Here is a 56305-nt window from a genome sequence, read left to right as displayed (position 1 = left end):
CCTGACCGGTTGAGATGCACGACATCCTGGAATGCCTTCAACGGAAGGCTCGAAGAGAGGTCATCACAGATTGCCCCAGTCGTCGCGCAGGCCGCGATCAGATCGCGAACCTGGCCGTCGTAGAGCGCGCGGTCGTAGTTATAGCTCGCGAAGTCGTCCACGGCATGAGGCGGCATGTAGAAGTAAACATGCTCGGCGATGTCGCGCGCCCTCCGCAGCGTCCGCTCTAGCAGCTCAGCGGATTTCTCGAGGCCCTGCTTCGAGTCGACGAAGCGGTCAGGAACCTGAAAACGCTTGTACGCCATTTCCGATGGCTCGCGATCGGACGGCGGGGCGAACTCTCCAATTCGAACCACATTGAGCGGGCTCAGAAAGTAGGCCCAGGATGGAAGCGCGGTCTTGGGCAACCTCTGCATCTCGGTATTCTTGACGTGCGCAAGGTTGGTCGAGGACAGGATCAGCTTTGGGCGAATTCCCCGCGCATCGAGCATTTCCAGGATTGCGAGCTGATCCTTGAGACGGCCGTCCACGACGCTCAGGTTCAAGACTCTGTAGTGCGGGAGCTTCTTCTGCAGCAGCGTGGAGAAAACACGCTCCTCGCGCTGGCGGAACCCCCAGGACTGAGAGTCGCCGAGGACGACAATGAGCGGCTTCGAATTGGCGGTCGACGCGGTCGCGATGAACGCGTCCATCAGCGGCGCCCGGTAGCTGTCCGGCACGAGGCGAACATTGAACACGCGCGAATGCCCGGCCATCGTCTCGTCGAAACGGATCGCACCTGCGACGACGGAGCAGAACAGCCCGAGCAAGACCGTGCCGGCCACGAGTGCCAGATGGCGGACGGCGTCAGAAGTTGAAATAGAGGAATGCACTGTACCCCTCCTGCAAAAAGGTGATGGACAGGAATGCGCTGACACCGAGCGCCGCGGCGCGCGGCATCGAGGGTTCCCAAACGAGCGGTGGCCCCGCCCGATCGGGCCTGCGCTCCTGCTCGGCCGACGTGCCAAGCAACTGGGGCAGGCTCGGCATCGTCGCGCAGATCGCGGCGGCGTGCGCGATCAGCAGCACCGCCATGTTGTGGGTGTCAGGCGTGAAGAGGCTCGTGGGCGCCGTGCTGAACGACACCAGCCCCGAGTACACAAGGCCCGCCGCATGGAAACTATCGGCGCGAAACAGCACCCAGCCGCACGTGATAAACAGGAACGTCAGTCCCCACGCCGTGCCCTGATAGATGAGCGATCCATCCGGCGAGATCGCCATTTTAGACAGGAAGACGCGCCAGAGACGATGAACGATCAATGCCAGACCGTGGATTGCGCCCCACGCGATGAACAGCAAGCCGGCGCCGTGCCAGATGCCGCAAACGATCATGACGATGAACACGTTGGCGCACTGGCGGGCCAGTGACGTCCGGCTGCCGCCGAGCGGCACGTAGAGATAGTCGCGCAGAAACGTCGACAGCGTGATGTGCCAACGCCGCCAGAACTCGGCGACCGACCGCGCCTTGTAAGGCGCATCGAAGTTGAACGGCAGCCGGATGCCGAGAAGCAGGCCGATGCCCACCGCCATATCCGAGTAGCCGGAAAAATCGAAATAGAGCTGGAACGTGTAGGCCAGCGCGCCGATCCAACTGTCGCCGGCGCTGAGAGCTTTTCCGCTCGCGGCGGCTTCGAACACAGGCGTCGCGTAGAGCCCGAGATTGTCGGCCAGCACGGATTTCTTGGCCAATCCGATCAGCAGCGCTGCGGCGCCAGCCAGAATGAATGTCGGAGAGACCGGCTGGGTTTTGAGACGCGGCAACTGCGGAAAGAACTGCTCCGCGCGCACGATCGGGCCCGCCACGAGCTGCGGAAAGAAAAACACGAAGGCGACGTAGTCGAGGAAGCGCGGCAACTGCTGCGTGCGCATGCTCCGGATGTCAAGCAGGAAAGCGATCTGGTGGAAGGTGTAGAACGAGATCCCGAGCGGAAGGATGATGCCTGTCGAAGGGCCGCCCCCAAGAAGGCCGCTCAGAATGAAATCGAAGTACTTGAAGTAGCCCAGATAGAGAATGTTGGCGGCGACCCCGGCGAAGGCGAGCGACGGCCGGCGCAAGCTCACCATCGCGAGCGCGATGGCGTAGTTTGCGAGAACCGAAATCGAGAGAATGACGAGCGCGCGAATGCCGTCCTGCGCAATGAACAGGATGCTCGCCGCAATCAGGAACGGCAGCGACGCCGCAGGAAGAAACCGCCGGCAGAGATAATACCCGGCCAGCCCGATCGGCAGGGCGATGAGGAATGCAGCGCTGACGAACGGCACCTGGAGGTCCCCGGATTGCAGGTGTGCGAGGAACGCTGAACTCAATCATCGGCCGCGGGCACGCTGACGACTTGCAGCGCAAACCAGCATCGGTTCGATTGTTGGGGGTCACGCTACCCTGCGAGACTTGCGCGGGCCTGCGCACCGGCCGCCGGAACTACGGCCCGCGCTCGCAAATCACCCTGCTGTCGTCTGTCATCGCACCATCGGACCGGCCGATGACCGTGCGCAATCGCGCATGGGGACCGCGACCCCCGGTTAACCTGCCACCAGCAAGTCACGTACCGGCCTCAGCCGCGCTTCGCGTCCGTGTCCCGCTCTCCTGAGCCGCCGAGGATCTCCAGGATTTTTGGGAGCAGGCTATCGGCAAGCATCACCTGCCCTCCGCGGTTCAGGTGGACGACGTCCTGAAACACCGACAGCGGAAACGCGGCGGAAAGATCCTCGCATTGAACCCCGGACTTGCGGCACGTCTCCATCAGCGCCCCGACCTGCCGGTCGTACAGCGCGCGGTCGTACGGATAGCTGGCGAAGTCTTCCACGGCATGAGCCGGCGTATAGAACAGCACGCTGTCTCCGACCGATCGGGCGAGTTGCAGCACGCCCTCGGTTCGTTGCGACAGCTTTTCAAGACCGGACGGGGAATCGAGGAAGCGATCCGGAGACGGCACGATCCGGTACGCCTTTTCGCTTACCTCACGATCGCCGAGACGTGCGGTTTGCCCGATGCGATAGACATTGATCGGGCTGAAAAAGTAGGACCAGTACGGCCGCTCGCTGGCCACCAGCCGGGCAAGTTCCGGCGTGCCGATGTGGGTGATGTTGGCCGACGTGATGACGAGCCGCGGCCGGATGCCCTTCGCCTTCAACATCTCCAGAACCATCGTCTGGTCGCTCAACCGGCCATCGACGATGCTGAGATTGACGACATCGTAGCCGGGCAGCCGCTGCTGCAGGAGGGTCGTGAAAACGTGCTCCTCGCGGTGCCGGAACCCCCACGATTGCGAATCTCCGAGCACGACGATCAGCGGCTTTCCGCCGGGCCGGATGCGATCCTCGATATATTCCCGAACCATCGGCGCGCGGAATTCGTCCGGCACAGTTCGTACGTTCGGAACGCGCGACTGGCCTGCGATCACGTGATCGAAATAGCCGATCCCCGCCATCACCGTAGAGCCGAGCGCGAGCACCGCAGTCACGGCAATGATGCCGAGCTGGCGGGCGACCTCAGAAGTTGAAATAGAGGAACTCACTGTATCCCTCCTGAAGAAACGCCACGGATAGGTAGGCAGCCAGGCCAAGCGCGATGGCGCGCGGAACCGACGGCTGCCAGGAAAGCTCCGGGCCGACCTCGTGCGCGCGCCTTTCCTTCGTTGCGGATGTGCCCAGCATCTCCGGCAAGCTCGGCGCGTAGAAGGCAATCGCCGCCGCAACCGCGATGAACCCGATCGCCAGATTGCGCTCCCGACCAAAGAAGATGCTCTTGTCGGCACTCGCCATGCCGGACATCCCGGAGAGCACCGTCCCCGCCGCACTGAAGGTCTCGGCGCGGAACAGCACCCAGCCGACGACCACGAGCAGGAAGGTCAGAAACCACGCGGCCACGGGATAGACTTTCCGCGCTTCGAGGGCCGGATAGCGGTCCGCGACGGCGACGCGCCAGAGGCGATGCACGACGAGGGCGCCGCCATGAAGCGCGCCCCACGCGATAAACGTCCACCCTGCTCCGTGCCAAAGCCCGCACACCAGCATGACGATGAAGATGTTGAGGCACTGGCGCGCGACCGAAACCCGGCTTCCGCCCAGAGGAATGTAGACATAGTCGCGCAGGAAGGTGGACAGCGTGATGTGCCAGCGCCGCCAGAAATCCGCGATCGAGCGGGCTTTGTAGGGCGCATCGAAGTTGAACGGCAGCCGAATACCGATCAAGAGCGCAATGCCGACCGCCATGTCGGAGTAGGCCGAAAAATCGAAATAGAGCTGAAAGGTATAAGTCAGCGCGGCAAGCCAGCTGTCGCCAATGGTGAGGCCCTTCCCGCTCGCGGCCGCCTCGAAGGCCGGAGTTGCATAGCGCGCCAGGCTGTCGGCCAGCACCGTCTTTTTCGTCAACCCGATCAGGAATGCGGCCGTGCCCGCCAGGATCCAGGCCGGAGGCACGTCGCGGGTCGCAAGACGGGGAAGCTGCGGAAAGAACTGCTCCGCGCGCACGATGGGACCGGCAATGAGCTGCGGAAAGAAAAACACGAACGCCACGTAGTCGCGAAAGCGCGGCAGCGCCTCGATACGAACCGATCTGAAATCGACCAGGAAGGCGATCTGGTGGAACGTGTAGAAAGAAATGCCGAGCGGCAAAACGATGCTTGTGGTCGGCGCGATGCCGAGCACGTTCCCGAGCAGGAAATCGAAATACTTGAAATAGCCCAGGTAGAGAAGGTTCGCGGCAACGCCGAAGAAGGCGAGAGAAGGCCGCCGCAAAGTCACCATCGCGAGCGCGATCGCATAGTTGGCCGCAACCGAGACGCCCAGAATGATGACCGCCCGCAAGCCGTCCTGCGAGATGAACAGCACACTGGCGACGATGATGAAGGGGATCGAGGCGGCGGGGGCCACCCGCCGGATGAGATAGTAGATGGCGAGCCCGACCGGCAGCGCAATGAGGAATTCAGCGCTGACGAACGGCACCTGGACGCTCCGAGTTGCGGGCTTTGCTCATGGCCCTGAACGGCGGCCGTTCCCAACGGGCCGGGCGGCGCCGACGACTTGTAGCGCAAACCTCTTGGGGCCCCCGCCCGATTTCGCGGGCGAAGGTACCAGAGTTGCACCGCGCCTGAAAAGCGATGCACCGCAAACCCATAAATCCGGCAGGGCCAAGTTACCATTCGATATGAAACGCCTTGCCTAACAGAGCGAATAAGCTCAGGTTTTGGACGCCCAAATGATTTTGCCGCGAACCCGTTTTGCGACGCGATAGTCGCGCGCGCCGGTGTGCCGCGTCACGCATGGGACGTCCAATGCTCAGCCTGAGACTGAAATCGCCCGGCCCCTTCTGGCTCGAGGACCTGTTTTACCTGGCCGCCGACGAGCTTCGCCGGTTGCCGGAACGCGCCGCGCGCGTCGCCGCGGTCTGGCAGCGCGCCACGGACCGCGCCCGGGATCTGCGCACCGCCTCCGTCGCCATGCTTCGCCCCGAAACCCTGATCGCCCGCACGCTGCGCCGCCAGCCGCCGAAACCCGCTGTGCGCGAGATGGCCCCCGCGCTGGACGAGCCGCTGGCATGGAGCCTCGCCACGCGCGCGCTGGCCGACGGCGACCATGGCGCCCGGACCGTAGCGGCCCTTCAGAAGGAAGCGGGCGAGCAACTGGACTCCGCCTCCTACGTTCTGGCGCGCCTTCGCGACGAGCTGCGCCCGCTGATGCGCACCACCCAGCTCCCCGGCGATGGGCCGGTGGCGTTGCGGGCCTCCGCCGCGTTCGAAACCTCGCTCGACGCCCTTCTCGCGCTCTCGCGCGAGAACGCCGCCACCCGCCCGAAAGAGCGCGCGCTGACGGCGGCATAAGCCCAAGACCGCGCTGTCCACCGGCGGAAATGTCCGGCACGAACCAAATAGCGCTTGGATTTTCGGCGCCGAGCAGGTCAAACGGACGAAGCCGAGCGGCCCGGTGCGCGGGCGGGATGTGAGCGTAGCGCCAGATGACCGAAGAGCCGTCCGAAACCCTTCCCGCAAGCGCCTCCACCATGGCGTCCCGGCTCGCCTTCGCCTTCGAGCGCCTGCTCGATATGCCGCTCGCGCCCGGCCTCTACATCGTCGCAACGCCGATCGGAAATCTCAGCGACATCAGCGTGCGCGCGTTGGCGACACTGGCCCAGGCCGACGTCGTCTACTGCGAGGACACCCGCCACAGCCGCACGCTCGTCGCGCACTATGCCATCCGCGCCACGCTCCGCCCCTACCACGAGCACAACGCCGAGGAGCAACGCCCGCGCGTGCTGCACGACCTCGCCCAGGGGCGCAAAGTGGCGCTGATTTCGGACGCGGGCACTCCGCTGGTTTCCGATCCCGGCTTCAAGCTGGTCCGCGAAGCCGCCGCCGCCGGCCATGCCGTTGTTGCAGTCCCCGGCGCGTCCGCGACACTCGCGGCCCTTACGGTATCGGGACTTCCGACGGACGCGTTTTTTTTCGCGGGCTTTCTTCCGGCGAAGGAGGGCGCGCGCAAATCCCGCATCAAGGACCTCGCCGCCGTACCGGGTACGCTGGTGTTTTTCGAAGCCCCGACGCGCACTGCGGCAACCCTTGCCGATCTCGCCGACGTACTGGGCGACCGCGCCAGCGTTGTCGCGCGCGAACTGACGAAGCTGCACGAGGATGTGCGACGCGCGCCCCTGAGCGAGCTGGCCCGCACCTTCGAGGAGGATCCGCCCAAAGGCGAGATCGTCATTCTTGTCGCGCCCCCTGGCGAGACCGACGTCAGCGACGCCACCATCGAAAGCCAGCTTGCAGCGGCCATGGAAACCCTGAGCATGCGCGACGCGGTGAGGGCGGTCTCCGACAACCTCAAGATCCCGAAAGCGCGCGTCTACGATCTGGCCCTTGCCCTCAAGAAGACGCAACGGAGCAGCGACGCGTGACCGCCAGCGAGCAGCGTCGCACACGCGAACGCCGCGGACACACGGCGGAGTGGGCGGCCGCGATTGCGCTCATGGTGAAGGGCTACCGCATCCTGGCGCGGCGCGAAAAGACGCCGCTGGGCGAAATCGACCTGATCGCCGTGCGCGGCCGGCGTGTCGCCTTCGTGGAGGTCAAGCGCCGCGCCACGCGCGAGGCGGCGGAAGCCTCCATCACCGCCGCCCAGCGCGCCCGCGTCCGCAAGGCGGCCGGCCTTTGGCTCGCCCGAAACAGCGCCTATCAATCTTGCCGGATCGGCTTCGACATCGTGTTCTGCATCGGCCTGCGATGGCCGCAACACCTTGAAGACGCCCTCTGATTGATCCCCCGACCGCCCGCGCTGCAACACACGAACATGTGTGTTGCCAGGACTTCCTGCCACGACCCGGGATGGTCTATACGTTACTCTATTACAACGTCGGAAAAGGCCTCGAGGGGCCTCCCCAGGGAGAACGCAATGAGAAGATCGATTTTCGCTTGGTCACTGGCTGCGGGCGCACTCGCCCTGGGTGCCCAGACCGCAACCGCTGCCAGCCTCGTCTCTGCCCGCAAGCTCGAGATCAACGTGGACGAGGCGAAGGTTGAGGCCGAGCGCAAGGACCTGTGGGCGAAGATCGGCGGCTGGTGCGCCATTCAGGAATGGCATCCCGCAATCGCCAAGTGCGAGGAAAGCAAGGAAGGCGACGACACCTTCCGCACGCTGACCCTCAAGGACGGCGGCAAGATCAAGGAGAAGCTCGTCGACACCGGCGCCACCAGCTATCGCTACACGATTATCGAGAGCCCGCTGCCCGTGAAGAACTACGACGCGCAGTTCTCGGTCACGCCGGACGACGACGATCTGGACGAGATCAACGTGGGCTGGAGCGCGACCTATGATCCGGCTGACGGCAAGGAAGCCAAGGACGCTCGCGCCGTAATCGACGGCATCTTCAAGGACGGCATCGAGTCCATCAAGGCCAAGCACGGCGCCGACAAGAAGTAGCCTCCGAGGCCGATCCGTCGCGACGGTTCAATGACGAGAAGGGGCGCGATCCCACAGGGGACGCGCCCTTTTTCATGGAGCATGCACCACTTGCTCCGGCGGCGGACGGACAGCCGCGTCGGCGGCGCCGCAACCCGGTGAACGCCCGCGCTTTCCGGAGAGGGCGCTTTCCGGATAGAATGCGAACCGCGGGCATAGCCTGCCAACCGCCGCCAAGGCGGACCCGACAAATCGGAGAGGAAGCACCCATGAGCCGACTGTACGGACCGCAGCACCGCGCGCTTCAGGACGAATTCGAAAGCCGCGCCATGGCCGACCGCGTCGAAGTCATCGCCGCCAAGCCAGAGGTCGACGACACCGCCCGCGCCTTCATCGAGAGCCGCGACATGTTCTTTCTGTCGACGGTGGGCCACAACGGCCGCCCGACGGTCTCCTACAAGGGCGGCGACCCCGGCTTCGTCCGCGTCCTCGACGCCAACACGATCGCCTTCCCGAGCTACGACGGCAACGGCATGTTCTATTCGATGGGCAACATCACCGCCCACCCGGAGATCGGCTGCCTCTTCATCGATTTCGAGCGCCCGTTCCGCCTGCGCCTTCAGGGCCGCGCCGAGGTGGTCAAGTCCGGCCCGCTTCTGGGGCTGTTCAACGAGGCCGAGCTCGTCGTGAAAGTCGCTGTGTCGGACGTCTGGATGAACTGCCCGCGCTACGTCCACCGCTACAAGAAAGAGACCGCGTCCCGTTACGTGCCGCGCGCCAACAAGGAAACGCCGATCTGCGAATGGAAGCGCATCCAGGGCCTGGAGGACATCCTGCGCCCCCATGAGCTGGCCGCCGTCGAGAAGGCCGGCCAGATCACGCAGGACGAATGGATGGGCCACGTCTTCTCCGGCGACGACAAGGCGTAACGCACATGGCCCTGCGCGTCGCCTGCCAAATGGACCCGATCGATCGGATCGATATTCGTGGCGACAGCACGTTCGCCATCCTGCTCGAAGCCGAACGGCGCGGTCACGAGATTTTCTACTACACGCCGCAAAACCTCGCCCTCGATGGGCGGGATCTCGTCGCCCGTGGCAACGCGCTCAGCGTTGTCGACACGGTCGGAGATCACTTCCGTCTTGGCGCGTGCAGCCGGCAGAACCTTGCCGAATGGGACGTCGTGCTGCTGCGGCAGGACCCGCCGTTCGACATGGCCTACATCACCACCACGCATCTGCTCGAGCGCATTCATCCGAAAACGCTGGTCGTCAACGATCCCGCCCACGTGCGCAACGCGCCCGAAAAGCTGTTCGTGCTCGACTTCCTCGATCTCATGCCGGTGACGCTGGTGACGCGCTCGCTCGACGACGTGGTCGCGTTCCGCAAGACCCACAAGGACATCATCATCAAGCCGCTGTACGGCAACGGCGGCGCGAGCGTGTTCCGCATTCGCCCCGAGGACAGCAACCTCGGCGCCCTCGTCGAATTGTTTCAAACCGTATTCCGCGAGCCGTTCATGGTGCAGGAATATCGTTCCGAGGTGCGCCAGGGCGACAAGCGGATCATCCTCGTCGACGGCGAGATCGCGGGCGCCATCAACCGCGTTCCGGCCGAGGGCGAGACGCGCTCCAACCTGCACGTCGGCGGCACCGCCGTGAAAACGGAGCTCACGGCACGCGAGCGTGAGATCTGCGCGCGCCTCGGCCCGGAGCTCAAGCGGCGTGGGCTGATTTTCACCGGCATCGACGTCATCGGCGGCTTCCTGACCGAAATCAACGTCACGTCGCCGACGGGCATCCGCCAGGTGAAGGCATTCGGCGGCAACGACATCGCCGCCATGATCTGGGACGCGATCGAACGGAAAGTCGCGCGCACGGCCTGATCACACTTGTCCGGCCCGCACTTGTCCGACGGCAGCCGATTTGCCCCGTGCAACAAAGTCACGGCGCCGGATTATGTATACTTCAACGGTAGACATTGCCCGGCGCCGCTGTATCCTGAAGTAGTCAGTTTGAGACCATCAGCCAGCCATGAGGGGATCTGCGCCCCTCGCCAGCCAAATCCCGACTGACGTTCCGATCAGGGGTTTTTGGGGGCTGGACGATGAAGACGACGATGCGCGTTTGCGCGCGATCGCTTGCGTGCGCACTGATGCTGAGCATCGCGCCGCATGTTGCAGGAGCGCAGAGCGCGCCGCCGCAGGCCGCGCAGCCTGCCGAACAACCGGCCGAGTTGCCGCCGCTCGAAGTGACCGCCAAGAGCGCACCGAAAAAGCAGGCCACGAAAGCATCCAAGGCGAAAGCTGCCCCGCAGCAGGCTGCGCCTCAAGCCGCCGCGGCAGAAGGCCCGCCCGAGCAGTCGCGCTACACCGGTGTGACCAACGGCGGATCGCCTGTGAAAGACTACGTCGCAACGGACTCCGCCGTCGGCACGAAGACGAACACGCCGCTGAAGGAAACGCCGCAGTCAATCTCCGTCGTCGGCAAGGAGCAGATCCGCGATCAGGGCGCACAGAGCGTACAGGAGGCGACGCGCTACGTGCCCGGCGTCTTCGCCGATCCGTTCGGCCCCGACAGCCGCGGTGACTCGAGCATCGTGCGCGGCCTCGCCGGCCAGTACTTCATCGACGGCCTCCGCGCGACCTACGGCTACAGCCAGACGATGGCTCCGATCGAGCCTTACGCCCTCGAGCGCATCGAGGTGCTGCGCGGCCCGTCGTCCATGCTCTACGGCCAGGCACCGACCGGCGGCATCATCAACGTGGCCTCCAAGCTGCCGAGCGAGCTGCCCTACACCGAGGTCGGTGTCGACTACGGCTCGTTCGATTTCAAGCAGGTGCGGCTCGACTCCACCGGTGCCCTGACGAAAGACGGCAAGTGGCTCTATCGCATCGTAGGCCTCGCCCGCGACGCGGACACCCAGGTCGACTACGTCGACAACGATCGCCTGATGCTCGCGCCGTCCATCACCTACCGCCCGACCAACAACACAAGCATTTCCGTGCTCGGGAACTTCCGTGACGACCACAGCGGCTCGACGCAACAGTTCCTGCCCGCCGTCGGCACGCTCACGCCGAACAAGCGTGGACAGCGTGCCACCCACAGCACCTTCGCCGGCGAGCCGGACGACTACTACGACACTCAGTCTCAGTCCGGCACGCTGCTGATCGACCACAAGTTCAGCGACGACCTGAAACTGCATCACGTGTCGCGCTATGCGCACACGGAAAACGCCTACGATTCGACGTATCCCGCGCTCCTGACGCCGGCACGCTTCAGCTTCCTTGCCGGGCTCGGCATTGTGCTGGACCCGACGAATGCGCCGTTCCTGAACGGAGGCGAGTCCCAGGTCGCGCGCGCACGCACCAAGACCGACCAGCAAACCGACATCTTCAACACCGACACGAACCTCACGGGCACATTCCGCACCGGCTGGGCCAGCCACAAGGTGACGGGCGGCATCGACTACATGCACTACGGTACGGACCAGCAGAACGCGGGCACGCTGATCGACAATCTCGTTCCCGGTCAGCCCACGTTCGACATCTATGATCCGCGCTACGGGCGATCGACATTCCTCCTGTCGCTCGGCGGCGGCTTCGTATCCGCCGACAACGTGCCGATGTTCGCACGCCCGCACGAGGCGCAGATTCAAACCGGCCTCTACATTCAGGACCAGATCAAGCTCGGCCCGTGGACCGGCGTGTTCGGCATTCGTCAGGACTGGCTCACGGCCGAACAGGCGGGCGCCCCGGACGAAAAGGACACCGCAACCACCGGCCGCGCCGCGCTGATGTACAATTTCGACTTCGGCCTCACGCCGTATGTCAGCTACTCCACCTCGTTTGCTCCGCAGCCCGGCCAGCCGGTCGGCGACCACATCCTCGCGACGGTCTACGGCCAGACGCTCCGGCCGGCCGGTCCCTTGGAGGGCGAGCAGGTGGAAATCGGCTTCAAGTATCAGCCGAACGGCGCACCCTTCGCGATCAACGCCGCGCTGTACGAGCTCAAGGAAGAAAACCAGATCGTCCAGCCCGACATCCTGTTCGATGGCATCCAGGGCGCGAACGTCAAGGTACGCGGCTTCGAGATCGAGGCGCTCGGCAAGGTCACGCCGGAGCTCAAGATCATCGGCACCTATTCCTACACGGACGCAATCTACGAGAAGTATCCGGAGCTGTTCCCGTATGCGAGCGGCATCCCGGCCTTCATGGAGGGCAAGCGCGTCGACGGCATTCCGCAGCATCTCGCCTCGCTTTGGGCGATCTATAGTGTGCAGGATGGTCCGTTGCGCGGCCTGTCCTTCGGTGGCGGCGCGCGCTATGTCGGAAGCGCCGAGAGCAACGGCGTCGAGGTCCAGATCGTGGGTCCGGGCATTCCCGTCATCGGCCGGGAGCTGAAGATCACGACGCCGTCGTTCACGCTCTTCGATGCTATGGTCGCCTACGAGACCGACGACTGGCGCTGGCAGCTGACGGCGCAGAACCTCGAGGACAAGTTTGTCGTGACGTCATGCGCGGCCTACCGCGGCGACTGCTTCATCGGCCAGGCGCGGACCATCCTCACCGGCTTCACGTACAAATTCTGATCAACCAGGGACAACCGCGCATTGAGTTTCTCGACCCACTACCACCTTCTCGTCACACTCGCCGGCGGTCTAATTACGACCGCCGGCGTCGTCATGTTGCGCAAGCGCTGGCTGACCCGGCAGCGCAGCAGCTCCGCCCTGCTGATCGCGGGCTGGATCACCGTCCTCGCCGGCGCCGTTGTTCTGGCGCAAGCCTGGGGCGCGGAGCTGGGCACGACCTACGCGCTCGGCGCGCTCTCCCTCGCGGCCTATGCGGTCATCGCCGCGACCTACGAGCGGCGCACGAGCAAGGCCCGCGCGCCGCGCGAAGCGCCTTATGATCCTGAGGAGCGCCCCTCCAATTGGCGTCGTGGCGTCGCCAAGAGCCTGCTCGCCATTGTGCTGGCCGGCATCGCCGCAATCGGCCTCGGCGTGGCCGTCGCGGTCAACTTCCCCATGCCCCCGCAGGACCGCGCTGTCATCGGCGGGCTGCTCGTGCCTATTCTGTGGGGTGGCGGCATGGCCTGGACGCTGTGCGATCCGCGCCTCCTGCGCGCAACGATCATTCTGCTCACGGTTTCGGCAGCAGGCTTCGCCGTGGCGTTTCTCCCGAAGGTGCTTTCGTAATGCAGGACCACACGCCCCAGAAGGCGCGTAAGAAGCCGTTCCTGGCGCCGGACTTCGTGCGCGCCATGCTGGCCGGCCATTCAGCGCTCGGCATTGCTTTCGCCGCCCTGATCTACATCGTCTGCCTCACCGGCACGCTCTGCGTGTTCCTGCACGAGCTGCAGCGTTGGGAGCAGCCCGACGCGCCCGTGGCGTCAGCCCCGCTAACGACGGAAGCGGCCGCAAACGCCGTCGAGCAAGGCTATCGCAAAGCGCGCGCCGCCAATGCCGCGCACGATCTCTTCATCATGGGCCCCAGCCCCGTGCAAAGCCGCGTGCTCGTCAATTTTCATGATCACGACACCGGGGTCGAAGGCAACTGGATCGCCAACGACAAGGGCGAGCTGATCGTCGAGAACACGGCGCCCTGGTCCGAGTTCGTCGGCGACCTCCATATGCACTTGCACCTCCCGCGCACCTTCGGCCTGTTTCTCGTCGGCCTGACGGGAGTCGCGCTGCTCTCCTCACTCGTCTCGGGGCTGCTGTCGCATCCACGCCTCTTCAAGGATGCATTTTCGCTGAGATGGGGCGGCTCGCGCCGCCTGCAGGAAGCCGATCTGCACAATCGGCTCGGCGTCTGGGGCCTGCCGTTTCATGTCGTCGTCTCGACGACCGGCGCACTTCTTGGCCTTTCGACGCTGATCGTCGGCGTGCTCGCGCTTGCCGCCTACGACGGCGATTCCGAGAAGGCGTTCGCAACCATCCTCGGACCGCATCCCACGGAAGATGAGACGGCCGCGCCCGTGCCCGACATCGCCGCCATGATCCGCGCCATTCAGGCCGAGAAGCAGGACGCCGAATTCGCCAGCGCCAACTTTGGGCACATTGCCAAGATCGGCCAGATCGTCCACCTCGGCATGCGCACGCCGGGCCATCTCGCCAACTCGAACAGCTACTACTTCGACGGCTCCGGCAAACGCCTCGGCGACGGCGGCCTGGAAAGCGGCACCATCGGACAGCAAATTCTCGGCGCCCTCCAACCCTTGCATTTCGGATGGTTCGGCGGCTTCGCCGTCAAGGTCGTCTATGCCGTGCTCGGCCTCGCCCTCACCTTCGTCACCCACAGCGGCGTCGCCATCTGGCTTGCGCGCCGCCGCGACGCGGGACGGCCCACGCCCTTCTGGGAAACGATCTGGGCCGCGGTGACCTGGGGCCAACCGCTCGCCATCGCCGCGGCTGCCATTGCCATCTTCTCGGGCGGCGAAGCATTCGCGCTTGCCGCGTATGCCGGCACGACTGTCGCATGCCTCATCGCAGCGCCGTTTGCCGGCGACGCCTCCCGCCTGACGCAGCTCCTGCGCGCGCTCTCCGGCATCGCAATCCTGGCGGCGGTCGCGCTACACGGCACCCTATGGGCCAGCCGCGCGACGGATCCCATGTTCTTCTGGGCCACCGCAGCGATGGCGGCGTGCGGCTTGATCGTTCTGGCCTCCGCACGCCACCGCCCCACGGTCTGACCTTCGAGCTCGAGCCCAAAAAGAGAAGGCCGCCCGCTTTCGCGGACGGCCTAACGTGACAGGCAAGTGTACGAGTGAGGACGGGGTTTAACTCACCAGTTCAACTTGACGCCACCGGTTCCCTGCCAGCCTTCGAGATCACCGAAGTGATACTCGCCGGACCCGTAGAGACTGACATTGTTGGCGAGCTGGGCATTGACGCCGCCGCCCAGCGAGTACCAGGTGCCGCCGATGTCGCTCGCGATCTTCGCTCCGTTGACGTCAGTCACACTGCCGCCTTCGAAATCCTCGTAGACGTTGACGATGGCGTAAGGCGACACATATCCGCCGCCCGGCTGGGCCCAGTTGGCCTGGATCTGCAGGCCGAGCCGTCCCACGAGGCTCTCGCTCGCACCATACGAGACAGCCAGCCCGTAGTTCGCATCGTTGAAGGCGTTGACCGTGAGATCGGTGTAGGCGACCTGCGCCTGCGGCTGCACCACGATGCCGCCGCCGAGCGGGATGCCGTAGCCAACCTCGGCCGAGCCCGTGAAGGCATCGCCGTCAGACGACCCGCGCGATGCGCGGTTGCTCGCCGTCATGTCGAAGTCGATGAAGTCGGCCTTGACGACGGCATCGGCATAGAGGCCCGTCCCGGCGCGTCCATGCTCATAATACGTCGCGTAGCCGCCGAACGACCAGCTCTCCGCATCCACCGACGAGCCCGAGTTCGCGCCGAAGATGACGGCATCGACGCCAGCATCCGCCGTGCTGTAGCCGCCGAACGCGCCGACTGCGAGACGCGTGTTGCCTTCGGTTGCGATCGTGCCGCCGAGACCGAACAGCACGCCGCTGGTCCGCTGCGAGAAGTCGAAGCCCTGCTTGGCGTCGACATCCATGTCCGAGTAGTGACCGCGCACCCAGACGAGGCCATCCCCGTTCGTGGCGCCATCGTTGCGGCCGCCACGGATTTCGCCCAGGCGCTTGTAGAGCGTATCGAGACCACCCGCCACGAGACGCTGGCCGACGGACGGTGCCGTCGCATAGGCCGGCACCTGATCGAGAAGACCGGACTGCAGCCGCGCATCGTCGTCGGTGACGGACAGCCGGTAGGAGTAGGCACCCGCCACGACTTCCTCCTTCCCGCTCAGCGCATTCACGGCCAAGCGGAATGAATCCGCAGCAAAGGCGCCGCTATCGCTCGCAGCGATCACGATCCCGCCCGGTCCAGTTGCGGCACCAGTGCCGCCCACGTTGTTGACGTAGATCGTGGTCACACCCGCAACCGTGCCTTGGATCGAGAGCAGATCCGTTGGCGAACCAGCACCGCCCAGCTCCGTATCGACAGCGAGGTTGCCGCCGGTCGACGTGTAGGGACCGACGACCGTGAGGTTGTCGCCGACGACGCCATTCAGCATGGTGATCGTGCCGTTGTTGACGAACGTATTGCCGCCGACGTTGAACGTCACGTTCACGGGTTCGCCGGTCGGGCCGTCATCATCGTCGTCGTCATCATCGAGCGCCACGAAATCGTCGTCGTCATCGTCGCCGCCGCCGGTCGCACCCGGCAGAGCGCCGATGCGCAGCACGCCGCCCGTTGCGAAGGCGTTATAGTAGGACGGCAAGCCTGCGAGTGCCTCCAGGCCCGCTCCCGCCTGCAGCTCGAAGTGCTCGGTCTCGAATTCCACGTCCGATCCGGAAAGGTGCAGCACGGACGTACCATCGACCGTGACCGACTCTTCGAATTCGTACTCGCTCTCGCCGAGTGTCAGCACAGAGCCATTGATAACCGACAGATTCTGGAAGTTCTCGACCTCGCCCAGCGCGAGACGGCTTTCTCCCCTCACGATGAGGTTGTTCTCGCCACCGCCGCCGTTGAATTCCGTGATCTCGAATTCGCCGGGCTCATCTTCCTCGCCGTTGAGCTCGAGGTTCCGGTCGTCCTCTTCCCCGGTGTTCACGGCACCCTCGAAGATGAGGGTATCGTTGCCGTTGCCGAATTCGACCTCCGGAACATTCAGCACCATCCTGCGCCCGTCCGTATTGACCGGAGCGCCCGTGATCGCTGCGTTCAGGTTTGCGGTGCTCAGCGCCGCGTCGTTCGCGCTCGAGCCGTTGACGAGATCCTGGAAGGTCTCGCGATCTTCCGCATTCATGGCATGGATCGGATCGAAGATGACTGTGGTGTTGGTGCGCGACACCCCGTCGAAATCGTTCGCTCCGAATTCCATCTCCTCGGCGGTGATGGTGCCGGACCGGAAATAGAACGTCGGATCGCGCGTCGCGTTGTTGACGCCTGCGTTGCCGTTCTGGAATTCGAAAACTTCCGCGCCGTTGGTCGTTGCACCGTCGAACACCAGGGTATGGTTCACCGACCCTCGGTTGATTTCGATGCCGCCGCCCTCGATGGTTCCGCCCATCAGGAAGGTGAAGTTGTTCTGGCCGGAGCCGCCCTGGGCCTCGATGTCGTTGAACGTGCCGCCGAACACGAAAATCCGGTCCGTATCGCCGAGCGACCCGGCGCCGGTTCCAGGATTGAAGTTCACATTCACGACGCCGCCATTGATGACGATGAGGTCGTTGCCGGCCCCACCGGTCGCCGTGCCACCCGTCAAAGTCGCTCCGTCGTTGACGGTGAGCTTGTCGTTACCCGCGAGAAGATTAAGCGCCGTGCCGTTGGCGTCGGAGCATGACACGGTGTCGTTTCCGGCGGTCGCGCCCGGTCCCGGACTGAATGTGCACGCGGCCATCGCGTCATGCGAAACCGTGAGGCTCAGCGCCACGGCCAGTGACAACGTCGCCGTAGCGGTCGTGAGCCGGCGAGCCCAGAATTTTGAGCGAGTCATATCGTCCCCCATCCCCAGATGTTGGTGTTTCAGTTTTTGTTTTTTGGTTTTCTTTAGTGCTTCTAGCTAGTTAGCTGAGAAGCGCCGAGCGCTACGACCACGGCGGCCGAAGGCCGCGGCCGAACGAGGCTGGCAGCCTGACAACGAGCACAGTGCCCGAAACGCAATACATGTGACGCTCCCCCTGCTCGAGTCCCAGCCGGCATGACGGCAATCTGAACTCAGGCAAAACCCGACTTTCTCTTTGGCCGAATGATCCATGGCAAATGCCCAGATCGAGCCAATGTTGTTTGCCCAAACTGAAGGCGTCTTTTGCTTTTGAATACGGGACGAGTTCCCTACCTCCGTAGGACTGCGTTGGTACGCGGAGGGATGTGGCAACAGAGTTACATAATGGGGGCCATTTTGCCAGCCGCGGAACAAATGAGTTGGCAGGTCGAATGTTGACGCAAAGCGATTCAACTGCGCGTGAGACGCGCAAGCCGCGACGAATTAGCAAATCAGCTCTTGTTGTTATCCGCGTCTCTCGCCCCCACGTAGGGTGACTTCACGACGGAACGCGCAACGACGGAATGCGCAACGACGGATCGCGCACGGGCAACGCGCGCCAGATCCCAAAAAAACAAAGAGAAACAGGGCCAGGAGACGTTTGGCGAGGGCGGCGCAACGCTCATCCCAGGGTCCCGACCATGATTGAACTGGCCTTAGTCGTCTGCCTCGCCGCCGATCCCACCAAGTGCAAGGACGTCGGTCTCGTCTACGACAACGAGGCCCTGACACCGATGCAGTGCCTCATGCGCGCGCAGCCCGAAGTCGCGAAGTGGAGCGAGCAGCATCCGAAATGGAACGTGAAGCGCTGGTCGTGCCGCCCCGCCGGAACCGTCGCCAAGATCTGACACTTCGCGCAGCCCGGTAGGGTCACGCTCCCGTCTTCGACGAAGTAGCCCAGGGATCATAAGTCCCGAAGCTCCAGGCGTGCCCTTCCGGATCGCGCACCGAATAGCTGCGTCCGCCATAGCTTTCACCGCGCGGCGCGATGACGACCTCAGCACCTTCCGCCGTCGCACGCGCGCAATGGGCGTCCACATCCTCGACGATCGCATAGATCGTCTGTGTGCAGCGCCCACCCGCACGCGCAGGCAGCGTCATGACCTGCTTGCCGAATTCGCCGCCCTGATCGGGCCCGAGCATGATCATGCCGTTACCGAGCACCAGCTCGGCATGCACGACATTCCCCGCCTCGTCGCGGTAGACCGCATGCTCCCGAAAGCCGAACGCCCGGCACAACCACGCAACCGCCGCGTCCGCATCGCTGTATCCCAGACAAGAAATCAGCCCGCTCTTGGGCCGCTCGTCTGCCATGCTGGCCTCCTGAAGATCCTACGGGACAACGGAATGCTCCGCGACCTCGCCAATTTCATGACCGGCACGCACCCACCGACGGATCACCTTCACCCCCTGCGTTCCCAACACGGATCAGTTTGGGGAAGGGGCGTGCGATGTACGGAACCATCGCGACGGTGGCGTTTGTCGGCGTCGAGGCGCGCCCCGTCGATGTGCAGGTGCGGGTGACGCCCGGCGCGCAAGCCTTCGCGATCGTGGGCCTGCCCGATAAGGCCGTCGCCGAAAGCCGCGAGCGCGTCCGCAATGCGCTCCACGCCGTGGGCCTCGGCCTTCCCTACAAGCACATAACAGTCAATCTCGCGCCCGCCGATTTACCGAAGGAAGGCAGCCACTTCGATCTGCCGGTCGTGCTCGCGCTCATGGTGGCGATGGAGGCAATCGCACCCGAAGCGATCACACGCTATGCGGCCATCGGTGAGCTGGCGCTCGACGGCTCGATCCGCCCCGTGCCGGGCGCATTGCCCGCCGCCATCGGCGCGAATGCAATGGACAAGGGCCTGATATGCCCGGAATCCTGCGGTCCCGAAGCCGCCTGGGCCGGCGAAGATGCCGACATCCTGGCCGCGCCCCATCTCCTGTCGCTGGTCAATCACTTCAAGGGTCTGCAAACCCTCTCCCGCCCGAAACCCGCGCGCGCCCGCGAGGAAACGCCGCTGCCGGATCTGCGCGACGTGCGCGGCCAGGAGAGCGCCAAGCGCGCACTCGAGGTCGCGGCCGCAGGCGGCCATAACCTGCTCATGATCGGGCCGCCCGGCTCCGGCAAATCCATGCTGGCCGCGCGCCTGCCTTCGATCCTGCCGCCGCTGACACCGGAAGAGATGCTCGAAGTCTCGATGGTGCACAGCCTCGCCGGCGAGTTGATGGGCGGCAAGCTCTGCACCCAGCGCCCGTTCCGCGCCCCGCATCACTCGGCGAGCATGGCAGCCCTCGTCGGCGGCGGGTCTCGTCCGCGCCCCGGCGAAGCCAGCCTCGCCCACCTCGGCATCCTGTTTCTCGACGAACTGCCCGAGTTCCAGCCCGGCGTGCTCGATGCGCTGCGCCAGCCGCTCGAAACGGGCGAGCTGATCATCGCCCGCGCCAACCACCGCATTTCCTATCCGGCGCGCATGCAATTGATCGCCGCCATGAACCCCTGCCGCTGCGGCGGCGGACCGGGGCAATCCTGCAAGCGCGGGCCGCGCTGCGCCGCCGACTACCAGGCGCGCATTTCAGGCCCGCTGCTCGACCGCATCGATCTGCAGATCGAAGTGCCCGCCGTCTCCGCGGCCGATCTCGTTCTTCCCGCCCCGCAGGAAGGCAGCACCGAAGTGCGCGCCCGCGTGACGGCGGCGCGCACACGCCAGCGCCGTCGCTTCGCATCCAATGCGGCCGGCGCCCTGCGCACGAATGCGGAGTTGAACGGCCAGCTTCTCGAACAGTTTGCCACGCCCGACGACGCCGGACTCGCTTTGCTGCGCCAGGCCGCCGACACCTTGAAGCTCTCAGCACGCGGCTTTCATCGTGTGCTCCGCGTCGCTCGCACCCTCGCCGACCTCGACGATGCCGACACCGTCTCCCGCATCCACGTCGCGGAAGCGCTCTCCTATCGCGGCGAGACGTTGCGGCAGGAAAGGGTAGCCTGAAAATATATCGCCTCAGGCTGGCGAGCCTGAGGCGATTTTCCGTGGCGATGGTGTTGAAGGAGCTGACGCGGCTTCGAACGATCCTAGACTTTCTTGGGATCCTTTTTCTTCGCGTGCTTATGCGACGGGCTCTTTTTCGCAACCTTCTTCACATGCTTCTTCGCTGACGCATGTGCGGCCTTGGCCTTGTGGCCGTGCTTGTGCGTGTGAGCGTGCTTCTTAAGCACCTTCTTCCGCTTGGGCTCCTCGGCCTTGGCGTGCTTTTCATGGCCCTTCTTCGCATTCGCATCGCGCTTGAGCGTGATGTCAGAAACGAGGCTCGAGCCGCGCTCGGCGTTTGCCGTCGGAAGTGCCGTAGAAGCCGTGCTGGCAAGACCGAGGCTCAAAGCAAGAGAACCAAGCGCGATGGCAAGGCGTGTCGTCTTCATAATGGCTCCATGTTGCAGGGGCGGCGCCGGGTCGCGACGTCGCGGAGAAGAAGCAGGTTGCGCGAGAAACGTACGGACGGACCGCGGAAGCGCGAACAAATTAAACTTCATATCGATGCCAGCTTTTCACTCGCGGATCGCAAAAATAGAAAGGGAGCGTCTTGCGACGCTCCCTTGACCGCACTCGACGAAATCGAGATGAAGCCTAATCCTTGATGTCGAACTGGATCTTCGTCGCCGTGATCGTGTTCTGCAGCAGGCAGGCGATGGTCATGGGGCCGACGCCGCCGGGAACCGGCGTGATCGCGCCCGCAACCTCGGCGCACTCCGCATAAGCCACGTCACCGACCAGCTTGGTCTTGCCCTCAGGCGTCGTGATGCGATTGATGCCGACGTCGATGACCACGGCGCCCGGCTTGATCCAGTCGCGCTTCACCATCTCCGGGATGCCGACAGCGGCAACGAGCAGATCCGCGCCGCGGCAGACCGACGGCAGATCCTTGGTCTTCGAATGCGCAACCGTAACCGTGCAGCTCTCGCGCAGCAGCAGCGCAGCCATCGGCTTGCCGACGATGTTCGAACGGCCGATGACGACGGCGTTCACGCCCTTGAGGTCGGGGATGATCTTCTTGGCCAGGATCGCCGAGCCGGTCGGCGTGCACGGCACGAGCGCGCGCTCACCGATCCAGAGACGGCCGACGTTGGTGGGATGGAAACCGTCGACGTCCTTGTCGGGGTCGATCGAGTTCAGCACCTTCTCGGCGTTGACATGCTTCGGCAGCGGGAGCTGCACGAGAATGCCGTTGACGTTCTTGTTGCCGTTGAGGCGCGCGACGAGGGCCAGGATGTCGTGCTCGGACGTATCGGCCGGCAGCTTGTATTCGAACGACTGCATGCCGCACTCGACGGTCTGGGCCGCCTTGTTGCGCACGTAGACCTGGCTTGCCGGATCTTCGCCGACGAGCACGACCGCGAGGCCGGGAGTGATGTCATGGCTTGCCTGGATCGCCTTGACGTCCGCCGCCACCTGCTTGCGAACCTCGGCTGCGATTGCCTTGCCGTCGATAACCTGCGCTGCCATGGGGATCCCCTCCTGCTTTTGTTGCGCGCGTCTTTTTGACCTAAGAAAAACGGGCCAGCCGTTCGGCCAGCCGCGTCTCGATCTCATCTGGGTTGCCGGCGATTTCGACCGACTTAACCCGCGACTTGCCCCCGTGCGCCAATCGCAAGCCGCTTTTGGCCACGCCCAGCCAACCGGCCAGAAGCGTCAAAAGCGCTTGGTTTGCCTCACCATCTGCGGGCACGGCACGCACGCGCACCTTGAGGGCGGGCCCCTCGGCGGTCGTCTCGATGCCGTCAATTGTATCTTTGGACGATTTTGGCGTGATCCGCACGCGCACGATGACGCACCCCGCACCGGACCGCCAAGGCAGCGGTGAGGGGGCGCGAGCCGGGGCTGCGGGCCCGCCGGGGTTCGTCACATTGACGACGCAACAGCGGGGATCAGCACGTTGCCGATGAGCCCCTGAATGAACATGCAGCCCAACAGAACGATCAGCGGCGAAAAGTCGATACCGCCGAAATCAGGCAGGCTATTGCGGATGGGGCGCATCACGGGTTCGGTCACCGCTGCAAACGCTTGCGCGAGGGCCCGCACGAAATTGTTGTACGGATTGACCACGCCGAATGCCATCAGCCAGCTCAGAATGACCGAGGCGATAATGACGTAGACATAAAGCTGGATGAGATAGTTCAGGAACGTGAGGAGATAAATGATCAGGTTAGCCATCTGCGTTTCCCAGCCTCTTCCAGCACTCTCAAGGGACGTGTAGCGGCTCAAACCGCCAGCGGCAAGCCAACGCGCGACGCGGCCCACAGAACCGGGCCTGGCCAGCCCTCAATCACACGAAAAAGCACGGCCGCGAAAGCCTCTCTCAGGCCGCCGGTCCCGCGCCGTTTCCTTGACATTGTGGGAAGCCGGAAGGTAAATGCGAAGGATCTTGCCCCGTCGCCCGGCGCGCGAAATTTTAGCGCGCGTCTTAAGCGCCGGCGGCCATGATCCCGTTGCTTTCGGGGCCGTAGCTCATCTGGGAGAGCGCCGCAATCGCACTGCGGAGGTAGTCGGTTCGATCCCGATCGGCTCCACCACTTTTCGCCGCCCGTTGACTTACCTCACCACCGATACCGGATGCTGCCCAGAATGGTCCGGCCCTGATCCTGATAGCAGTAGTCGTTCGAGCACGTATCGACCAGCTTGTCGAAAACGTTGCTGATATTGACCTGGAGGCGCGCGCCTTCAAACTGCGGCGAAAGACCGGCGAGATCGTAATGCATGGCCGCATCAACGATACCGCGCGCGCCATTCTCGAACGTATTGCGGTCGTTTCCGAAACTGGTGCCCGTGTAGCGCACGCCCGAACCGAAACCGAGCCCGCGCAACGCGCCCTCGCTGATCGTGTAATCGCCCCAGATCGAGAACATGTGGTGCGGGGTGCTGGTCAGCGTGTTTCCTGCTGCGGGGTTGCCATCCTCGTCGAAGCCGTCGACGATCTTCATGTCGACATAAGTGTAAGACGCCTGGAGGCTCAGCCCATTCGTGAGAGACGTGACGCCCTCGATTTCGAAGCCGCGCGAGCGCAGCTTGCCGCGCTGAATGCTGCCGACCCCGCTCGGTGCGCCAACGACGCCGCCGTCCTGCTGGATGTCGAACAGCGCGGCGTTGAGCGTGGCGTTGTATCCCGGCACGAGATACTTGAAGCCGACCTCGGCCGATTCAGCGGTGGTGGGTGAGAAAACCTTGCCGGTATCCACATCCCGGCCCGCGTTGGGAATGAACGAGGTTCCCCACGCGATGTAAGGCGCGAGCCCGGAATCGAAGAGGTAGGTGAGGCCGGCACGGCCGGACCACGCATCGTCGTTACCGGATTCGGACGGCTCTCCGGTCTCCTCGGTATCCGTGGTCACCCAGTCATGACGGCCGCCGAGCGTAAGAACCCATCTGTCGAGTTTGACCTGATCCTGGAGATAGGCGCCGACCTGAAGCTGATCCTGCGCCGTAACGGAGGTGGTCGGCGGCACCGGAATGTGCACCTGACCGTAGTTGAAATTGGTCAGCGGCGGCGTTTCCAGTTCGTCCGATGAGCCGTAGCCTTCCTTGTAGGTGATGTAGCCGATATCGACGCCCGCCAGAACGGTGTGTCTCACCGCGCCCGTGGTGAACTTGGCCTCGACCTGATTGTCCATGTTGAGCGCGTGGAAGGAGCTCGCCACGGAACCTGCCGTGCGCGAGAAAACGTCGGGCGCGATCTCCTCGTAGAGATCGACATACGCAGACTCCTCGCTCAGGTGCTCATATCGCGCCTTCTGCCGTATCGTGACGCCGTTCGCGACGCGACGCTCGAACTCATATCCGACGCGTTCTTGCGTCTGGTCATAGAATTCGAACCCGGGATCGCCGGACCAGATGTTCGTGCGGCGAGGATGATCAGGATCGCTGCGGTCCATGAACCAGGCGGTGTTGGACCCGATACTGAGATCCATATACTCGCCGAAGACCGTGAGCTTGGTATCGGGGTCGATTTTGAACGTGAACGCGGGCGCCAGATAGACCCGGTCGTCGGGGATGCCCGGATACTGCGTGTCGCTTTCCCGCACGACGCCGGTAAAGCGATAAAGCACGCTGTCGTTGAACGCGGCCGGACCCGAGAAGTCGAAATTGCCCTGGAAGCGATCGTGATTGCCGATCACGGCTTCGACCTCGCGGAACGGCGTCTCCGTCGGCCGCTTGGTGTACATGTCGATGATGCCACCAGCATTGCTCGAGCCGTAAAGAGCACCTGACGGTCCACGTAGCGCCGTCACGCTGTCGAGCCCGTACATCTCCGTCTTGAACTGGCCGAAGCCGCTGTTGAGCTGACGCAGCCCGTCGCGATAGAGCCCGGTATTGGTGGCGTCGAAGCCACGAATGTAAAAGCTGTCGAAGCGCGGGTCGAAGCCCGACTGATTGATGCGCACACCAGGCACATAGGCAAGTGAATCGCCAAGACTCAGCGGAGCGCGATTCTCGATCTGCTGGCGTGTAACGGTCGAAATAGACTGCGGCACCTCTTGCAGAGGCGTGTTCGTCTTGGTGCCGACCGTACCTTCCTTCGCGACATACCCGTCGACCGCGCCGGGTTTGGTGCTGCTGCCATCGGCGCCCTTCGTCGCTGACGTGTCGCCCTGCGCTGCGGCGGGCGCGGTGTTTGTCGGCTGAACCTTCGCCTTCTTTTGCGCTTTTGGCTTTTTGGTAGCCGTCGCCGTAACGTCGAGCGCAGGGAGTTCCGTTGTGCCATCAGGCTTGGACTGGGAAGCAGCCGCATCCGGCGCTTGGGCCAATGCCATTGTTGGACACAACGCAAGCGTGGCGGAGAGCACCAGCGAGGTGCCCTTCAAAGTGCGGAATCTCATCGGCCCCCCGGCTCGAAAAACTGGCTGTTGGCTTGCCCTTGATGCGCCGAACGGCCGGGCTGGCTATCGAATACGGATGTTGAATACCGTACGTATTTCGACTTCAAACGTCAACTTTGTAGGCGGAAGCACTGTTGCGAAGCCGCATCACGCATCTGATCTGTGCCGGCACCGGTTCCGATCGTCGAAACGAACCGGGTGCAACTGAACAGACGAACTTCACGCTTGCTTGCTAAAGGGGCGCGGAACAACGCGCGGCGCGTGGCGTTACTCGCGACGCCAAAACAAGGGGGGCGCAAATGACAGTCAAGTCACTGATCGCCGGGGCCGTGCTGGGCAGTTGCCTCGCCACCGCCGCGGCGGCCGAGGACCCGGATCTGATCTTCAAGAAAACAACCGTCTGGAAGTTTCTCTCGCCCGACCACAAGCTCGGCACCTACGCCATCGACGACCCGGACGTGGAGGGCGTGACCTGCTATTTCACCGTCCCCGAGAAAGGCGGCTGGGTCGGCTGGCTCGGCCTCGCCGAGGAGCTGAGCAACGCGTCACTCTCCTGCCGCCAGGTCGGACCCATCACGTTCAAGCGCAAGACGCGCCAGGGCGACGAAGCCTTCAGCCAGCGCCGCTCGCTGATTTTCAAGCGCATGCAGATCGTGCGCGGCTGCGACGCCAAGCGCAACGTGTTGGTCTACCTGATCTATACCGACAAGATCATCGAGGGCAGCCCGGAGAACTCCACGTCGAGCGTTCCGATCAGCCCATGGGGCGAGACGACGGCCCCCGCAAAGTGCTCCGAGTGGATCACGGGCTAGCCCGAGACGAATTCTTATTGCAAATGATTCCTAATTGACTTGCGCCCGCCGCGAACGTGTGCGTATCCTACTTGCAAATGATTTGCAGGTTGGGCCACGACACGATGCGATTGGCGAGAGAGATGCGACAAGCGAGGAACATGAGTTTTGCGTCGGCCTTCGCGGTGATCGTCGCGCCGGCTGTCCCAATGTCTGCGGGCAACGCGTTTGCAGACGACGCGTCCGCGACCGACAAGCGCGCCTACTCGATCTTCAATCCCACGCCAGACAGCCGCCTGCGCGACATGTCGACGGACCGCCCCGACAAGACGGAAAGCCCCTACACCGTCGATGCCGGACGCTTCCAGATCGAGACCGATCTCGTCGCCTACACGCGCGACAAGGAAGCCGGATTCACGTCCAGCACCATCGACGTGCTGCCCTTCAACGCCAAAGTCGGCCTGACAAGCGACACCGATTTGCAGATCGTCTACGGCGCATTCAGCTCCACGCGCACATCCGGCAACGGCGCGTCGGACACCGAGCGCGGCTTCGGCGACATCACCGTTCGCCTGAAGCACAACTTCTGGGGCAACGATGGCGGCCGCACCGCGTTCGGGATCATGCCGTTCGTGAAAATCCCCACGAACTCGCTGGCAAGCCTCAACGACGACGTCGAGGGCGGCCTGATCCTGCCGCTGGCAATCGACCTCGGGCACGGCATGGGCCTCGGCGTCATGACCGAGATCGACATCCTGAAAAACGATACCGGTGACTACGATCCGACGTACGTGAACTCGGCCACCATGAGCTTCGAGCTCACCCAGCGCATCGGCCTCTACGTCGAGGCGTACGTCGAGCGCAGCGCCGCAAGCGGGGCGGAGACCGTCGTCACGATCGATAGCGGCGTCACCTTCGCCGTGACAGACAATCTGCAGCTCGATGCCGGCGCCAACGTCGGCGTCACGGACGCCGCCGACGACTTGAACGTCTTCGTCGGGCTTTCGCAGCGATACTAGACGGCGGCCCTAGACCGGCTTGTCTTCCCGGTAGCGCCCGAAGCTGCGCGGCGCACCCGCGCCGAACAGAAACACGTCATAGATTTCCGGCGCATCGCCCTCCATGCCGGGCGAACCGGTGGGCATGCCGGGCACGGCAAGTCCGCGGCCTTCAGGCTTTTCCGCCAGCAGCTTTTTAATGGCGGCAGATGGAACGTGCCCTTCGACGACGTAAGAGCCGATCTGCGCCGTGTGGCACGACGCGAGGTCGGCCGGCACGCCGAGCTGTTCCTTGATGGGCTTGAGGTTCGGCGCATCGCGCACCGTGACGTCGAAGCCGTTCGCGGTCAGATGCTCAACCCACTTGTGGCAGCACCCGCAGGTGGGATTGCGGAACACGAGCACGCTGGGAAGCATTTCCGCGCCCGCCCCCGTTGCCGATAGCGCCACGCCGGATGCAACCAGCCAAAGAACATGGCGGCGATCGATCGTCTTCAAGAGCTGCGTCATGCGGTTGTCTCCTAACACCTGAAGCTAGCGCGCGCTGCGCGCCAGCACATCCATCAGCTCGGCAATCTTTTGCTTCTGCTCGGCCGCATCGCCGCTCTGCATCGCATGCGCGACGCAATGCGAGATGTGATCGCGCAGCACATCCTCTTCCACGCGCCGCAACGCCGCTCGCACGGCCGCGATTTGCGTCACGATATCGATGCAGTACCTGTCTTCTTCGACCATCCGGGCAAGGCCACGCACCTGCCCCTCGATGCGCGAGAGGCGTTTCAGCCGGTCTGTCGTCTTGGTCGCCTTTGTCATGCTTGACTCATACCCACAGGGGGTATAGATGTCAAGACATACCCCCATAGGGTATATGAGGACGCGCGCGCCTCTGCAGCACGGAAGGAGCATCTGTCATGGCGGACCATCACGAGACGCACGGGCCGGGCAAGGCAGCCCACGGAGCGGCGGCCGCCCCGCAAAGCGCTCATGGACACGCCCACGGAAACGCCCATGGATCCTGCTGCCAGCACGGCGCGAACGCCGCGAGCGTCCCGCATCACACCGCGAAAGACCCGGTCTGCGGCATGACCGTCGATCCCGCGACCGCCAAGCACAGCCACGTCCACGACGGCACGACCTACTATTTCTGCGCCGCGCGCTGCCGCGAGAAATTCGCAGCCGATCCCGCCCGCTACCTCACCCCCGAAGACGCCGAACCGCCCGCCGATCCGGGCGCCGTCTACACCTGCCCGATGCACCCCGAGATCCGCCAGATCGGCCCGGGCGCCTGCCCCATCTGCGGCATGGCGCTCGAACCTGAGGTCATAACCGCGAGCGACGCGCCCAATCCCGAGCTCGCCGACATGACGCGCCGGCTCTGGATCGCACTCGCCCTCACCCTCCCCGTCTTTGCACTCGAGATGGGAAGCCACATCTGGGGCCACCACGCGCTCGACCGCCAGACCTCGAACCTCATTCAGCTTGCGCTCGCGACGCCCGTCGTGCTCTGGGCCGGCTGGCCGTTCTTCGAACGCGGCTGGGCCTCCGTCAAATCGCGCAACCTCAACATGTTCACGCTGATCGCAATCGGCACCGGCGTCGCCTGGATCTACAGCGTCGTCGGCACGCTCGCGCCGGGCCTGTTCCCGGCAGCAATGCGCGACGAGGCGGGCTCGGTTGCCGTCTACTTCGAAGCCGCGGCCGTCATCACCGCCCTGGTCCTCGTCGGCCAGGTGCTGGAGCTGCGCGCCCGCGAACGCACCAGCGGCGCGATCCGCGCGCTCCTCGATCTCTCTCCCAAGATCGCACGCCGCATCGCGGCGAACGGCACGGACGAGGACGTCGCGCTCGAAAGCATCGTCCTGGGCGATCGCCTGCGCGTGCGCCCGGGCGAGCATGTGCCCGTCGACGGCGAGATCCTGGAAGGCCGCAGCGCGCTCGACGAATCCCTCGTCACCGGCGAATCCATGCCCGTCACCAAAGGCGTGGGCGATACCGTCATCGGCGGCACGACCAACCAGTCCGGCGCCTTCGTCATGCGCGCCGGGAAGGTCGGCCGCGACACCGTGCTCGCGCGCATCGTCCAGATGGTTTCGGAAGCGCAGCGCAGCCGCGCCCCGATCCAGCGCCTCGTCGATCGCGTCGCCGCGTGGTTCGTGCCCGCGGTCCTCGCCGTCGCCGCCTTGGCCTTCACCGCGTGGTGGATCTGGGGCCCGGAGCCACGCTTTGCGCACGCGCTCATCGCCGCCGTCGCCGTGCTCATCATCGCCTGCCCCTGCGCCCTGGGGCTCGCCACGCCGATGTCGATCATGGTCGGCGTCGGACGCGGCGCGCGCTCCGGCATCCTGATCAAGAACGCCGAAGCGCTCGAACGCATGGAGAAAGTCGACACGCTCCTCGTCGACAAGACCGGCACGCTGACCGAGGGCAAGCCCCGCGTCGTCGCCATCGAAACCGGAGCCGCCCTCTCCGAAACCGACCTGCTCCGCCTCGCCGCGAGCCTCGAACGCTTAAGCGAGCACCCGCTCGCCGCAGCCATCGTCGCGGCAGCCCGCGAACGCGGAATCTCCCTCGTCGAGCCCACGCAGTTCGAGCAGCCCGTCGGCAAAGGCGTGCTCGGCACAGTCGAGGGCCGCCGCCTCGTCATCGGCAACAGCCACATGACGCGGGCAGCCGGCATCGACACGTCATCCCTCGACGATCGGGCCGACACGCTCCGCCGCGACGGCGCCACGGCAATTTTCGTTGCAATCGACGGCAAGGCGGCCGGCATCATCGCCATCGCCGATCCGGTCAAGGCCACTACGCCCGCCGCCATTGCAGCGTTGAAGGAAGCCGGCCTGCGCATCGTCATGTTGACCGGCGATCAGCGCACCACCGCGCTCGCCGTCGCAAAATCGCTCGGCATCGAGCACGTCGAGGCCGAGGTGCTTCCCGAGGACAAGAGCGCCATCGTCGCCCGCTTGAAACGTGAGGGGCGCGTCATGGCCATGGCCGGAGACGGAATCAACGACGCGCCCGCGCTGGCAGCGGCCGATGTCGGCATCGCCATGGGCACGGGAACGGACGTCGCCATGGAAAGCGCCGGCGTGACGTTGCTGAAGGGAGATCTCACCGGCATCGCGCGGGCGCGCACATTGTCGGCTGCGACCATGGCCAACATCCGCCAGAACCTTGTCTTCGCCTTTGCCTACAATGCGGCAGGCGTTCCGATCGCAGCGGGCGTGCTTTATCCGGTCTTCGGTATTCTGCTGTCGCCGATGATTGCGGCGGCCGCGATGTCGCTCTCGTCGGTCAGCGTGGTGGCCAACGCTCTTAGACTGCGCAACGCGGATCTGGGACTGCGCAACGCGAACCTAGGCTAGCGACCCCTTCGGACGTGTCTTGAGGTATCGCAGGTGTCATGAAGCTCGCCGCTCGTGACGCCCCACTCGTGACACCTCGTCCTCGCGACCGCACGAAGGGAACCGCCGGTCCGCCACGATGCTCCGTCGCCCGAAACCCGGCAGAGCAAGCCACCGGGCTTCGAACGGACGTTACACCGAAGTCTTAGTACCCCTTCGGGCACCAGGATTCGCCGGAAGCCTTGCAGGACACGGGGAAGGCTTTCGCCATCTTCTCCGCCTTGGCCCACTCTTCTTCATCGACGCCATTGTTCACGTCGACGTCCATCGCGGTAAAAGTCGGTGCCGGGTCGAGCTTCAACTTGCTCTGGTTGGCGTCCCACTCCTTGCGGCTGATCCGGCCGTTTCCGTCCGTATCGATCTCGGCGAAGCTTCCCGCCCAGTCGGCGAGCGCGGCGGACGCCGGAATGAGAGCAGCCACAGCCGCAATCAAGACCTTCCTCATAGTTTCGACTCCCTTTGTATTTTGATCTGCCCGTTGAGGGCGTTGACGCATCGGCAGGGGCCGCCACGACACGCGATACCGAGCCCGCCTCCGCCCCACGATTGAGCCGGGGGAGAGCGATTTTTAACAAGGTCAGATCAGGCAAACCTCGGCTGGAGAAGTTGCACAATTGACCGCGATGAACCGGCGCAATGGCCGGGAGCGGGGAGGCGGCAAGCGCGAGCCACGGAGGTTTCCCGTCGCACTCACGGCACGCATCCGCCTCTCAGGCCCACCCCCGACGGACTGGCAGGCCACTGGCCCCGCTCGCGAAAAACCGATGCTCCGCCAAGCGGCCCTGCGTGGCCCAGGCTTGCATCCGCACCCGGCCAGCAAAATGCTGTTGACCGGAAGGGGAAAGGGTGAGAACATTTAGAGAACATCGACTCGCAGACAGTCTGGATCCCTTGCCCTCACGGCCCGCTCCAACGAGCGTTCCGCTGAGGCATCGAGGATTCGCGAGTCCGCTTCGACATCGCAGAGTGAAGGACCACCCATGACCGAGCCCGCCATCAAGTGCCCGAACTGCTCGACCGAAATCAAGCTCACGGAGCAGCTCGCCGCTCCGATGCTCGCGGCCACGCGCCAGAAGTTCGAGCATGCGATGGCCCAAAAGGACGCCGAGGTCGCCAAGCGCGAAGGCGAGATCGCCCGCCAGCAGGCCCTGCTGGCCAAGGAGAAGGCCGCCGTTGCCGAGCACGTGGCCGAGCAGGTCGCCATCGAGCGCGAGGCCATCGTCGCGGAGGAAAGCCGCAAGGCAAAGCAGCTCGCAGCCTCCGATCTCGACCAGATGAACAGGCAGTTCCTGGACCTGCAGGGCGTGTTGCGTGAGCGCGAAGGCAAGCTGGCCGAAGCCCAGAAGGCCCAGGCCGAGCTGATCCGCAAGCAGCGCGAGCTGGACGACGCTCGCCGCGAGATGGACCTGACCATCGAAAAGAAGGTGCAGGAATCGCTGTCCTCCGTGCGCGACAAGGCCAAGCAGGAGGCTGAGGAAGGCCTCAAGCTCCGCCTGCTCGAAAAGGAGGAGCAGATGTCCTCCATGCAGCGCCAGATCGAAGACCTGAAGCGCAAGGCCGAGCAGGGCTCGCAGCAGTTGCAGGGCGAGGCCCTGGAGCTTGAGCTCGAGCAGACGCTGCGCGCCCGCTTCCCACGTGACCTGATTGAGCCGGTGCCGAAGGGCGAGTTCGGCGGCGACGTGCTGCATCGCGTGCTCGGGCCGTTCGACCAGGCGTGTGGCACCATTCTCTGGGAGTTGAAGCGCACCAAGAACTGGAGCGACGGCTGGCTCGCCAAGCTCCGCGAGGATCAGCGCCGCGCCAAAGCCGACTTCGCGCTCATTATTTCCAACGCCCTGCCCAAAGACGTCACCGCCTTCGACCTGATCGATGGCGTCTGGGTCGCTGAGCCGCGCTGCGCGGTTCCCGTGGCCCTCGCGCTGCGCCAGTCGCTGCTGGAATTGGCGTCTGCGCGCCATGCCCGCGAAGGCCAGGAGACGAAGATGGAGCTGGTGTACGACTACCTCACCGGCCCCCGTTTCCGTCACCGCGTCGAAGCGATCATCGAGAAGTTCAACGACATGCAGGCGGATCTCGACCGCGAGCGCAAATGGATGACCAAGCAGTGGGCGAAGCGCGAGGCACAGATCCGCATCGTCGTCGACTCGACCGCCGGCATGTACGGCGACGTGCAGGGCATCGCGGGCAAGGTGCTCGAAGAGATCGATGCGCTGTCATTGCCGATGCTTGAGGCCGACGCCTACGACACGGCCGCCGAGTAACGAACTGCGGGCTGGACTGGGGAAACTCAGCCCAGCCCGGCCTCTTCCGCGCTTTGCTCGATGTAAGTCACGAACCTCTGGAAAGCATCGATGTAGGCGGCATCGAGAAACTCGTCGATCCGCACGAGCCGCCCATTTTTCACGCGCACGCGAAACCGGACTTTGGTATCCAGCCGCTCCCGCGTTTTGCGATGCATGTGGTAGACGAGAATGGTCGCGCGGATCTCGCCATCGACGTAGCTGAGGCTGTCGATCACGAACGCATCGACCGCAAAGGTCGCGGCGATGAGCTGGAGCCTCGCCACCACCTCCGCTTTGCCCGCGGCGCTCGACACCCAGGGGATCTCAAGCGCATCCACGTTGACGGTGTGGACGACATCGTCGGCCAGCAGCGCAACGGTACCCTCGAAATTCTGTTCGCTCCAATTGCGAACCGCGAGGCGGAAAACCGCAATCTCCTCGTCACGAGACATCGGCCCTCCGGACAGGTAGATCAGCACAACGATCGATCAGTCCGCAGGTTTGGTCAACCCGCCTTTCATGGTCAAGCTATAGTTAGCACCGGAGTAACGGTGATGTTGCGCGCCGCGTGACGGCCGAAGCCGCGTTACGCAGCCGGTCGGGCAGCCGGCTGATACCGCCAGCGCGGCACGATCAGAAGCGCAATCGTGACCGCAACACCGGCCGCCGCTGTCACAGCCGAGAGCATGAGCGTTTCAGAACCGGCTACAGGCGCCGTGTTGACGACCGCGATCCCGATGCTATGCGCGCCCGCCGCCAGCACGGCCGACGCGATGTCGTGAAACTTGCGCGCCTTGTTGGCGGCTAGCGTCCACCGCGCATCCGTGTTGAAGCTCGGCAGCCGCTCGTGGGCGTTGCCGAGCTGCTCGAGCTCCGACAGAAAGCTCCGCAGGTTCGTCAGCGCCGCCTCGGACTTGTAGTTCAGGAACACGAGGCAGAGAGACGCAAGCGGAAATCCGAGCAGCAGCCACGCCGCCCGTGACGCGCTGCCCGCGTGCCCATTCCCCAGCGCCACCAGCGCGGCCAGCAGCGACAGCACGATGGTGACGTAGAGCGCGAGCGACTGCTGCCTCTGCGCAATGCGAGCATTTGCCTCCTGCGCGGCCGCGATAAACCGGTAATTCGCGTCGACAATCGACATGGAGCGCGGCGCCCTTACCTCAGTTCTCGTCCATCTTGAGCGCCGCGATGAAGGCTTCCTGCGGAATTTCGACCTTGCCGAACTCGCGCATCTTCTTCTTGCCGGCCTTCTGCTTGTCGAGCAGCTTGCGTTTACGCGTGATGTCGCCGCCGTAGCACTTGGCGATCACGTCCTTGCGCAACGCGCTGATCGTCTCGCGCGCGATCACCTTGCCGCCGATGGCCGCCTGGATCGGGATCTTGAACAGATGCGGGCGGATCAGCTCCTTGAGCTTTTCGCACATCGACCGGCCACGGCTTTCAGCGCGCGTGCGGTGCACGATCATGGACAGCGCATCGACCGGCTCATCGTTGACGAGGATCGACAGCTTGACCAGCTCGTTCTCCTCGTAACCCTTGATCTGGTAGTCGAACGAGGCATAGCCGCGCGACACCGACTTCAGCCGGTCGTAGAAATCGAACACCACTTCGTTGAGCGGCAGCTCGTAGATGAGCATGGCGCGCGTGCCGACATAGGTGAGCTGCTTCTGGCGGCCGCGCCGGTCCTGGCAGAGTTTGAGCACCGCGCCGAGATACTCGTCCGGCACCAGGATGGTCGCTTCGATCCACGGCTCCTCGATGTGATCGATGCGCACGGTATCCGGCATGTCCGCCGGGTTGTGCAGCTGGGTGATCGACCCGTCGGTCATGTGGATGTTGTAGATGACCGACGGCGCCGTCGTGATGAGGTCGAGGTTGAACTCGCGCTCGAGACGCTCGGTGATGATTTCGAGATGCAGCAGGCCGAGGAAGCCGCAGCGGAAGCCGAAGCCCAACGCCGCCGAGCTTTCCGCCTCGAACGAGAAGCTCGCGTCGTTGAGGCGCAGGCGCCCCATGGCGTCGCGCAGGTCTTCGAAGTCGGCCGCATCGACTGGGAAGAGACCGCAGAACACCACCGGTTGCGCAGGCTTGAAGCCCGGCAGCGGTTCGGGGGTCGGGTTCTTCTCGTCCGTCACCGTGTCGCCGACGCGCGTGTCGGCCACTTCCTTGATCGCCGCAGTGAAGAAGCCGACCTCACCCGGGCCGAGTTCCGCCAGCATTTCCTGCTTGGGCCGGAAGATGCCGACGCGCTCCACCTGATAGTGGCCGTCCGTCGCCATCATCATGACCTTCTGGCCGCGCTTCAGCGTGCCGTCGATGATGCGCACGAGAACGACGACGCCGAGGTAGGCGTCGTACCAGCTATCGACGAGCATGGCCTTGAGCGGCTTCGACGCGTCGCCTTTGGGCGGCGGCAGGCGCTCGACGATGGCTTCCAGCACGGCCTGCACATTGAGGCCCGTCTTGGCGGAGACGCCGACGGCCTCGGATGCATCGATACCGATCACGTCTTCGATCTGCTGCTTGACCCGGTCTTCGTCAGCCGAGGGCAGATCGACCTTGTTGAGGACGGGCAGGATTTCGAGGTTGTTGTCGAGCGCCTGATAGACGTTGGCGAGCGTCTGGGCTTCCACGCCCTGGCTCGCGTCCACGACCAGCACCGCGCCCTCGCAGGCGGCCAGGCTGCGCGACACCTCATAGGCGAAGTCCACGTGGCCGGGCGTGTCCATCAGGTTGAGCTGATAGATCTTGCCGTCCGTGTGCTTGTAGTCGAGGCGCACGGTCTGCGCCTTGATGGTGATGCCGCGCTCGCGCTCGATGTCCATCGAGTCGAGGATCTGCTCCTTCATCTCGCGGTTGGTCACGTTGCCGCAAAGCTGGATCAGCCGGTCCGACAGCGTCGACTTGCCGTGATCGATATGGGCGATGATGGAGAAGTTGCGGATCAATGAGGTATCGGTCATGCGCGCGTGCTTATCACCTCGGGAGACAGGGCAAAAGGGCGTTGGGGGCCCCTCGGGGGCGGCCATCGACCGCGCCTTCCATACCCGCTCCTGCGTCCCTTTGGAATTGTTGTATTTAACCGTACCTTGGCCGCGTATCGCGCGCCCTGAGGGGACGCCGCGGCGCCCTTTGTCTTGACGGCGCCATAACGGTCGGCATGAGTGGCGGCGACAAACGAGCCGGATGGATCGAAAATGCGCTTTGCCCCGTTTTTTGCTGCCGCTGTTGCCGTGACGATTGCCCTGTCCACCCCGCACGATCCCGCAGTCTCCGGAGGCATCGAGTTCGGCCCGACCGAGACGCCGAAACCCAAGCCCCAGAAAAAAGCGCCTCCCCCCGCAGCTCCCCTGCCCGACGCTGCCGCCAATGGCGTAACGCCGCCACCCGCCGCCCCAGCCAACGCCAAGTCCGCCCCGGTCAACGCAACCCCGCCTCCCGCCGCTACTGCCGCTGCGCCCGCAACACCCGCTGCCGCCCCGGGCACCCCGGGCCGCGTCTCGACCAAGGGCCTGCCCCCGCCGCCGGCGCCGCGCAACTGCAAGACCACGTGGAGCTTCGATTCCTGGATGCGCGACTTCCGCCGTGAAGCCGCCGCCGAAGGCATCAGCCCGCGCGTCATTTCTTCCGTTCTCGACGGCATGACACCGGACCAGAGCGTCATCTCCCGCGACCGACGCCAGGGCTTTTTTGCCCAGAGCTTCCTCGACTTCTCGGCCAAGCTCGCCACCCCGAACCGGGTGACCAACGGGCGCGCGCAGATCGAGCGCAACCGCGCGACGTTCGACCGCGCCGTGAAGCAGTACGGCGTGGCGCCCTCGGTCATCACCGGCTTCTGGGCGCTCGAAAGCGACTTCGGCGCCGGCATGGGCAAGCTGCCCATCATGCGCTCGCTGGTCACGCTCGCCTACGATTGCCGGCGCGGGCCGATGTTCCGCGACGAGCTGAAGGCCGCCCTTCAGATCATCGAGCGCGGCGACATGACCGTCGACACGATGATCGGCTCCTGGGCCGGCGAAATCGGCCAGACGCAGTTCCTGCCGACCCGCTACCTCGAGCACGCCATCGACTATGACGGCGACGGCCGCCCCAACCTGTTCTCCAACGCCACCGACATCATCGGCACCACCGCCAACTACATGGCCCACCTTGGCTGGCGGCCGAACGAGCCGTGGCTGCAAGAGGTCCGCGTGCCGGCCCAGATGCCGTGGGACCAGTCAGATCTCACCATCAAGCACCCGCGCACCAAGTGGGGCCAGTGGGGCGTGACCCTGGCCGACGGTTCGCCGCTGCCCGCCGATGCGATGCCCGCGTCCCTCATCCTGCCGATGGGCCGCTTCGGGCCCGCGTTCCTGGCTTACCCCAACTTCGACGTCTATCTGCAGTGGAACCAGTCGCTCAACTACGCCGTCACGGCCGCCTATCTCGCGACGCGCATCGACGGCGCGCCGCCCATGCGCCGGGGCCGCGAAGGCATCCCGACACTCAGCATCGACGAGGCCAAGGATCTCCAGCGCATGCTGACCGCGCGCGGGTTCGACGTCGGCGAGATCGACGGGCTGATCGGATTGAAGAGCCGCCAGGCCATCAAGGCCATGCAGCTGAAATACAATCTGCCGGCGGACTCCTATCCGACACCCGAGCTTCTGGCGGCGATGCACGGAGGCTAAGGCAGGCGGCGTCTCTGGCGGAACGCTTTACCCGCCCGGGATCCGATTCTATCAATGCGCGGGGGTAACCGCGCGGCACCGCCGCGCGCGGAGGGAGTAGGGGCCGTGCAGCGTACCAATGTCGCCGGATCGAGCATCTCCGGATTCAATGACCTGCTCGCAGAGTTCGATGCCGTGGCCGGCAAGGCCTACGTCAGCACGCACGAGCTGGAAACCAGCCTTCGCGGCCTCTACAGCGCGCTGTTCGAAACGGGCTTTGCGAACGCCGACCCGGCTGAAGTCGCCGAGGCCGCTCCCCGCCTGATGCACGGCCTCTTCGCAGCCCGGATGCGCATGCGCGACCGGATCGGAGAATGGAAGGAAGCGGGCCTCCTCGCCCGTCCCGCCGAGATCGCGCTCCGCAACGTCTTCCGCATCACCCGCAACGCCTCCGACATGCTGGGCGAGGTCGCCTCCGGCAACGCCCGCCTCGCTCCCGGCGAAAAGAGCGCACGCGGCTTTTCCGGCAGGAACTGGAACACTCTGGTCCACCCCGCCTACGCCGACGGCCGCAACATTCCCTTCCAGTCGGGCGACCTCCTCCTCATGCGCGGCAGCGCCCACAACAGCGCCGCCATCGCCCGCATCGGCGACGTCGACAGCCAGTTCAGCCACATCGCCATCATCTACATCGATCCGAACGGCCAGAACTGGGTCGTGGAAGCGCTGATCGAGGACGGCTCCGTCATCAACACGCTCGAAGACGTCCTGCACCATGGGCTTGGCCGCGCCGTGCTGTACCGGTCCAAAGACCCCGCCGTCGCCGCCCGCGCCGCCAAGCTCGCCTACGACCGCATCCACGCCACCAAGACGGGCGAGGCCCGCCACATCCCCTATGACTTCACGATGCGCCTCAAAGGCCGCCGCACGCTGTTCTGTGCCAAGCTCGTCTCGCAGGCCTACGCCGACGCAACCGGCGGCGCCCTGCAGCTGCCGATGTTCAAGACGCGCTTCGATAAGCGCAACAAGGCGTTCTTCAAGAGCATCGGCGTCCGCGCCAAGGAAACGTTCGCCCCCGGCGACATCGATCTCGACCCGCGGTTCGATCTCGTGGCGGAATGGCAGGACTATCGCCTGACGCCGGGGCTGCGCCGCCAGGACATGGTCATGACCAAGTTCTTCGAGTGGATGGAAACGCGCGGCTACAAATTCAAGGAAACCCTGTTCGTCACGCTCATCGCCGTGTTCGGCCGCCTGTCGAGCTATCTGTCGGACCGCAGCAAGGCGCTGATCGCAAGCGCCATGCCCAAGGTGCCGCGCAACATGAGCCGCGCCTGCGTCGCCACCATCGTCATGCTCCACAAATCGGCCGAGGAAGTCATGCCCGCGCTCACCGCCCTTGACGAGGATAGCGTCAAGATGACGGGCTTCCCGCTTCATCCGCGCGACATGCTGGTCCATCTGGAAAAGCTGCGCGAAGTCTCGGGCGGCCAAATCGGCTACCTGCGCGGCAAGGTTTGAAGCGGTACGAGTCTAGCTCTGCCCGGCTTGGGACTGGCCCTCGCCGCCATCGCTGCGCAGCGCGACGCGAAGCGTGACGTAGCAGAAGAAGTACAGAACTTCCCAGCTCAGCAGCGTCCCGAGCTTGAGACCCAGGTTGGCGTAGGAATCGAAGAACACGGCCTGGAGCAGGATCAGCGCCAAGGCCGGCACGAACACGACGAACGGCGCCCGTGCCGCGCCGCGCCAGCCGCCGCCCTGCGCCGACCACGCCACGATGTGGGCAAGCACGAACGTCAAGATGATGCTGAGCTCGCACATGAGCGCGTCCTCCATCGGGCACTCTCGGCCCGTGGAGAAAATCTATCAGCCCACTTTCAATGTCCCGTTCAAGTTGCCCGTAAAATTTTACGGATCCCCGCTCGAGCGCCCCGTTTACGAGGCAGCCGGCTTGCGCGGCGGGGGCGCGGCCTCGAAGTTGGGAACCGTGTCGGTCGTCAGGTCCCAATGCGGCCGGCTCTTCGTGTAGAGAACGATCTCCGGCTCGAACCAGTTGCTGTCGTCGAATGCGCCGGCAGCCATCACGATCATGCCGGGCCGCGCATTGACGGTGAGAAACAGGCGCCCCCCGCAGGTCGGGCAGAAATGGCGCGTCAGCACGTTGCCGCTGTCGGCCGTGCTGTCGTAGCTCGCGGTCTGGCCGGTCACCGTCACGTCGTCGGCGCGAAAAATCGCGTTCGACATATGCCCCGTCCCCGAAGCGCGCTGGCAATCGCGGCAATGGCACTGCGCCATGCGGATCGGCGCGCCGGACACCTTGAAGCGCACGGCCCCGCAAAGACACCCGCCTTCGGCTTCCACTGCATCGGCCATCACGACCTCGCTTCCGATCGGCCCGGGCGCGCAACCCTCAGTCGCGCGATTAGTGCAGCTTGACGTGCGGCTCCGTGCGGCGCGTCAGCAGTCGCGACAGGGTATCCAGCGTAACCTTCCAGTAACCATGCAGCGCTGTCTCGTGCATTTTGTAGAGCGAGCGGTACATGAGCTTGGCGACGAAGCCCTCAATGAGCATTTTCCGGCCCGTCACGAACCCCATCAGGCTGCCGACCGTCGAATAGTGACCGAGCGAAACCAGCGAGCCGAAGTCGCGATACTTGAACGGCTTGAGCGGCTGACCCGCAAGGCGCGCCTTGATCTGCTTGACGAGGTGACTGGCTTCCTGATGCGCCGCCTGCGCACGCGGCGGAATGGCATGCGTCTCGCCCGGCGGCACGAGATAGGCGCAATCGCCGAACGCGAAGATGTTGGGATCGATCGTCGTCTCGAGCGTCTCCTTGACGACGAGCTGGTTGGACCGGCTGACCTCGAGCCCATCGAGCTTGGCCAGCACGTCCGGGCCCTTCACGCCCGCCGCCCACACCACGAGCTCCGACGGCACGAAATCGCCGTTCGCGAGCTTGACGCCGGTCGACGTGACTTCGGTCACGCGCGCGCTCGTGCGGATGTCGACATTGAGCTTCTTGAGAATGTCGGACGTCGCCGCCGAAACGCGCGGCGGCAGCGCCGGCACGACCCGGTCCGCAGCCTCGATCAGCGTGATCTTGATGTCCTTCTCGGGATCGATCTTGTCGAGCCCGAACGCCACCACGCCGCGCGCCGTACCATGCAGTTCGGCCGAGAGTTCGGTTCCCGTCGCACCCGCGCCGATGATCGACACGTGAAGCTGCTCGGGCCGGATCGGCCCCGACTGTGTGTTCGCCCGCACGCAAGCGTTGATGAGGCGGCGGTTGAAGCGCTCGGCTTCCTCCGGCGTATCGAGCATGAGCGCATGCTCCTTTGCGCCGGGCACGCCGAAATCATTCGACACGCTGCCGACGGCGATCACGAGCGTGTCGTAAGGCAGCCAGCGGTCCGGCGTCACCTCGCGCCCGTCCTCGTCGACGGTCCGCGCCAGGTGCACGAGCTTCTTGGCCCGGTCGAGACCGATCATCTCGCCGTAGCGATACTTGAAGCCGTGCCAATGGCCTTGCGCCATGTACTCGACCTCGTGGCGATCGACGTCCATGCTGCCCGCGGCGATTTCATGCAGCAGCGGCTTCCAGATGTGCGTGCGCGACCGATCGACGAGCGTGATCGCAGCCGAGCGCTTGTGGAACCAGCCGTCACGGCCGAGCTTCTTGCCGAGGGCGGTCGCGAGCTCCAGCCCCCCAGCCCCGCCTCCGACGATGATGATGTGAGGCAAGCTGGGCTTCGGCAGAACAAGTGGTTCTGCGTTCTGTCCGGTCGTTACGTCCGCAACCATCTCGTGTCTCCCGCACTTGATCCGACGGCGCAGTCTCTTACCAGGATTTACGGCCCTCGCGCGACCGAATATCCATCGCCGGCTCCATCGCCCGCCGCTTCACCTAGCTCCGGATTTCGCCACCCGTCGCCTTCTTCACGTCCGCGACCACCTTCTGGGCGATCGCCTCGATGTCCTTGTCCGTCAGCGTCTCGGCCGAAGGCTGCAGCGTCACTTCGATGGCGACGGACTTCTTGCCTTCAGCAGCCAGCGCACCGCCCTCGAACACGTCGAACACGGTGACGCCCGAGATCAGCGCCTTGTCCGCGCCCAACGCCGCCCGCACCACGTCGCCCGCGTTGACGCCGCGATCCAGCACGAAAGCGAAATCGCGGCGCACCGGCAGCAGATCGGACTGCCCCAGCGCGGGCTTCGCCCGGCTCTTTTTCTTATCGGCCGGCGCAGCATCCAGGAACACCTGGAACGCCACGACAGGCGCCGCCACATCGAGCGCGGCAAGCGTGCGCGGATTGATCTCGCCAAAATGCGCGAGCACCGTCTTCGGCCCAAGCCGCAACGTGCCCGACCGGCCGGGGTGGAACCAAGCGGGCGCGTCCCGCGTGATCTGCGCCTTGGAGGCATCGCCCCCCAGCGCCGCGATCACCGCCAGTGCGTCGGCCTTGGCATCGAACGCAGACACGTCCGCCGCCTTACCGTCCCAGTGCCGCCCGCCGCCCGAAACACCGGCCGTACCGGCGCGCACACCCGCGGCCGCCACGAACTGATCGTCGGGGGCTTCACCGCGATAGGCCTGCCCGAGTTCGAACAGCGCCACGTCGGCAATGCCGCGATTGCGGTTGCGCTCGACAGCCGTCAGCAGACCCGGCAACAGGTTCGGGCGCATGACGGCCAGATCAACGGAAATCGGATTGGCCAGCTCCACCAGCGTGGCCCCGTCGCCGAACGCCTCGGCCTGCGCCTTGGGCAGGAACGACCACGTCACGGCCTCCACGAGCCCACGCGCGGCCAGCAGACGGCGCACCTTGCGCGCGCGCTTCTGCCGGTCCGTCAGCACGGCGCGCGCAATGCCGCTCGTGCGCGGCAACGGCGTCGCCGGAATCCGCTCGATGCCGGCAATGCGCACGACCTCTTCCACGAGATCCGCCGCGCCGTGAATGTCCGGGCGCCACGACGGCGGCGTCACTTCGAACACTTTGCCTTCGCCGACCAGCACGCAGCCGAGCGTCTCGAGAATGGTCGTGATCTCTTCCGCCGGCAGCGCCAGACCGGACAGCTTCTCGACGCGGTCGAGATCGAAAATGATGCAGCGCTTCGTGTCCGGCACCTTGCCCGCCAGCGTCGCCTTCGAGGGCTTGCCGCCGCAGATTTTCAGGATCATCTGCGTTGCGAGATCGAGCCCCGGCAGCACGCTTTGCGGATCGACGCCGCGCTCGAACCGGTAACGCGCGTCCGTGACGAGCCCGGTCTTGCGCCCGGTCGAAGCCGTCCGCAGCGGATCGAAATACGCGCTCTCGATGAGCACGTTCGTCGTGGCCTCCGTCGAACCGGACGCCTCTCCGCCGATGACGCCGCCAAGGCCAAGCGGCCCCCTGTCGTCGGCGATCACGCACATCGTGCTGTCGACCGTGTGGTCCTTGCCGTCGAGGCCCTGGAACGTCTCGCCGTCCTTGCCGAGGCGCGCCCGCACCGCGCCCTTGAGCTTGTCGGCGTCATAGACATGCAGCGGCCGGCCGCGATCCTGGCTGATGTAGTTCGTCACGTCCACGAGCGCGTTGATCGGGCGCAGCCCGACCGCCTTGAGGCGAGCCTGCATCCAGTCCGGCGACGGGCCGTTCGAAACGCCCTTGATGAGGCGGGCGGCAAACGCCGGACACGCGTCCGCGGCATCCTTCGCGAAATCGAGCTTGATCGCGACCGGGTTGTCGAAGCCGCCTTCGACGCCCGAAATGGTCTTCTCATCCTTGAGCTCGCCCACGCCTGCCGCCGCCAGATCGCGCGCGATGCCGCGCACGCCCGTGCAATCCGGCCGGTTCGGCGTCAGCTTCACTTCGAACACCGGATCGTTGAGGCCGGCGGCATCGATGTAGCGGCCGCCGATGTGCTCGGCCATGTCGGCCGGCAGATCGAGAATGCCCTCGCTATCGGTAGCAAGCTCAAGCTCAGCCGCCGAGCACATCATGCCGTTCGAGACGACGCCGCGCACCGGCTTCTTCTCGAGCGTAATCTTGGATCCAGGAATGTAGGTGCCGAGCGGCGCGAACACGCTGATCATGCCCGCGCGCGCGTTGGGCGCCCCGCACACGACCTCAAACAGCGGCTGGCCCTTTTCGACCTCGACCTGCACGATCTGCAGCTTGTCGGCATTCGGATGGCGCTTGGCTTCCACGATGCGCGCGACGCGGAACGCGCCGAGCTTCGCGGCCGGATCCTCGACGCTTTCCACTTCGAGCCCGATGGCCGAAAGCTTGGTCGCGATCTCCTCGACCGACGCCTTGGTCCGAAGATGATCCTTGAGCCAGCTAAGCGTGAACTTCATGGGTCGAAACCTCTGACCAGACAGTGCTGTTCCCCTCCCCCTTGTGGGGAGAGGTTAGGGGTGGGGCGAAGCCCAACGGTCGCTTCTCGGGGGTGTCGCCCCTCGAGAAGAGAGGGCCGCGCCCTCAATCGTCTCACTCAATCAGCCCGAAAGCCCGCCGCCCAGCGTTGGCGTATCGAGCACGGAAAAACCGTAGTGGCGCAGCCAGCGCAGGTCGGCGGAGAAGAAGGCGCGCAGATCCGGCACGCCGTACTTCAGCATCGTCAGCCGGTCGAGGCCCATGCCGAACGCGAAGCCCTGGTACTTCTCCGGATCGAGCCCGCAGTTGATGAGCACGTTCGGATGCACCATCCCGCAGCCGAGAATTTCCAGCCACTGGCCCGGCTTGCCGATCGCCTCAGCGCCGATATCGACTTCCATCGAGGGTTCCGTGAAGGGAAAATGCGACGCGCGGAAGCGCATCTTCACGTCGGAAACCTCGAAGAACGCCTTGCAGAACTCTTCCAGCACCCACTTGAGGTGCCCCATGTGCGTGGTCTCGTCGATGACGAGCCCTTCGATCTGATGGAACATCGGCGTATGCGTCTGGTCGCTGTCGCAGCGATAGACGCGCCCCGGCGCGATGATGCGGATCGGCGGGCGGCGGTTCTGCATCGTTCGGATCTGCACCGGGCTCGTGTGCGTGCGCAAAAGCAGGCGCGACCCGTCGGGCTTCGGCGGGAAATAGAACGTGTCGTGTTCCTGGCGCGCGGGATGCTCGGCCGGGATGTTGAGCTTGCCGAAGTTCATCTCGTCGGTTTCGATATCCGGCCCCTCGGCCACGTCGAACCCGAGATCGGCGAAAATCTCGACGCACTCGTCGAAAACCTGGCTCACGGGATGGATGCGCCCCAGCGCTTCCGGCCCCGGCCGCACGGGCAGCGTCACGTCGGCGCGTTCATGCGCGAGGCGCGCTTCGAGAGCTGCTTCTTCGAGATCGGCGCGGCGCGCTTCGAGCGACTGCGTCACCACCGCTTTGACGGCGTTGTTGGCCGCCCCGAACGCCTTGCGCTCCTCGGCAGGCAGCGTCGCGAGCTTGGACATCTGCTGGGCGATCGGACCCTTCTTGCCCGTCACCTTCACGCGCACGGCTTCGAGCTGCGCGAGATCCTGCGCGGTGGCGATTTCGGCCAGCAGCTCGGATTGAAGGGCTTCGAGTTCCGACGTGCCGGTCGACGTGCCTGTCATGGGCACAACCCCTTTGTTGCTGACGGCTCCGATCGGCCGCATGGGCCAAAGGCCCGAGAATGTGGCCGGAGGCACGAGAACGTGACCAAAGGCCCGCGAAATGTAGCCGCGGGCCGGAGAAAGTCATCCCGAATGTCGCGCGGCCAGCCCGCAGGCAACCCGCTCTGTCCACGGAATGAGACCGGTGAACTCGCGCGGTGACTGGGCGGATAGCGGCGGCCGGACACGCCCGTGGCAAACCGCCAGACCGCAACCGCGCCCCGACGGCGGAGTTCTCCGCCGCCGCGTTTCGCTTTGTCGTGGGCTGACGCACGCCGGCGTGGCCGGGAGGTCGAGAGTTTAGGCGGCGGCTTTCTTGACGGCCGCGGCAGCCTGGTCGACCAGCGCCTTGAACGCTGCCGCATCCTGCACGGCGAGATCCGCCAGCACCTTGCGGTCGATGTCGATGCCCGCAACCGAGAGCCCGTGGATAAATCGGCCGTAGGTCAGGCCATGTTCGCGGGTGGCAGCGTTGATGCGCTGGATCCAGAGCGCGCGGAACGTGCGCTTCTTGCGCTTGCGATCGCGATAGCCGTACTGCAGCGCCTTCTCGACGGCCTGCTTGGCGACGCGGATGGTGCTCTTGCGGCGGCCGTAATAGCCTTTGGCGGCCTTGAGAACTTTCTTGTGCTTGGCGTGGGCGGTTACACCGCGTTTGACGCGAGCCATGATTGAGCTTCCTTATGACTGGTGAGGGCGAACGAGGGCGACTTAGCGGGCGTAGGGCATGTACTTCTTGACGATTTTCGCGTCAGAGTCGTTCAGCACCATCGTGCCGCGCGCATCGCGAATGAACTTCGCGTGACGCTTGATCATGCCGTGACGTTTGCCCTGGGCCGCGGCCTTGACCTTGCCGGTACCAGTAATCTTGAAGCGCTTTTTGGCGCCGCTCTTGGTCTTCATCTTGGGCATTTGGCTCTCCTTAAGACGTTCTGAGCGGTCCGCATGCCCTGCCAAAACGATGGCCGGGCAGACCCTGCATCGCCCCGCGCCGAGGCGCAAAGCGGGCAGAGCATGCTTTCAGTGCGGAATCCGCGGATGGTAAAAGCATAAAAGCCGCCACGGCATGCCCCGCCGGGCGGCTCTGGGCGGACTTATACGGGCGAGCCCCAGCAATTGCAATATACCCGTGGAAGGCTGGGAAGGCTGGCTGCCGGGTTTTGGCCCCTCCAAACGGTAACGTGGAGCCTCCGACAGGTTCACAGCGAGATTTCGCAACCCCTGAAGAAGATTACAAAGGTTGCCGCGCCAGATCTCTGTCCCGAAACCTGACTTTAATTTACTCCGCACGCTGCGGACACAGCATCGCCCGGCACAGTTGGCGCGAATGCGGACACTTGTTCCTGAAGTATCGTTATTTACTTATGCTGTTCAATTGGACATCGAGACCAGTGGATTCCAGATCATAGTCTCGCAAAACCGCGCAACATCTTGCCTTTATAAAAAAGGCGGTTCATATAAGGCGATCGAACACGCCTTGGTTCACTTGCGACAGCGCCTCACGCTGACACTCAAAGTCTCCATCGCGCGATTTGATGACATCTCCGGTCATCGGGTCCGGGGATATGACGACCTGCTTTGGAGGCACACTAATGTCTAACGGCACTGTTAAGTGGTTCAACGGTCAAAAGGGATACGGCTTCATTCAGCCTGAAGAGGGCGGGGCTGATGTGTTCGTGCACATCTCGGCCGTGGAGCGCGCAGGTCTGCAAACTCTCCGCGAGGGTCAGAAGATCGCCTACGAGACGGAACGTGGTCGCAACGGCAAGATCGCCGCAGTGAACCTGCGTCCGCTCTAAGCTACAAGCGAGACGAAAATGAACGGGGAGCGGACGGGTCTGCTCCCCGTTGCTTTTGCACGAATGACATTCGGGATCGCCCAGGGAGATTGAATGGCGAAGGAAGAGATGCTCGAGTTTGAAGGTGTGGTGGAGGAGGTGCTTCCCGACGCCCGCTGCCGCGTAAAGCTCGACAACGGACATGAAGTCATTGCCTACACGTCGGGACGAATGAAGAAGAACCGCATTCGTATTCTCGCCGGCGACAAGGTCACGGTCGAGATGACGCCCTACGACCTCACCAAGGGTCGCATCAACTTCCGTCACAAGGATGCCCGCTCCGGCCCGCCTCCGGGATCGACGGGCCCAGGCGGCGGCCAGCGTCCGCGGCGTTGATCATCTAAGCCGGACGCGCCGAGACCGGTCGGCGCGTCACGACGGCCCGCGTCAGGGATAGGCAAACCCGAACCGGAAACGCGTCAGCTTGCCTTTCTGGAATTCGTATTCCGCGTAGTAGATCGGGAACCCGAAATTCTTGAGCTCCTCATCGCGGTCCGCCCCGGTGATCTCATATTCGAAGAACAGGTCGTCGCCGTTTTTCTCTTTTGATTTGAAGCACGTCCCGAACAGCGCCTGCACCTCGGCGACGCTCATTCCGAGCTCCACCCCGCGCCCCGTCTTGAACTCCTCGATCGGCAAGTCGTGCAGCACCAGCGCTTCCGCGCCGGCGGCTTTGACTTCCACTTCAGAGTACTCGTCCTCAACGGCCCCGAACGCCGCGAACAGCACCAGCTCTTCCGAGCCGCTCTTCGAAACGAAACGCGCGTGAGGAAGGTCTTCTTCGCTCTCGACGAGATTTGCGCCCGAGCCCACGATCGCGACCGCGCTGTCGCGATCGGTCAGCTTGATGCCGCTGATCGAGACATCCGGATTTTTCATCCGGCATTTGCTGTACGCCGCGCCTGGACACATCAGGAACGCCGCGATCAGCACAAGACATGCAGCGGAATTGCCGCGGAACCGCATTGAACGTCAGCCCCCGCCGTTCAATCGAGATGAAGGCGCAGAGCATAGTCAATTCAACCACGACGACCAGCGGAATTTCCGACGAAGGACGGCGCGCGTCCCACACAAATGTGACGGCCTAAACTGAACGGGGCCGTGCGAGTTTCACGCCGAGGCTGGCGGGAGCGCCACGCCCGCGCGCATTGGCGCGCGCGCTGTCGATGTTGGAGAGAAAAAGCTTCGCGGCCGCCTGCCAGGTGAACGCAAGGGCCGCCTCGCGCACGGCGGCGCGATCGAGGCTGAGCGCGCTCCGCGCGGCAGCGCCGAGATCGTGAGACAGCACGCCGGAGACGCCGGGCGTGACAAGATCTTTCGGCCCGATGGCCGGAAACGCCGCGATCGGCACGCCCGAAGCCATCGCCTCCAGCATCACCATGCCGAAGGTATCGGTCAGGCTCGGAAATACGAACACGTCTCCCGAGGCATAGCACTCGGCAAGTCCTTCGCCTTCGCGAACACCGGTGAAAATCACGTCGCTGTAGCGCGCGCGCAGCTCGCCAAGCTGCGGCCCGTCGCCCACCACGACCTTCACACCCGGCAGGTCGAGGGCAAGGAAGGCTTCGATGTTCTTTTCGACCGCGACACGGCCGACATAGAGAAACACCGGGCCATCGCCGAACAGCCGCGCCGCGCGGGGCCTGAAAAGCTCCGTGTCGACGCCGCGCGTCCAGGGCATCAGGCGTTGGAAGCCGCGCACGGACAAGTCGGCCGCCAGGCTGTGCGTCGCCACCATCACGCCGGCGCTGCGCTGGTGAAAGCGCCTCTGAAGCGCATAGACCAGCGCTTCCGGAATGGGCCACCGGGCGCTGATGTAGTCCGCAAATCGCGTGTGGAAGCTGCTCGTGAACGGAAGCCTGCGCTGCGTGCAATAGCGCCGCGCCATCCAGCCGACCGGACCTTCGGTCGCGATATGGATCGCGTCCGGCTGCGCGGCCTCGATCAGGTCCGCGCACAGCTTCAGATTGGGGAGCGCCAGCCCGATTTCGGGATAGCTCGGGCACGGCACGCAACGAAAGCTTCCGGGCCCCAGCACCGCCAGCTCGCACCCCATACGCTTGAGCTCGGCCTGCAGTCGCTGATAGGTCCGCACGACGCCGTTGATCTGCGGCGACCACGCATCCGTCGCCAGCAGGATACGCATTAGGCGGCCTGGAGCGCTGCGGTCCCGGCCAGCGTCGCGGCGGCGTGCTCGCGCACCACGTCGTGCCAGCGGATCAGCTCGATTTCGCCGTTCTCTTTCTCTCCGATGGCCGTGCAGCTCTCCACCCAGTCGCCGGTATTGATGTAGTGGATACCGCCGATGTCGCGGCTCGCCGCGTGATGGATGTGGCCGCAGATCACGCCGTCCACGTGCTGGCGGCGCGCCTCTTCAGCAAGCGCCTTCTCGAACTCGCCGATGAAGTTCACGGCCGTCTTGACGCGATGCTTGAGGTAAGCCGAGAGCGACCAGAACCCGAGGCCGAGATGACGGCGCACGAAGTTCAGAGGCGAGTTGAGCCACAGCGCAAACTCGTAGCCGCGATCGCCGAGGAACGCGAGCCAGCGCGCATAGCGCACCACCACGTCGTACTCGTCACCGTGCAGCACCACGAAGCGCCGCCCGTCGACCATAGTGTGAATGGCCTGCCGTTCGATCTCGATGCCGCCGAAATGCATGCCCGCGTAGTCGCGGATGCCCTCGTCGTGATTACCGGGAATGAACACCACGCGCGTACCCTTGCGCACCTTGCGCAGGATCTTCTGCAGCACGTCGTTGTGGGACTGGGGCCATACGGCGCCCCGCTTGATGCGCCAGAAATCGACGATATCGCCGACCAGATAGATCGTGTCGGCTTCCGTGTGCTTCAGGAACTCGAGCAGCGCATCCGCCTGTGACGAGCGCGTGCCGAGATGCACGTCGGATATGAACAGAGTTCGGTATGTCCGGTCCATCCCCATGCGTAGAACCTCCGATCCACCAGTCGGGTCTCTCGGCTCCTTACAACGGGATTTGCATTTCAGGAGTATGACAGGGCGTCAGCCGGGAGGACGCACGTCCCCGGTAAGAGTTGAAAAGCCGCGGCTGCCCGCTCTTTTGTGGTGAACGGGCCGCGATCCGCCCCGCTCCTCACACTAGAAAAGAGGCAAGAACCGGCACGCCAACATCGCGCCAATGCCGGCGACGGCAAACCGTCTTAGTAAATGCGCACCGGAAAATAGCGCTCGACGATCTCCTGGAACCGGCCGCTCTGACGCACCTTCTTGAGCGCATCGTTAATCAGAATCTTGATCTGTGGATCGTTTCTCGGCAGCGCCATCGCCAGCCCATCGCCGAAGTACTTGGGCTCCAGGAACGCATCGCCCTTGAACTCGCAGCATTGCCGCGACAGCGAGCCATTGAGCCAGAGCGCCAGGCTGATCGCGTCGTCGAAGATCAGCTCCACCTTGCCCTGTTGTAGCGCCTCTCGCGCCAGCTCCGGATTCTCGAATAGCACGATGCGGCTGTCCCGGTAGAACGCGCGCACGAACGCCTCGTGCGCGGTGCCTTTCGCAACGCCGATGGTCACGCCATCGAGCTCGTCGGGACGCAGGTCCGGACGCGCCTCGCCCGTTTTGCCGGCGAAGCGGCCCGGCGTGTAGAAGTAGCGATCGGAAAAGTCGACCTCGGCCAGTCCGCCGGCCGTGACGCGGTGGGCGGCGATGACGGCATCCGCATCTCCGCGCTTGAGCGCCGTCAGCAGCTCTTCCCAGGGGCGCACCTTGATGTCGCAGGCCGCCCCCACCTCGAGGCAGATGGCGCGCGCGAGATCGATGTTGAATCCCGAAAGCACGCCCTCGTCGTCGTAGTAGTTGAACGGCGGAAACTCGCCCTCGGTCAGAAAGCGGATCACCACGCGCCGCGGCTCGGTCGGCCCGTCCGCCGAAACCGTCGCCGGATCGCTCTCCTGTCCGAGCGCGGCGGGCGAGAGCGCCGCTGGTGCGAACGCCGCACAGATGCAGACCAGCGAAAATCCCGCCCGGCGCATCGCGGCAGGCGCACATCGGACTGCGCGGCCTGCAATGTTCGAGAGCACTGTCAAGATAGACATCCGGCGAGCCTCACGACAACGTTTCGCAAACTGCTATTCAACATCGAAAGCATTATGGCAAGATCGATACGGGAACGAGCTGTGCGAACCGCTCGTTGGGCACCGCTCGGGGGGACCGATCCGTCGTGGATCAACGTACTCACGGCATCGGACACGTTGGCCTGCTTGCGCCGCAATCGAGATTTCGGCCGCAAACGCGGCTGAGCAAGCGGATCCCGAGGTCCATCGCGCACAAGCGCTCCGGCAGCCTCGAAAAGCGCGATCTTCATGCGGCCGTCAACAGCCTGCGTCTCGCCACGCCCGACCTGTCGGCCGGCATGCCCACCTGGATCTGGCAGAAGCGCGCGCTGTTTGGCGCCGCGGTCGCTTTGATGATGACGGCCGTACTCTCTCTCGCGCACGCGCTTTTTGCGCTCGCGGCCATCCTTGCCGTGCCGTTCTTCTGCGTCGTCGCCTTGAAGTCGGCCGCCCTCTGGCACACCGCCACGCGGCTCGGCCGTGTAGGGGCGCATCGCGCAAAGCCTGCCCCGACAGCAGCACCGGCCGTGCTTCCTCGCTATTCGCTTCTGATCCCGCTCTACGACGAAGTCGCGGTCGTGCCCGATCTCATCGCCGCCATCGCACGCATCGACTACCCGGCAGACAGGCTGGAAGTGTTCCTCATTCTCGAACACGTGGACGTCGCCACGCGGACGGCGGTCGCAGCACAGGCGCTCCCCGGGCACGTCTCTGTGGTCGTCGTGCCGGATGGCCAGCCTCGCACCAAACCGCGCGCGCTGAACTACGCTCTGCGCCGCGCCACCGGCGATCTCGTGGTTGTCTACGACGCCGAGGACATCCCCGAACCGGACCAGTTGCGGCGCGCCGCCGCGCGGCTGGCCGCCAATCCCGGCCTCGGCTGCCTGCAGGCCCGGCTCAACGTCATCAACGACGGCGAGACCTGGCTCACGCGCCAGTTCGCGATCGAGTACACCGCCCTCTTCGATTGCGTCCTGCCGACCCTCGAACGCCTCAACCTCCCCGTCCCGCTCGGCGGCACGTCCAACCATTTTTCGAGAGCCGTCCTCGAACAGGTCGGCGGCTGGGACCCGTTCAACGTCACGGAGGATGCGGATCTGGGCATTCGCCTCGCCCGCAAAGGCTACCGCGTCGAAGTCCTGGACTCGACCACCTGGGAGGAGGCGCCGGCGAACTATCGCACCTGGCGCAACCAGCGCACCCGCTGGCTCAAGGGATGGATGCAAACATATCTGGTCCACATGCGCCGTCCCCTCGCGACAGCGCGCGATCTCGGATGGCTGCGCTTCCTGGGGCTTCAGGTGCTGATGGGCGGGCTGATCCTGTCGACGCTCGTACACCCCTGGTTCTACGCCGCCGCGATCTGGGAAGCGGCCGCCGGCCCCTGGGCCATCCTTGAACACGGCCCGGTCTCGAATGCCGTGCGCGTCGTCGCCTTCGCCAATCTGGTGCTGGGGTACGTCACCGGCGTCGCCCTGGGCGCCATCGCCGTAGCCGGCCGCAGCCGCTACCGCCTGGCGCTCTCCGCGCTCCTGATGCCCGCCTACTGGCTGATGATCTCGATCGCCGCCTATCGCGCGCTCTACCAGCTCGCGACCTCGCCCTATGACTGGGAGAAGACGCCCCATCGCCCGCGCTCGGCCTTCACCCCAGCCGCGCCGCTTCCCTAGCGCGACCAAAAGAGAGCGGCAGACATGAAAAAGCCGCCCGGTCAGGGCGGCCTTCAGGTCGTCAGTCGGCCCGCAACGGGGCAGGCCGGCCATTGATTGTGGGTCTCAGCGCCCGAATCCGAGCGACGCGAGCTCCACCTGGCACTTCTTGCCGAGCTGGAAATACTTGAACGCAACGCAAGCCTTGACCTTGCTGACGGTCGGCTTCGCGCCAATGCAGAGACGACGAACGTCCGTCTCGCACGCTGCCCGCAACTGCGGAGTGACCTCCGGCGGCAACTTGAAGTCTTCCGCAACGGCCACGTTTGCGACCACCGCACCACCCAACGCCAACACCACCCGCTTTACGCTCATTGCCCGCCCTCGATTGTTTTTGATCTGACGACCCATTCACTGCACAATAAGGGCCGAATTGTGCAGCGCGAAAAGTTCCCGGCAACGAAAGTTAATCCTGTGGCCCGGAGGCCGCGAATTTCCCCCGGCAGGATGTCGTAAGAACGACAGAATTGCTGCGTTTCTTGAAAAGCTTATCTGATATTTTTCACATATCTGACGATCGCCGAGCGCGATCATAGAGCTCCGCGCCAAACTGCCTCAGATTGGCCCCGCCGCGACACCCGTCGGCAGCGCGCAGGTCACGCCCGTGCCGCCGAGCCCGCAATAGCCGTGCGGGACCTTGGCGAGATACTGCTGATGATAGTCCTCGGCGAAGTAGAATTCCGGCGCCGGCAGGATCTCGGTCGTGATCGCACCAAACCCGGCCGCCGTCAGATTGCGCTGGTAGGCGGCCTTGGACTGCTCCGCAGCCGCTGCCTGCTCATCGGAAAACACATAAATTCCAGATCGATACTGCGTTCCGACGTCATTCCCCTGGCGCATGCCCTGGGTGGGGTTGTGGCTCTCCCAGAACGTCTTGAGCAGCCGCTCGTAAGAGATCACGGCCGGATCGAAGACCACCAGCACCACTTCGTTGTGCCCGGTCCGCCCCGTGCACACCTCTTCATAGGTCGCGTTCGGCGTAAACCCGCCCGCGTACCCCACCGCCGTCACCCAGATACCGGCGCCGAGCTCCCAGAACTTGCGCTCGACACCCCAGAAGCAGCCCATGCCGAACATCGCAACCTCGAGCCCGGCCGGGTAGGGACCCTTGAGCGGCCGCCCGAAGATGAAATGCTCCTCCGCCGTGGAAAGCGGCGTCGGCCGGCCCACGAGAGCCGTGTCGGACGTCGGCAGTTCGGTCTTTTTTCTTGAGAACAGCATTGTCTTACCTGACTGATTACGCATGTGATCCTAGTACGAACCGCAGCGTTCCGCGTTTCACACGTCACCCATCACGATTTCGGCAACCACCCGCCGCAAGGCTCAGAGGACGTCATGGACATCATCGCTTGGCTCGCCTCTGCGCTGCTGACCGCCGCCGGAGTCGTTTGGGCGCTGATCTGGTTCCTGATCGGCGGCTGGGTTTCGACCCTGCTTCAGATCGCCGTCCTCATTGTCGTGATCTATGGAATGAAATATGGGTGGCGCCGCGCGCCTTTCGAGATCTGGCGGCGCACGCAATCGTTCGGCCGGTTCTTTTGGAACTGGGTTCGGGCCCGCGAGCCCGATCCTCGCGTCACGGTTCAGGCCGGCCCGGAGGTCATCCGTGAGATTCGCGTCCACGAGTTCGGCGACATCAACATCTCGACCGTCCTGTCGCTGGCAGCCATCGTCGGCCTCTGCGGGCTCGCGGCGTTATAGCGCGCGCAAAAGCGAGTTCTCTTAAGCCGGCTTGGGCGCCTCGAACCACCGCGGCGCATCCCCGGTGAAAATGAAGAAGAGCGCCGCGCCCTGAATGACGATCTGCGCCACGCTAAGAAGCGCAACGAGCGGGCTTGCCTCGAGCAGCATCGAAATATTCTGGATTGTCGGCCATAGCCCGAGCACGAACATCGCCGCAAACAGCATCCGCGCCCAGTTCTTGCGCTTGCGTACGATCAACCAGATCAGAAGCAGAATGATCCCAAGCGTCGCCAGCACGACGCCGGCCACGAATGCCATGCCGCCGAGCGCCTCAATTTCCGGCATCGCAGCCTGGCGCGACCCATCGAGAATGAGATTGAGCAGCGCAATGCACACCGACGCGTACATCAGCCGCTCGAAAACGACGACATTCTGAGGCATGGCACAGGCTCCGGATCATCGCGATCGGAACACAGAATGTCACCAGTCGGAGCGACTTCCAAGACGTCGTGCGCGGCACGGCTAACACGATGCCCAGAAACCCCGTGCGCCCGAAACGCAAAACGCCGCCCAGACGTAAGCCTGGGCGGCGCATGATCGACGATGTGAAGAGGATTTGATGAATTCGAATTGGTATTCACAGCACGCTTTGGCAGACCTGGCGACGACCTACTCTCCCGCGTCTTAAGACGAAGTACCATTGGCGCTGGGGCGTTTCACGGCCGAGTTCGGAATGGGATCGGGTGCAGCCACCCCGCCATAATCACCAGGTCGGCGAAAGCGTGATGTGAATGAATTCTGGGTCTTTCGTGCATTTTCCTACGCTCATCGAGGCGGCATTTGCCGCCCTCGCGGTGCTGCGGGCGCGGTTTAGCGCGCCGATCGCAGCGTGAGCGATTACGATGAGCATTGCTTAATGAGAGCGATCGAAGTTCAATCGAACGATTAGTACCAGTAAGCTACATGCGTTGCCGCACTTCCACACCTGGCCTATCAACGTGGTGGTCTACCACGGTTCTCAAGGGAGAACTCGTTTCGAGGTGGGTTTCCCGCTTAGATGCCTTCAGCGGTTATCCCGTCCGCACATAGCTACCCTGCTGTGCCGCTGGCGCGACAACAGGTCCACCAGAGGTGCGTCCAACTCGGTCCTCTCGTACTAGAGTCAGATCCTCTCAATTCTCCTACACCTACGGCAGATAGGGACCGAACTGTCTCGCGACGTTCTGAACCCAGCTCACGTACCTCTTTAAATGGCGAACAGCCATACCCTTGGGACCTGCTCCAGCCCCAGGATGAGATGAGCCGACATCGAGGTGCCAAACGATTCCGTCGATATGGACTCTTGGGAATCATCAGCCTGTTATCCCCGGCGTACCTTTTATTCGTTGAGCGATGGCCCTTCCACACAGAACCACCGGATCACTATGGCCGACTTTCGTCTCTGCTCGACTTGTCAGTCTCGCAGTCAGGCGGGCTTATGCCATTGCACTCGACGGTTGATTTCCGACCAACCTGAGCCCACCTTCGCACGCCTCCGTTACAATTTAGGAGGCGACCGCCCCAGTCAAACTGCCTACCATACAATGTCCCGGGACCGGATAACGGTCCGCGGTTAGACAACCATGTTCATAAGGGTGGTATTTCACATTGCGGCTCCACCAGAGCTGGCGCCCCGGTTTCTAAGCCTACCACCTATCCTACACATGCAAACACGATTGCCAGTGTAAAGCTACAGTAAAGGTGCACGGGGTCTTTCCGTCTAACCGCAGGAACCCCGCATCTTCACGGGGAATTCAATTTCACTGAGTGTGTGCTGGAGACAGTGGGGAAGTCGTTACGCCATTCGTGCAGGTCGGAACTTACCCGACAAGGAATTTCGCTACCTTAGGACCGTTATAGTTACGGCCGCC

Annotated in this window: 52 protein-coding genes, 1 tRNA gene and 2 rRNA genes (1 of these 55 cut by a window edge); 22 read left to right on the top strand and 33 right to left on the bottom strand. The window is 64.3% G+C overall.

Annotated elements, in window-relative coordinates:
- From K2Y42_RS15375 to K2Y42_RS15360, 4 genes are all read right to left on the bottom strand, one after another.
- On the bottom strand, positions 1 to 872 hold the 5' portion of the coding sequence (locus K2Y42_RS15375; protein ID WP_291154169.1) for a hypothetical protein. It extends 76 nt beyond the left edge of the window; only the first 872 of its 948 coding nucleotides appear in the window; it begins with the start codon at positions 870 to 872; its stop codon lies beyond the left edge, outside the window.
- Entirely contained in the window at positions 847 to 2301 is a 1455-nt protein-coding gene (locus K2Y42_RS15370; RefSeq protein WP_291154167.1) for an MBOAT family protein, read from the bottom strand. Before K2Y42_RS15370 ends, K2Y42_RS15375 begins: the two co-directional genes overlap by 26 nt.
- A gap of 290 nt (positions 2302 to 2591) precedes the next feature.
- On the bottom strand, positions 2592 to 3554 hold the full coding sequence (locus K2Y42_RS15365) for a hypothetical protein (RefSeq protein ID WP_291154165.1): 963 nt from the start codon (positions 3552 to 3554) through the stop codon (positions 2592 to 2594).
- Positions 3529 to 4983 (bottom strand): MBOAT family protein, encoded by a 1455-nt coding sequence (locus K2Y42_RS15360; protein ID WP_291154163.1) that lies wholly within the window; start codon positions 4981 to 4983, stop codon positions 3529 to 3531. The genes K2Y42_RS15365 and K2Y42_RS15360 overlap by 26 nt, the downstream gene beginning before the upstream one ends.
- A gap of 329 nt (positions 4984 to 5312) precedes the next feature.
- Between K2Y42_RS15360 and K2Y42_RS15355 the strand changes: the two genes are divergently transcribed.
- The 9 genes from K2Y42_RS15355 to K2Y42_RS15315 all read left to right on the top strand — a co-directional run bounded on the left by K2Y42_RS15355 (position 5313) and on the right by K2Y42_RS15315 (position 14621).
- A complete protein-coding gene (locus tag K2Y42_RS15355) occupies positions 5313 to 5858 on the top strand; it encodes a hypothetical protein (RefSeq protein WP_291154161.1) in 546 nt (181 codons plus the stop codon).
- A gap of 134 nt (positions 5859 to 5992) precedes the next feature.
- On the top strand, positions 5993 to 6928 hold the full coding sequence (gene rsmI / locus K2Y42_RS15350; RefSeq protein ID WP_291154159.1) for a 16S rRNA (cytidine(1402)-2'-O)-methyltransferase: 936 nt from the start codon (positions 5993 to 5995) through the stop codon (positions 6926 to 6928).
- Entirely contained in the window at positions 6925 to 7284 is a 360-nt protein-coding gene (locus K2Y42_RS15345) for a YraN family protein (protein WP_291154158.1), read from the top strand. The genes rsmI and K2Y42_RS15345 overlap by 4 nt, the downstream gene beginning before the upstream one ends.
- Before the next feature lie 138 nt (positions 7285 to 7422).
- Positions 7423 to 7950 carry an SRPBCC family protein gene (locus K2Y42_RS15340; protein ID WP_291154156.1) on the top strand — a complete coding sequence of 176 codons (528 nt, stop codon included), beginning with the start codon at positions 7423 to 7425 and terminating at the stop codon, positions 7948 to 7950.
- Positions 7951 to 8198: 248 nt separating this feature from the next.
- Complete coding sequence (locus K2Y42_RS15335) at positions 8199 to 8858, top strand: pyridoxamine 5'-phosphate oxidase family protein (RefSeq protein WP_291154154.1); 660 nt, start codon at positions 8199 to 8201, stop codon at positions 8856 to 8858.
- 5 nt (positions 8859 to 8863) lie between these two features.
- Complete coding sequence (gshB, locus tag K2Y42_RS15330; RefSeq protein ID WP_291154152.1) at positions 8864 to 9814, top strand: glutathione synthase; 951 nt, start codon at positions 8864 to 8866, stop codon at positions 9812 to 9814.
- 221 nt (positions 9815 to 10035) lie between these two features.
- Positions 10036 to 12519: a TonB-dependent siderophore receptor gene (locus K2Y42_RS15325; protein ID WP_291154150.1), complete on the top strand. Its 2484-nt coding sequence runs from the start codon at positions 10036 to 10038 to the stop codon at positions 12517 to 12519.
- Between the two features lie 21 nt (positions 12520 to 12540).
- On the top strand, positions 12541 to 13125 hold the full coding sequence (locus K2Y42_RS15320; protein WP_291154148.1) for a hypothetical protein: 585 nt from the start codon (positions 12541 to 12543) through the stop codon (positions 13123 to 13125).
- On the top strand, positions 13125 to 14621 hold the full coding sequence (locus K2Y42_RS15315) for a PepSY-associated TM helix domain-containing protein (protein ID WP_291154146.1): 1497 nt from the start codon (positions 13125 to 13127) through the stop codon (positions 14619 to 14621). The genes K2Y42_RS15320 and K2Y42_RS15315 overlap by 1 nt, the downstream gene beginning before the upstream one ends.
- A 92-nt stretch (positions 14622 to 14713) precedes the next feature.
- Here K2Y42_RS15315 and K2Y42_RS15310 read toward each other — a convergent pair whose 3' ends face one another.
- On the bottom strand, positions 14714 to 17446 hold the full coding sequence (locus tag K2Y42_RS15310) for an autotransporter outer membrane beta-barrel domain-containing protein (protein ID WP_291154145.1): 2733 nt from the start codon (positions 17444 to 17446) through the stop codon (positions 14714 to 14716).
- Positions 17447 to 18135: 689 nt separating this feature from the next.
- On the opposite strand from K2Y42_RS15310, the gene K2Y42_RS15305 reads away from it, so the two are divergent.
- On the top strand, positions 18136 to 18342 hold the full coding sequence (locus tag K2Y42_RS15305; protein WP_291154144.1) for a hypothetical protein: 207 nt from the start codon (positions 18136 to 18138) through the stop codon (positions 18340 to 18342).
- A gap of 22 nt (positions 18343 to 18364) precedes the next feature.
- Here K2Y42_RS15305 and K2Y42_RS15300 read toward each other — a convergent pair whose 3' ends face one another.
- On the bottom strand, positions 18365 to 18808 hold the full coding sequence (locus K2Y42_RS15300) for a VOC family protein (RefSeq protein WP_291154143.1): 444 nt from the start codon (positions 18806 to 18808) through the stop codon (positions 18365 to 18367).
- A 137-nt stretch (positions 18809 to 18945) separates the two neighbouring features.
- Here K2Y42_RS15300 and K2Y42_RS15295 point away from each other — a divergent pair, with 137 nt between their 5' ends.
- Positions 18946 to 20472, top strand: a complete 1527-nt coding sequence (locus K2Y42_RS15295) for a YifB family Mg chelatase-like AAA ATPase (RefSeq protein ID WP_291154141.1) — start codon at positions 18946 to 18948, stop codon at positions 20470 to 20472.
- 83 nt (positions 20473 to 20555) lie between these two features.
- Here K2Y42_RS15295 and K2Y42_RS15290 read toward each other — a convergent pair whose 3' ends face one another.
- The 4 genes from K2Y42_RS15290 to K2Y42_RS15275 form a co-directional block, all read right to left on the bottom strand.
- Entirely contained in the window at positions 20556 to 20900 is a 345-nt protein-coding gene (locus K2Y42_RS15290; RefSeq protein ID WP_291154139.1) for a hypothetical protein, read from the bottom strand.
- A gap of 205 nt (positions 20901 to 21105) precedes the next feature.
- A complete protein-coding gene (gene folD, locus K2Y42_RS15285) occupies positions 21106 to 21981 on the bottom strand; it encodes a bifunctional methylenetetrahydrofolate dehydrogenase/methenyltetrahydrofolate cyclohydrolase FolD (protein ID WP_291154137.1) in 876 nt (291 codons plus the stop codon).
- Positions 21982 to 22021: 40 nt separating this feature from the next.
- Positions 22022 to 22300 (bottom strand): DUF167 family protein, encoded by a 279-nt coding sequence (locus K2Y42_RS15280; protein WP_291154135.1) that lies wholly within the window; start codon positions 22298 to 22300, stop codon positions 22022 to 22024.
- A 77-nt stretch (positions 22301 to 22377) separates the two neighbouring features.
- A complete protein-coding gene (locus K2Y42_RS15275; RefSeq protein WP_291154134.1) occupies positions 22378 to 22689 on the bottom strand; it encodes a YggT family protein in 312 nt (103 codons plus the stop codon).
- A gap of 283 nt (positions 22690 to 22972) precedes the next feature.
- On the opposite strand from K2Y42_RS15275, the gene K2Y42_RS15270 reads away from it, so the two are divergent.
- Positions 22973 to 23048, top strand: a tRNA-Ala gene (locus K2Y42_RS15270).
- Between the two features lie 24 nt (positions 23049 to 23072).
- Here the strand turns inward: K2Y42_RS15270 and K2Y42_RS15265 are convergent.
- The gene (locus K2Y42_RS15265) at positions 23073 to 25283 is read right to left on the bottom strand and encodes a TonB-dependent siderophore receptor (protein WP_291154133.1); all 2211 of its coding nucleotides are present in this window, start codon (positions 25281 to 25283) and stop codon (positions 23073 to 23075) included.
- Positions 25284 to 25648: 365 nt separating this feature from the next.
- On the opposite strand from K2Y42_RS15265, the gene K2Y42_RS15260 reads away from it, so the two are divergent.
- Both K2Y42_RS15260 and K2Y42_RS15255 read left to right on the top strand, forming a co-directional pair.
- On the top strand, positions 25649 to 26161 hold the full coding sequence (locus tag K2Y42_RS15260; protein ID WP_291154131.1) for a CreA family protein: 513 nt from the start codon (positions 25649 to 25651) through the stop codon (positions 26159 to 26161).
- 140 nt (positions 26162 to 26301) lie between these two features.
- Positions 26302 to 27159: a transporter gene (locus tag K2Y42_RS15255; protein ID WP_291154130.1), complete on the top strand. Its 858-nt coding sequence runs from the start codon at positions 26302 to 26304 to the stop codon at positions 27157 to 27159.
- A gap of 9 nt (positions 27160 to 27168) precedes the next feature.
- Here K2Y42_RS15255 and K2Y42_RS15250 read toward each other — a convergent pair whose 3' ends face one another.
- Both K2Y42_RS15250 and K2Y42_RS15245 read right to left on the bottom strand, forming a co-directional pair.
- A complete protein-coding gene (locus K2Y42_RS15250; protein WP_291154128.1) occupies positions 27169 to 27648 on the bottom strand; it encodes a DUF411 domain-containing protein in 480 nt (159 codons plus the stop codon).
- 24 nt (positions 27649 to 27672) lie between these two features.
- Positions 27673 to 27951 (bottom strand): metal-sensitive transcriptional regulator, encoded by a 279-nt coding sequence (locus K2Y42_RS15245; protein ID WP_291154126.1) that lies wholly within the window; start codon positions 27949 to 27951, stop codon positions 27673 to 27675.
- A 98-nt stretch (positions 27952 to 28049) separates the two neighbouring features.
- Between K2Y42_RS15245 and K2Y42_RS15240 the strand changes: the two genes are divergently transcribed.
- On the top strand, positions 28050 to 30500 hold the full coding sequence (locus tag K2Y42_RS15240; protein ID WP_291154125.1) for a heavy metal translocating P-type ATPase: 2451 nt from the start codon (positions 28050 to 28052) through the stop codon (positions 30498 to 30500).
- A 184-nt stretch (positions 30501 to 30684) separates the two neighbouring features.
- On the opposite strand, the gene K2Y42_RS15235 is transcribed toward K2Y42_RS15240, so the two are convergent.
- Positions 30685 to 30984 (bottom strand): hypothetical protein, encoded by a 300-nt coding sequence (locus K2Y42_RS15235; protein WP_291154124.1) that lies wholly within the window; start codon positions 30982 to 30984, stop codon positions 30685 to 30687.
- 535 nt (positions 30985 to 31519) lie between these two features.
- Between K2Y42_RS15235 and K2Y42_RS15230 the strand changes: the two genes are divergently transcribed.
- Positions 31520 to 32800 (top strand): DUF2130 domain-containing protein, encoded by a 1281-nt coding sequence (locus K2Y42_RS15230; RefSeq protein ID WP_291154123.1) that lies wholly within the window; start codon positions 31520 to 31522, stop codon positions 32798 to 32800.
- Between the two features lie 26 nt (positions 32801 to 32826).
- Here K2Y42_RS15230 and K2Y42_RS15225 read toward each other — a convergent pair whose 3' ends face one another.
- The 3 genes from K2Y42_RS15225 to lepA form a co-directional block, all read right to left on the bottom strand.
- Complete coding sequence (locus K2Y42_RS15225) at positions 32827 to 33273, bottom strand: nuclear transport factor 2 family protein (protein WP_291154122.1); 447 nt, start codon at positions 33271 to 33273, stop codon at positions 32827 to 32829.
- A 134-nt stretch (positions 33274 to 33407) separates the two neighbouring features.
- Positions 33408 to 33962, bottom strand: coding sequence for a hypothetical protein (locus K2Y42_RS15220; RefSeq protein ID WP_291154121.1), 555 nt, complete (start codon positions 33960 to 33962; stop codon positions 33408 to 33410).
- A 19-nt stretch (positions 33963 to 33981) separates the two neighbouring features.
- Positions 33982 to 35784 carry a translation elongation factor 4 gene (lepA, locus tag K2Y42_RS15215; RefSeq protein WP_291154120.1) on the bottom strand — a complete coding sequence of 601 codons (1803 nt, stop codon included), beginning with the start codon at positions 35782 to 35784 and terminating at the stop codon, positions 33982 to 33984.
- Positions 35785 to 36018: 234 nt separating this feature from the next.
- On the opposite strand from lepA, the gene K2Y42_RS15210 reads away from it, so the two are divergent.
- Together K2Y42_RS15210 and K2Y42_RS15205 are read left to right on the top strand one after the other, a co-directional pair.
- The gene (locus tag K2Y42_RS15210; protein WP_291154119.1) at positions 36019 to 37491 is read left to right on the top strand and encodes a lytic murein transglycosylase; all 1473 of its coding nucleotides are present in this window, start codon (positions 36019 to 36021) and stop codon (positions 37489 to 37491) included.
- A gap of 105 nt (positions 37492 to 37596) precedes the next feature.
- Positions 37597 to 38991 (top strand): YiiX/YebB-like N1pC/P60 family cysteine hydrolase, encoded by a 1395-nt coding sequence (locus tag K2Y42_RS15205; protein ID WP_291154117.1) that lies wholly within the window; start codon positions 37597 to 37599, stop codon positions 38989 to 38991.
- A gap of 12 nt (positions 38992 to 39003) precedes the next feature.
- Here the strand turns inward: K2Y42_RS15205 and K2Y42_RS15200 are convergent, their stop codons facing one another.
- The 7 genes from K2Y42_RS15200 to rpmI all read right to left on the bottom strand — a co-directional run bounded on the left by K2Y42_RS15200 (position 39004) and on the right by rpmI (position 45986).
- Positions 39004 to 39291 (bottom strand): hypothetical protein, encoded by a 288-nt coding sequence (locus K2Y42_RS15200; protein ID WP_291154115.1) that lies wholly within the window; start codon positions 39289 to 39291, stop codon positions 39004 to 39006.
- Positions 39292 to 39405: 114 nt separating this feature from the next.
- Positions 39406 to 39843, bottom strand: a complete 438-nt coding sequence (locus K2Y42_RS15195; protein WP_291154113.1) for a GFA family protein — start codon at positions 39841 to 39843, stop codon at positions 39406 to 39408.
- Positions 39844 to 39892: 49 nt separating this feature from the next.
- Entirely contained in the window at positions 39893 to 41272 is a 1380-nt protein-coding gene (locus tag K2Y42_RS15190; RefSeq protein ID WP_291154111.1) for an NAD(P)/FAD-dependent oxidoreductase, read from the bottom strand.
- 103 nt (positions 41273 to 41375) lie between these two features.
- Complete coding sequence (pheT, locus tag K2Y42_RS15185) at positions 41376 to 43808, bottom strand: phenylalanine--tRNA ligase subunit beta (protein WP_291154109.1); 2433 nt, start codon at positions 43806 to 43808, stop codon at positions 41376 to 41378.
- Positions 43809 to 43949: 141 nt separating this feature from the next.
- Positions 43950 to 45035 carry a phenylalanine--tRNA ligase subunit alpha gene (gene pheS / locus K2Y42_RS15180; RefSeq protein WP_291154108.1) on the bottom strand — a complete coding sequence of 362 codons (1086 nt, stop codon included), beginning with the start codon at positions 45033 to 45035 and terminating at the stop codon, positions 43950 to 43952.
- A gap of 339 nt (positions 45036 to 45374) precedes the next feature.
- Positions 45375 to 45743 (bottom strand): 50S ribosomal protein L20, encoded by a 369-nt coding sequence (rplT, locus tag K2Y42_RS15175; RefSeq protein WP_291154106.1) that lies wholly within the window; start codon positions 45741 to 45743, stop codon positions 45375 to 45377.
- Positions 45744 to 45785: 42 nt separating this feature from the next.
- Positions 45786 to 45986 (bottom strand): 50S ribosomal protein L35, encoded by a 201-nt coding sequence (rpmI, locus tag K2Y42_RS15170; RefSeq protein ID WP_291154105.1) that lies wholly within the window; start codon positions 45984 to 45986, stop codon positions 45786 to 45788.
- Positions 45987 to 46666: 680 nt separating this feature from the next.
- Between rpmI and K2Y42_RS15165 the strand changes: the two genes are divergently transcribed.
- Positions 46667 to 46873 (top strand): cold-shock protein, encoded by a 207-nt coding sequence (locus K2Y42_RS15165; RefSeq protein ID WP_020084059.1) that lies wholly within the window; start codon positions 46667 to 46669, stop codon positions 46871 to 46873.
- A 93-nt stretch (positions 46874 to 46966) separates the two neighbouring features.
- Complete coding sequence (gene infA / locus K2Y42_RS15160) at positions 46967 to 47248, top strand: translation initiation factor IF-1 (protein ID WP_291154101.1); 282 nt, start codon at positions 46967 to 46969, stop codon at positions 47246 to 47248.
- A gap of 51 nt (positions 47249 to 47299) precedes the next feature.
- Here infA and K2Y42_RS15155 read toward each other — a convergent pair whose 3' ends face one another.
- The 4 genes from K2Y42_RS15155 to K2Y42_RS15140 form a co-directional block, all read right to left on the bottom strand.
- A complete protein-coding gene (locus K2Y42_RS15155; RefSeq protein WP_291154099.1) occupies positions 47300 to 47791 on the bottom strand; it encodes a hypothetical protein in 492 nt (163 codons plus the stop codon).
- Between the two features lie 205 nt (positions 47792 to 47996).
- Complete coding sequence (locus tag K2Y42_RS15150) at positions 47997 to 49058, bottom strand: glycosyltransferase family 1 protein (RefSeq protein WP_291154097.1); 1062 nt, start codon at positions 49056 to 49058, stop codon at positions 47997 to 47999.
- Positions 49058 to 49855 carry a UDP-2,3-diacylglucosamine diphosphatase gene (locus K2Y42_RS15145; protein ID WP_291154095.1) on the bottom strand — a complete coding sequence of 266 codons (798 nt, stop codon included), beginning with the start codon at positions 49853 to 49855 and terminating at the stop codon, positions 49058 to 49060. Before K2Y42_RS15145 ends, K2Y42_RS15150 begins: the two co-directional genes overlap by 1 nt.
- Before the next feature lie 236 nt (positions 49856 to 50091).
- The gene (locus K2Y42_RS15140) at positions 50092 to 50985 is read right to left on the bottom strand and encodes a transporter substrate-binding domain-containing protein (RefSeq protein ID WP_291154093.1); all 894 of its coding nucleotides are present in this window, start codon (positions 50983 to 50985) and stop codon (positions 50092 to 50094) included.
- 125 nt (positions 50986 to 51110) lie between these two features.
- On the opposite strand from K2Y42_RS15140, the gene K2Y42_RS15135 reads away from it, so the two are divergent.
- Entirely contained in the window at positions 51111 to 52673 is a 1563-nt protein-coding gene (locus tag K2Y42_RS15135) for a glycosyltransferase (protein WP_291154091.1), read from the top strand.
- Positions 52674 to 52778: 105 nt separating this feature from the next.
- On the opposite strand, the gene K2Y42_RS15130 is transcribed toward K2Y42_RS15135, so the two are convergent.
- A complete protein-coding gene (locus K2Y42_RS15130; protein WP_291154089.1) occupies positions 52779 to 53027 on the bottom strand; it encodes a hypothetical protein in 249 nt (82 codons plus the stop codon).
- A 240-nt stretch (positions 53028 to 53267) separates the two neighbouring features.
- Positions 53268 to 53933, bottom strand: coding sequence for a peptide-methionine (S)-S-oxide reductase MsrA (gene msrA, locus K2Y42_RS15125; RefSeq protein WP_291154087.1), 666 nt, complete (start codon positions 53931 to 53933; stop codon positions 53268 to 53270).
- A gap of 114 nt (positions 53934 to 54047) precedes the next feature.
- Between msrA and K2Y42_RS15120 the strand changes: the two genes are divergently transcribed.
- A complete protein-coding gene (locus K2Y42_RS15120; RefSeq protein ID WP_291154085.1) occupies positions 54048 to 54413 on the top strand; it encodes a hypothetical protein in 366 nt (121 codons plus the stop codon).
- 21 nt (positions 54414 to 54434) lie between these two features.
- Here the strand turns inward: K2Y42_RS15120 and K2Y42_RS15115 are convergent, their stop codons facing one another.
- From K2Y42_RS15115 to K2Y42_RS15105, 3 genes are all read right to left on the bottom strand, one after another.
- Positions 54435 to 54836 carry a hypothetical protein gene (locus tag K2Y42_RS15115; RefSeq protein WP_291154083.1) on the bottom strand — a complete coding sequence of 134 codons (402 nt, stop codon included), beginning with the start codon at positions 54834 to 54836 and terminating at the stop codon, positions 54435 to 54437.
- A 215-nt stretch (positions 54837 to 55051) separates the two neighbouring features.
- Positions 55052 to 55166, bottom strand: a 5S ribosomal RNA gene (gene rrf, locus K2Y42_RS15110).
- A gap of 153 nt (positions 55167 to 55319) precedes the next feature.
- A 23S ribosomal RNA gene (locus K2Y42_RS15105) occupies positions 55320 to 56305 on the bottom strand; the annotation flags it as partial.

This window comes from Hyphomicrobium sp. (assembly GCF_019744875.1).
Classification (GTDB): Bacteria; Pseudomonadota; Alphaproteobacteria; order Rhizobiales; family Hyphomicrobiaceae; genus Hyphomicrobium_C.
The sequence above is the reverse complement of the archived record's forward strand: the minus strand, read 5'-3'. Positions and strand labels throughout refer to the sequence as shown.

Bases quoted from the DNA above. Each gene is read 5' to 3' on its own strand.
- K2Y42_RS15190 (WP_291154111.1), bottom strand. From the start codon at position 41,272: ATGGTTGCGGACGTAACGACCGGACAGAACGCAGAACCACTTGTTCTG.
- K2Y42_RS15275 (WP_291154134.1), bottom strand. From the start codon at position 22,689: ATGGCTAACCTGATCATTTATCTCCTCACGTTCCTGAACTATCTCATC.
- K2Y42_RS15140 (WP_291154093.1), bottom strand. From the start codon at position 50,985: ATGTCTATCTTGACAGTGCTCTCGAACATTGCAGGCCGCGCAGTCCGA.
- K2Y42_RS15165 (WP_020084059.1), top strand. From the start codon at position 46,667: ATGTCTAACGGCACTGTTAAGTGGTTCAACGGTCAAAAGGGATACGGC.
- lepA (WP_291154120.1), bottom strand. From the start codon at position 35,784: ATGACCGATACCTCATTGATCCGCAACTTCTCCATCATCGCCCATATC.
- K2Y42_RS15255 (WP_291154130.1), top strand. From the start codon at position 26,302: ATGAGTTTTGCGTCGGCCTTCGCGGTGATCGTCGCGCCGGCTGTCCCA.
- K2Y42_RS15300 (WP_291154143.1), bottom strand. From the start codon at position 18,808: ATGGCAGACGAGCGGCCCAAGAGCGGGCTGATTTCTTGTCTGGGATAC.
- K2Y42_RS15150 (WP_291154097.1), bottom strand. From the start codon at position 49,058: ATGCGTATCCTGCTGGCGACGGATGCGTGGTCGCCGCAGATCAACGGC.
- K2Y42_RS15265 (WP_291154133.1), bottom strand. From the start codon at position 25,283: ATGGCATTGGCCCAAGCGCCGGATGCGGCTGCTTCCCAGTCCAAGCCT.
- K2Y42_RS15295 (WP_291154141.1), top strand. From the start codon at position 18,946: ATGTACGGAACCATCGCGACGGTGGCGTTTGTCGGCGTCGAGGCGCGC.
- msrA (WP_291154087.1), bottom strand. From the start codon at position 53,933: ATGCTGTTCTCAAGAAAAAAGACCGAACTGCCGACGTCCGACACGGCT.
- K2Y42_RS15195 (WP_291154113.1), bottom strand. From the start codon at position 39,843: ATGGCCGATGCAGTGGAAGCCGAAGGCGGGTGTCTTTGCGGGGCCGTG.
- rsmI (WP_291154159.1), top strand. From the start codon at position 5,993: ATGACCGAAGAGCCGTCCGAAACCCTTCCCGCAAGCGCCTCCACCATG.
- folD (WP_291154137.1), bottom strand. From the start codon at position 21,981: ATGGCAGCGCAGGTTATCGACGGCAAGGCAATCGCAGCCGAGGTTCGC.
- K2Y42_RS15250 (WP_291154128.1), bottom strand. From the start codon at position 27,648: ATGACGCAGCTCTTGAAGACGATCGATCGCCGCCATGTTCTTTGGCTG.
- K2Y42_RS15230 (WP_291154123.1), top strand. From the start codon at position 31,520: ATGACCGAGCCCGCCATCAAGTGCCCGAACTGCTCGACCGAAATCAAG.
- K2Y42_RS15340 (WP_291154156.1), top strand. From the start codon at position 7,423: ATGAGAAGATCGATTTTCGCTTGGTCACTGGCTGCGGGCGCACTCGCC.
- K2Y42_RS15210 (WP_291154119.1), top strand. From the start codon at position 36,019: ATGCGCTTTGCCCCGTTTTTTGCTGCCGCTGTTGCCGTGACGATTGCC.
- K2Y42_RS15260 (WP_291154131.1), top strand. From the start codon at position 25,649: ATGACAGTCAAGTCACTGATCGCCGGGGCCGTGCTGGGCAGTTGCCTC.
- infA (WP_291154101.1), top strand. From the start codon at position 46,967: ATGGCGAAGGAAGAGATGCTCGAGTTTGAAGGTGTGGTGGAGGAGGTG.
- K2Y42_RS15155 (WP_291154099.1), bottom strand. From the start codon at position 47,791: ATGAAAAATCCGGATGTCTCGATCAGCGGCATCAAGCTGACCGATCGC.
- gshB (WP_291154152.1), top strand. From the start codon at position 8,864: ATGGCCCTGCGCGTCGCCTGCCAAATGGACCCGATCGATCGGATCGAT.
- pheT (WP_291154109.1), bottom strand. From the start codon at position 43,808: ATGAAGTTCACGCTTAGCTGGCTCAAGGATCATCTTCGGACCAAGGCG.
- K2Y42_RS15325 (WP_291154150.1), top strand. From the start codon at position 10,036: ATGAAGACGACGATGCGCGTTTGCGCGCGATCGCTTGCGTGCGCACTG.
- K2Y42_RS15245 (WP_291154126.1), bottom strand. From the start codon at position 27,951: ATGACAAAGGCGACCAAGACGACAGACCGGCTGAAACGCCTCTCGCGC.
- K2Y42_RS15145 (WP_291154095.1), bottom strand. From the start codon at position 49,855: ATGGGGATGGACCGGACATACCGAACTCTGTTCATATCCGACGTGCAT.
- K2Y42_RS15310 (WP_291154145.1), bottom strand. From the start codon at position 17,446: ATGACTCGCTCAAAATTCTGGGCTCGCCGGCTCACGACCGCTACGGCG.
- rpmI (WP_291154105.1), bottom strand. From the start codon at position 45,986: ATGCCCAAGATGAAGACCAAGAGCGGCGCCAAAAAGCGCTTCAAGATT.
- K2Y42_RS15200 (WP_291154115.1), bottom strand. From the start codon at position 39,291: ATGTGCGAGCTCAGCATCATCTTGACGTTCGTGCTTGCCCACATCGTG.
- K2Y42_RS15115 (WP_291154083.1), bottom strand. From the start codon at position 54,836: ATGCCTCAGAATGTCGTCGTTTTCGAGCGGCTGATGTACGCGTCGGTG.
- K2Y42_RS15355 (WP_291154161.1), top strand. From the start codon at position 5,313: ATGCTCAGCCTGAGACTGAAATCGCCCGGCCCCTTCTGGCTCGAGGAC.
- K2Y42_RS15240 (WP_291154125.1), top strand. From the start codon at position 28,050: ATGGCGGACCATCACGAGACGCACGGGCCGGGCAAGGCAGCCCACGGA.
- K2Y42_RS15235 (WP_291154124.1), bottom strand. From the start codon at position 30,984: ATGAGGAAGGTCTTGATTGCGGCTGTGGCTGCTCTCATTCCGGCGTCC.
- K2Y42_RS15220 (WP_291154121.1), bottom strand. From the start codon at position 33,962: ATGTCGATTGTCGACGCGAATTACCGGTTTATCGCGGCCGCGCAGGAG.
- K2Y42_RS15225 (WP_291154122.1), bottom strand. From the start codon at position 33,273: ATGTCTCGTGACGAGGAGATTGCGGTTTTCCGCCTCGCGGTTCGCAAT.
- pheS (WP_291154108.1), bottom strand. From the start codon at position 45,035: ATGACAGGCACGTCGACCGGCACGTCGGAACTCGAAGCCCTTCAATCC.
- K2Y42_RS15130 (WP_291154089.1), bottom strand. From the start codon at position 53,027: ATGAGCGTAAAGCGGGTGGTGTTGGCGTTGGGTGGTGCGGTGGTCGCA.
- K2Y42_RS15120 (WP_291154085.1), top strand. From the start codon at position 54,048: ATGGACATCATCGCTTGGCTCGCCTCTGCGCTGCTGACCGCCGCCGGA.
- K2Y42_RS15305 (WP_291154144.1), top strand. From the start codon at position 18,136: ATGATTGAACTGGCCTTAGTCGTCTGCCTCGCCGCCGATCCCACCAAG.
- K2Y42_RS15290 (WP_291154139.1), bottom strand. From the start codon at position 20,900: ATGAAGACGACACGCCTTGCCATCGCGCTTGGTTCTCTTGCTTTGAGC.
- K2Y42_RS15335 (WP_291154154.1), top strand. From the start codon at position 8,199: ATGAGCCGACTGTACGGACCGCAGCACCGCGCGCTTCAGGACGAATTC.
- rplT (WP_291154106.1), bottom strand. From the start codon at position 45,743: ATGGCTCGCGTCAAACGCGGTGTAACCGCCCACGCCAAGCACAAGAAA.
- K2Y42_RS15315 (WP_291154146.1), top strand. From the start codon at position 13,125: ATGCAGGACCACACGCCCCAGAAGGCGCGTAAGAAGCCGTTCCTGGCG.